We start from the raw sequence: 48,126 nt of genomic DNA, 5'->3' as shown, positions 1-48,126 counted from the left end.
TATCGAATTCTGAATAATGTTTCTAAACATATCGGTGATCGTGCATATAAAAGCATAAACAAACAACACATTCTTGACGCAGTAGAAAGAAGACGAGAGACTCCCGCAGCGGCAAGACATTTTTTAACGGCTTTAAATGGTCTTTTTAATTGGGCGGTTGATAATGATCTTTTGAATAGAAATCCTGCTTTTAATATAAAGCCGCCAAAATCCTTTAACGCAGAAGGGTTCATACCATGGTTAGAAGAAGATATTGACAAATATTATCACCGTTGGTCACATGGTACACATGAACGCGTCTGGATTGATGTTCTTCTTTATACAGGGTTGCGTCGTGGTGATGCCGTTCGTATCGGCTGGAAAGATGTCAAAGATAATATCATTTATCTCAAAACAGAAAAGAGCCAATTTAAAACAGATGTTTTTCTTCCTATTTTACCAGAACTAGAGGAAACCCTTAAAATTGGTCCTATAGGTAATGAAACATTCATTTGTGGTAAAGGTGGAAATAAGCTTGTCAAAGAAAGTTTTGGCAACCTCTTTCGTGAAGCATGTAATGCAGCAGGTATTAAAAAATCAGCGCACGGATTGCGAAAATTAGCAGTAACACGTGCAGCCATGCTGGTGCGACAGTTTCGCAAATGAAAGCGCTTTTTGGCTGAACAGAAGATAACATGGCATCCCTCTATACCAAAACAGCCGATAGAAAACGACTTGCAATAGAAGCAATCAAAAAACTTCAAAAAAGTTAGAAGCATAGTTGACAGTAAGAAAACAAACCAAAGCCCCATCAAAATTATGAATGAAATTAATGCGGCGTTTGAGGTGCATCAGAAACCAGAGGAGAAATAGGTGGTTGTGTCTGTTGCATTGTTTGCCATAAATTATAATTCGTTTGCATATCCAGCCAAAATTTTGCTTTACTAAAACCAGCTAGTTCTAATTTCACTGCAAGTTCGGTACTCATAGAGGCATGTCCGTTAATCACTCTTGATAGAGAAGCTCTTGTCATATGGAGATGATCAGCTAACTTTTGTATTGTTATCCCCATTTCTTCTAAGAAAGCTACTTTTAGAACTTCGCCCGGATGTGCGGGGTTATGCATCATTTGTTTTCGTTCCTTTCATCAATGGTAATCTTGATAATCAACAAGCTCCACATCTGTTCCTATAAAGCGAAAAGTAACACGCCAATTTCCATTCACCCATATGGAATAATATCCCATAAGTTCACCTTTAAGAGGATGCATTTTAAAGGCAGGCGCTTTCAACATTTCAGGCGTCGTAGCACTTGTTAAAGCTGTCAAGATAACGCGTAATTTTTTTACGTGATTTGGTCGAATAGCTTTTGTGGAACCCGTTGTATAAAATAATTTTAAGCTCTTATGTTTGAAACTCACAATTGCGATTACCGCCCCTTATCGTATATCGTCACTATACGATCAATAAAAATAAGAGTCAAGCGCCCTGCTAGCAAATCCAGTTATCTAGATAAAATGATTGGGTATAAGCTATAAAAAAGTTAGGGATAGGTAGAAAATAAGTTAAAAGAATCAACGGAATCAAAACTCCCGAACTTTTATATAACCTATTGATTTGATTAAATATTGGCTGGGAGTACGTGAATTGGCAATGTAAGTGTATTTTGTTTGAGACGCTCTGTTTTTCGTGAGGGGACTTACTCCATTAAAGAATACGATAAACAAAAGCATGAGGTAATGCATAATCTCTTCATAAGATATTACCGTGGATGCTTTGGAAAGCTGCAAAAACGAATCAAAAGAAAATATTTTTTTACTTTTTAAGCTTTTTATTCCTCTCAAATTGATTGTATAGTTGCTTTGGAAATTACACAAACAGACCCGATACAATAATCTACCCTCGTCTAGCAAAAGCTATTACAGCAAGAAAAGTAGGCGCTTTATTAAGCAAGCAATATCATAAAACGACGAATAGATCAGCAATGGAGTGGAAAGGACGTACTGAATTTATAATAGCACCCAACCACGCTTTTTTAAAAGGACAACGCGCTTTAAGATGAAAACCTTCCACTAATAAATCCGTAAGTTCTTATCTTTTTTACTAGAGAATTATATAGATAAAAAATCAACGCATTTTTTCTTAAAACAGCTGTAGCCAATTGACCTTTGTTTTTTTGTTTAGCTTATTTATAGAAGCAACTTGATCGAATGGCATCGGCTTATCAACCATGATAGGACCAATTTCTGGCAATTTAACTGCAACAGTTTTATTACGTTGTTCCTGTTCAACAGCAGCTGCTTTAGCTAATTCTTCTTTGTTTCCTGTATTGCGCTTCTCTTTTAACAAAACAGTTTCTCTTTTTTTCAAAGCATTTTCTGACGCCAATGAATATGAGGCAGCATTTCCAGGAGTATAAGAGGCCATTAAATATGCACCATCATAATAGCCAACGGGTGCTTCAGCAATATATTCTACTTTAACATCTGCGACCCCCCTATCTACATACCCCAGTATTGCCGCAGCTTGCCTTGATAAATCAATGATTCTGTCTTTCATAAAAGGTCCGCGATCATTCACTCTAACAATGATTGAAGATCCATTTTTCAAATTAGTAACACGAGCATAGCTAGGTAAAGGCATTGTAGGATGAGCAGCAGTCAAAAGATTCATGTCATAAATTTCACCGTTGGCAGTTAAACGTCCATGAAAATCTGAACCATACCATGATGCTTCGCCAACACGTTTATAAGTCGGATCATTTTGAGGATAATACCACTTTCCTTTTATTTGATAAGGTTTACCAACAACAGCTCGTCCACGCTTTTTTTCTTCCGATTGTTTCTTCTTATTGGATACTTGTTGAGGTAGGACAGAAGTGTTCACGTCAATTGGTTTATTATGATAGGAATCTTTTATTGAAAAATTCATAGTTTGGCTTGCGCAACAAGATACCAGTGACTGAGAAATGACGATCATAGAAAACAATTGAAGTGTTGGTTTAATAATAAAAGTAAATTTCTTTTTTCTATTTGAAGGCATCTATTCAGTCCACTTATTTCTGTTAAGTACTACTGTAAAAACCACGTCACGCTGTCACGCTTTTTGTACGCGACGGAAGAATTTACGTTTTTAAATGATTTCCCTCGCGCATATACCACTCTTGAATTTGTCCCTTTTATCAAGAAATTAACACATTGTTAACCTTTTTATGGTTTTCGTAAGAAATAAATGTACTATAGTAGATGTTAAAAAGAATAAAAAATAAACAAATCAACATCTTATAGAAAAGTCATTTCATAATATAAACTGTGAATAAGTGGTGATTTTAGCAACTTGTTTTGCGAATCATGTAATGCAGTAGGTATAAAAAAATCAATCTATAGATTGAGAAAAGGAGCAACCACATGTGCTGCCAACATAGGTACAACCGTATCGTAAGCTTAAAGCTCTTTGTTGTTGGACAGGAGACAGCATAGCATCGCTCTATTCCAAAATATCTGATAGAAAATGACTGGCTATAGAATCAATAAGAAACCCCAAAAAGAATCAAAACAAGAAAGATTCTTAAATTTTTGTATAGTCTATTGATATTATTTAAAGTTGGTGAGCGCGCAGGGATTCGAACCCTGGACCTACTGATTAAAAGTCAGTTGCTCTACCAGCTGAGCTACGCGCTCTCACACAAGCTATCTAGTTTGGAGACTATCTAATTTGCAGAAAGTGAAGGGAACATACGGTTGACTTTTCATTTGGTCAACACCTTTTGAAGAAAAATATTATTATTTTCTTCAGTTATCAATAATTTTCCGTTTTCCCTCCCTTTTTTCATCATTGTATAGGTACTCTTTAATCTTCTTTTTGAAGTTTCAATCAAGGAACAATTTCACTGCGAAATATTGCATAGATTCGAAGCGCTAAAATTATAAGAAATTACCCCTTCCCTCACATGGCTTGTTGAGCATAATGGATAGAGAAGAAAAATACTTTTTACTGTAATATCATTTTCTCACTTGAGTGAGAGATCTCAAATACTGTGAGATTCTCTCATTTCAAATCTGTTTATCTTGAAACAATAAAAAGCATTTTTTTGACCGATACAAGTGAGAGAATAAAACTATAAAAAAGAAATGAAAATACCTTTTATGCCTCCTTTCAATAACTAAAAATTATCGCAACATTAGGGTTCAGTAAAATAGTATATAGCGGTTGGCACGTTAGACCTGAAAATGGGATAATGAGAAACAATTGCATTTTGAGGGTGTGATTTTTATTCATGCATAATGAATATATAACGAAAGCCAATTTATTCTATAGAATAAAGCAGACATGAAGCAAAAATTTAGTGTTGGATAATTCAGTCACAGCTATAGAGTACTTTTATACATTGTTTAATATTAATGTAGATATATAATATATAAATAATAATTTTATAAAATGATTAAAGTAAGTTTTATATAAATAATAATTTAAATATGTCTATAAATAAATGTATTGCTTCATTAACTTAAATTATAAGATCAAAAATAAATAAAATAATTTTGATTTTGCGAGAAAAATTTGTAAAAGTGTTATATATACATGTATTTTTACTTTACTCCTTTTTTATTATTTTGATTGGAATATTGAATGCTAACATGTAAACAATATGAGCTACTCTTGTTTATTCATAACCATATAAAAGAAACAGGTGTTCCTCCTTCTTTTGAAGAAATGAAAAATGCATTAGAACTTTCTTCAAAGTCTGGTATTCATAAGCTCATTATAGCCTTAGAACAACGAGGGTTTATACGTCGTTTACCCAATCGCGCTCGTGCAGTGGAAGTGATTCGACTCCCTGAGAAAATAACATTTAATCTTTCTTTAGCACGTAAAATTTCTCCCAATATGATAGAAAGAAATAAAAGGGAAATATCAAAAAGCTTGAGTAACCTTGACAACTTTGATGAAGAAGAAAAAAAAAATATCACCATTCCTATCATGGGACGTATTTCTGCGAGCGTGCCCGCCTCTGCTATACTACAACAAATAAACACTCTTTCTCTCCCACGCAATATGGTTAATACAGGTGAGCACTACGCATTAGAAGTTAAAGATAATTCTATGATGGAGGCTGGTATCCTTGATAAAGATACGATCATTGTGAAACGTCAAAATACAGCAATAACAGGTGAAATTATTGTTGCGTTTATTGATAAAAAAGAAGCCACATTAAAACGTTATCGACGCAAAGGCGCTTCTATTGCATTAGAAGCCGCAAATCCTCATTATGAAGCACGTACATACGAATCCGAGCGTGTAGAAATACAAGGTAAACTTACCGGACTTATTCGCAAATATTAAAAATAAACCTTATAGTACGCGATAGATATCGCAATAAGAAGCTGTTGAGTATTTTTTATTGCGCCACACGCAGTTGATTTCCTCTCCACGGCCAAAGGATGCCCCAATTCGGTCTATAAACAATTCAGATCCTTATCGAGCGGGTTTCATTTTCCCTTCCCTCCATGTCCTTCACTTACGCAAGGCGTGACAAGTAAGCTTTAAAATATTCACCACGTACTTTATAAAAGAACTTGAATGCTTTGAAGGAAGCAGCCTTATATCATCGTCCTCAATAAAAGAATTTTACGATATAATAAGATAAAATTGTATGCATGCATAAAAATACATAAAATTTTGTAGAAAAAAATCAAATAACTTTGTAACAGATTGTATTGCATAGGTATAAAAATAAAGAACATTATTTTTAAGTTATAAAAAGCCTAACTCAATCATTCATAGTAATTGTAGGATCATCATGGTAGCACCTCGTATTAGTTTTGTCTCCCTCGGATGCCCAAAAGCACTCGTAGATTCTGAGCGAATTATTACACGCCTTCGCTCTGAAGGGTATGAAATTTCACGTCAACATCAAGGAGCTGATGTCGTTATTGTGAATACCTGTGGCTTTCTTGACTCGGCAAGGAGAGAATCATTAGCCAATATTGATGAAGCTCTCAAAAAAAATGGAAAAGTTATTGTAACAGGGTGTCTTGGTGCTGATCCTGATGTTATTCGCCAAACGTATCCTAATGTATTGGCTATTACAAAACCGCAAGCTTATGAAAGTGTTATAGAAGCTGTTCATACAGCAATTCCTCCTGTTCATGATCCTTTTCTTGATTTAGTTCCTCCCCAAGGTATTCGTTTAACACCTCGCCATTACGCCTACTTAAAGATTTCTGAAGGATGCTCTAACCAGTGTAGTTTTTGTATCATCCCTACTCTGCGTGGTGATCTCACTTCACGTCCCATCAGCGATGTTCTTCGTGAAGCTGAAAAACTCGTGCAAGCGGGTGTAAAAGAACTTTTAGTTATTTCACAAGATACAAGTGCTTATGGTATTGATCTTAAATATCTCGAAAATTCTTGGAAAGATCGTACAATCAAAACAAAATTCTTTGATCTTTGTCGCGAACTAGGCGATATGGGTATTTGGATACGTATGCATTACGTTTATCCTTATCCCCATGTTGATGAAGTTATCGAACTTATGGCTGCAAAAAAAATTCTTCCTTATCTGGATATTCCTTTTCAGCATGCATCACCAGCTGTTTTGCGTCATATGAAGCGTCCTGCACTCATAGAAAAAACAAACCGTAGAATTGAAAAATGGCGAAAAATATGTCCAGATCTTGCTTTGCGATCAACATTTATTGTTGGTTTTCCTGGTGAAACGAATGAAGATTTTAATATCCTGTTAGAATGGTTAGAAGAAGCAAAAATTGAACGCGCTGGGTGCTTTAAATATGAAGAAGTAAAAGGAGCCGCCGCAAATGATTTGGGATTAGAAAATATTCCTGAAGAGGTGAAAGAAAATCGCTGGCATCGTTTTATGGCAAAACAACAACAAATTTCCACACATCTTTTAAAGAAAAAAATTGGAAAAAGACTCCAAGTGCTTATCGATGAAAGTCAAGGAAAAGTTGCCAAAGGTCGTAGTCAATATGATGCTCCAGAAATAGATGGTGTTGTCCATATATCATCACGACGCCCGTTGCGTGTTGGTGAATTTGTCAGCGTTAAAATTGAACAGTCGGATGCCTATGATCTTTATGGTGTAGCAGTTTGAAAATTTAACTTCTTCCCTGTCCTCAATGATGAAGATTTCTATCGGCATTGGTTTATAAAAAGATCAGCTACTCACAATCGAACTTGATCACTTATGTAACTCACTTCATAAGAATTCACGAGCAATCGTTACCCTGAATGTTTCTATACACTAATACCAAGCAGTTATATATTCTCTTAATTTAATGCCTTAAATGAGCCTTAAACGACGATGACGGCGGCGCAAAAGAATAAAATCCACAAGGTTCACCATTTTTACTTAACAAAAGAGCAAATCGACAATCGTACTATTTTCCCATTTTTCATATTGCGACAGTTATTAATAAGTGAAAGGAAACTTTTTTCAATAGTGTTTTATGCACACAAAAATTTCCTTTGTGATATGCAGGCGGATGTTTTTTATGGATGCAATATAAGAGAATTTGAAACAAAATAATCTTACGGTATTTAAATTAAAAAACATAAATTATCATTATAAATAAGTATCTTATCTTAAACTCTTTGAACTTATTTTTTTAATATCTAATCTTTATTAACAGGTCTTAAAATCAAAGAATTTCTTATCAAGCAAATGACTTGGGCGTACATTTGTTAAAGCGCGAATCATCGTATCTTTACGTCCTGGCATTTGCCTTTCGATATTTTTCAGCATTTCTTTCATTGCATTACGTTGTAAACCATCTTGACTACCGCAAAGATTACAAGGAATAATCGGAAATTGCATTGCTTGAGAAAATTTTTCCATATCCTCCTCAGCTGCATAAACAAGAGGACGTAACACAAAAAGATCTCCTTCATCATTTTTAAGTTTTCCAGGCATGGCAGCTAATCGGCCACCGTGAAACAAATTCATAAAAAATGTTTCTAAAACATCATCACGATGATGACCTAAAACTAATGCAGAACATCCCTCTTCACGTGCAATACGATAGAGATTACCACGTCGTAATCGAGAACAAAGTGAACAATATGTCTGCGACTCTGCCAATTTATCTGTAACAATGGAATAAGTATCCTGATATTCAATACGATATGGAATTTTATAAGAACTTAAAAAGTCTGGAAGAATATGCTTAGGGAATCCTGGTTGCCCTTGATCAAGATTACAGGCAAGAATTTCAACGGATAAAATCCCTCGCCATTTTAAGTCTAAAAGAAGCGCTAATAAACCATAAGAGTCTTTTCCACCCGATAAAGCAACAAGCCATTTTTTTCCTGTAGAGAGCATAGAAAAATCATCCAAAGCTTGTCGCATATGACGCAAAAGTCGTTTGCGCAATTTATTAAATTCTACGCTTGAAGGAGCAACACGAAACATTGGATGACAACTATCTGCTTCGCTTATTAAAGGATCATCTCTCCCTTCGTTTTCTTCTATTGCCTGATATTCAACGGAAATATCATTCATAATACTATATCCTGCATAAGTAACAGCTTGTTTTGCAAAGATAAAAACAAATATTAAAGCAAGCTTACATTTATGTTTTTTGAATTCATAAATTAGATACACAAAAAAGAAATGGAACTATATAAGTTTATGGCTATAAAACATAGCAATAAACTTAATATAGAACCATTCACAAAAAGTACTTATTAACTTCAAAGATTGTAAAAACAACACAATATTTTGAAGTTATAATAATAGAAGAGAAAAACAACTTCTCTTGCAGAAAAATTATCGAGAATAAAATTCAACAACCAAATTAGGTTCCATTTGCACAGCATAAGGAACATCTGCAAAAGCAGGAATACGCGTAAAGGTTGCTTTCATCTGTTTATGATCTGCTTCAATATAATCAGGGACATCACGTTCTGCCAATTGCACTGATTCTAAAACTAAAACAAGTTGTTTTGATTTTTCCCGAACCTCAATAACATCACCAGGTTTACAACGATAAGATTGAATATTTGTGCGCCGACCATTTACATTAACATGACCGTGATTGATAAATTGGCGAGAAGCGAAAATCGTAGGCACGAATTTTGCACGATAAACAACAGCATCCAAACGCGATTCTAACAGACCGATAAGATTTTCACCAGTATCGCCCCGTCGACGAGCAGCCTCTTCATAGGTTTTATGAAATTGTTTTTCTGAAATATCTCCATAAAACCCTTTCAATTTCTGTTTAGCACGCAACTGCACCCCATAGTCAGAAAGTTTTCCTTTACGACGCTGTCCATGCTGACCTGGACCATAATCACGACGATTGACAGGAGATTTTGGACGACCCCAAATATTTTCTCCCATACGACGGTCAATTTTATACTTTGTTGTTTCGCGTTTACTCATCGCATTTCCTTATAAAATAAAACACGAGATCTCAAGACCCCAAGGAAACGCGCCCTCCTCTGCCTTTAAATACTAAAGACTGACAGAATACCTTAACATATTAATATGCAAAGTTATCCACGGGACACGTCAATTAATGCTATTTTCTTGAAAAAACAGCTAGATCATCATTATTGGTCTCGTAACCCAAAGTCAACTCCTTTCATGAGTTTTAAGCCAAATCCTTTAAACAAATTCTCCGTTAAAGAAGTGATATTTTTCGATGTTAACAACGCAAAATCTTGATATTTCTTTATATATTGATCGTGTACTTTTTCCGACAGTGGTAATAATGATCTGATATGTTTGGCAATCGCTTTCGCCGGATCAATCCACTCAACGGACCATAAAGCATGTTCACGAAAGAAGTTAATCAAAAAAGGATAATGTGTGCAGGCTAAAACAATAACATCAGTATATTGTCCATTTTTTTCCACAAAACATGGCAGGATTTCTTTTCTTAACTCTTCTGAATCGATAGATTTTCCCCGTAAATAATCTTCAGCAAATCCAGCCAGTTTTTTACTTCCCACAAGCTGAACATGACACTGTCCAGCAAAAGAGTTAATTAATTCATTTGTATAGGCACGTTTAACTGTTCCAGGAGTAGCTAATACGGAAATAAAACCAGATTTTGTTTGTTCAGCAGCTGATTTAATTGCAGGAACCGTTCCTACAAAAGGGACATGAGGAAAATTCTGTCGTAAATCTGCCATCATCAGTGTAGAAACGGTGTTGCAAGCAATCACACATAAGGCTGGATTGTAGCGTGTTAAGAGATTTGTAAAAATCTTTAAAATACGCTCTTTCAAAATATTTTCTTTCCAATTTCCATAAGGAAATCCTGCATCATCAGCAACATAGATAAACTGCATTTCAGAGATAAGAATACGTGCTTCCCTGAACACTGTTAAACCACCAATACCGCTATCAAAAAAAAGAACAGGTCGTTCATCCATTAATTTTCACACTTATTTTTATTTTTTTTACGATCACGCTCTTCAGGTGCTCTACTCCCCCGTGGATATTGTGGCGAAAAATGATCCAAAGAAGATATAATGCCTCGTAATAAACGAACCTCAGGTTCACTAAAGTTAGCGCGCGTAAAAACAGAGCGCAAATTTGCAAGCATTACTTCTTTGCGCTCAAGGGGTCTAAAATACCCACGGATATTCAAAGCCTCTTCTAACTGAGATAAAAAACCATGAAATATTGTTTTATTTGCAGGTTCCATCTCTGCGGCACGAAATGCCGTATCACTGACATTCTCTAGACCTGTTTTCATCCATTCGTAAGACATCAAAAGAACCGCTTGCGCAATATTAAGTGACGCAAAAGCAGGATTAACTGGAAAAGTAATAATTTCATCAACAAGGCTGATTTCATCATTTTCTAATCCCCATCTCTCTCTTCCAAAGACAATACCTGTCTTATGTCCGATACTTTCACGCTGACGTAATACGTTTGCTGCTTCGACAGCACTTTTTACAGTTTTAAATCCGCATCTTTCACGTGCTGTTGTGGCAAAAACATAGTGTAAATCTGCAATTGAATCACGCAATGTATTAAAAATCACAGTGTTGTTAATGACATGATCAGCTTTACTTGCAGCAGCTATAGCTTTTTCATTTGGAAACATTTCTCGAGGTTTGACTAACCGAAGCTTAGAAAGCCCAAAATTTGCCATTGCCCTTGCGACCATACCAATGTTTTCAGGAAGCTGCGGTTCAACTAAAATAATAATGGGACCATTTGTTAAATTTTCACGATTCTTATTCGTTCCAGCCATCAATCTTACCTAGTTTCACTTAAACTATCTCCCTCTCCACTATTTTTTACGAAACCTTCTTCACAGTACTCTAATGCTGTTTAATAATAAATTATAGACAATGTTATCTTTTCACTCAAAGATAATAAATTTTAAAAGCCATTAAAGTGAACGATGGAATTTATAACAATTTATATAGGATATCGTAGCGTTTTTTACATCAATTTTATCTTTTTTATAAGGAATAGCTCCTACAAATCATAATCTCAGTTGAATTATGAAATCATAAATCCTAAAAAAGGGATATGCACTTTATTCCCAAACTTTTTCCTGCAAAGCTTATCCGTCGTTATAAACGTTTCCTTGCGGATGTTCAACAAGATGATCAGCATGTCCTCACCGTGTCTGTACCTAATACAGGATCAATGCTTGGATTAACAGCTTTCAACTCCAATATCTGGCTTTCATATCATAATAACATCAAACGAAAATATGCCTATCAATTAGAAATTATTGAAGCCGATAATACTTTGGTTGGCATTAATACTGCTTTACCCAATAAACTTGCATTAGAAGCAATTCAAAACGGATTACTACCAGAATTAAGTGGATATAAAACAATTTTAAAAGAACAACGCTATGGAACACAATCACGAATTGACTTTCTTTTACGTGATGACATTCTTCCTGACTGTTACCTAGAAGTCAAAAATGTTCATTTTATTCGTCAAAAAGGATTAGCAGAATTTCCTGATAGTAAAACAAAACGTGGAGCACGTCACCTTGATGAGCTCATAGGAGTTGTACAACAAGGAAAAAGAGCTGCTATGCTTTATATTATTCAACGAGAAGATTGCGCAGCTTTTACAATCTGTCATGATCTTGATCCACTCTATGGACGTAAATTTGATTTAGCATTAAAATCAGGAGTAGAATGTTATGCTGTAAAGTGTCACGTAAGTGTAGAAGGCATTTTTCCGATTCAGAGAGTAAAAATAGAAAACAGAAAAAACAATGACTGAGTATATCGAATATAATAAAATCCCTTTAAAATTTAATGGAAAAATCCGCATTTTCGATGATTATGCTTTTGCTAAAATGCGTGAAGTTGGTCGTATTGCTGCAGAATGCCTTGATGCGCTTACGGATATTATTAAGCCGGGCGTTACTACGCAAGAAATAGATGATTTTGTATTTATTTTTGGTGCTAGTAGAGGAGCACTTCCTGCTGATCTAAATTATCATGGATACAGCCATTCATGCTGCACATCTATCAATCACGTTGTCTGTCATGGTATCCCCAATAAAAGACCTTTGCAAGAAGGCGATATTGTAAATGTTGATGTAACCTTTATCCTTGATGGTTGGCATGGAGATTCAAGCCGAATGTATCCTGTTGGAAAAATTAGACGTGCAGCAGAACGCTTGCTAAAAATAACCTATGAAAGTCTTATGAAAGGAATCGGTGTCGTTAAGCCTGGAGCAACGACAGGTGATATTGGGGCAGCCATTCAACAGTATGCAGAATCTGAACGCTGTTCAATTGTGAGAGATTTTTGCGGACATGGTATCGGCCAGCTTTTTCATGATGCACCCAATATCCTCCATTATGGAAATCCTGGAGAAGGAATAGAATTAAAACAAGGTATGATGTTTACAATTGAGCCTATGATTAACCTTGGTAAACCACAAGTTAAGATTTTATCTGACGGTTGGACTGCTGTTACCCGTGACCGTTCTCTGACAGCACAATACGAACATACAATTGGTGTTACAAATGAAGGGTATGAAATATTTACACAATCTCCTAAAAATATTTTTTATATTCCAAATTCGCATACCTAACGCAATGTAGAGATGTTATGGCTAAAAAATTAAATCAAAAGGAAGATACTCAAAGTAATCACTTTGCATTAACATCGAGTTCTCCACTCACCCCAGTATCAGAAAGAAAAAGTGAAGAGCCTCAGAAAAACGCACAGCTTCATAAACATTATCAAGGACACCGTGAGCGTCTTCGGAAGCGTTATTTAAAGTCAAAAGGAAATGCAATCGAAGATTATGAATATCTTGAATTATTGCTTTTTCGCACAATACCCCGTGCAAACACAAAACCCATAGCTAAAAATTTGATAGCGCGCTTTGGTTCATTAGCTGATGTGTTGGGAGCAGACATTCACCGACTTCAAGAAATTCCAGGATGTGGTCCCGCCACTGCAATTGATTTAAAAATTATTTCAGATGTTGCTGGACGTCTTGCTCGTGCGCAATTGTTTAAACGCGATATTTTTTCATCATGGGATAAAGTGTTAGCTTATTGTAAAGCTGTTATGGCTCACGAAACACGTGAACAATTTCGTATTTTGTTTCTTGATAAGAAAAACGGCTTACTTGCTGATGAGGTGCAACAAACTGGAACCATTGATCATACACCTGTTTATCCTCGTGAAGTTATTTCTCGAGCTTTAGAGTTATCCGCATCAGGACTTATCTTAGTCCACAATCACCCCTCTGGCGATTCCACCCCCTCTGATGCAGATATAACAATGACATATAGATTAAAAGATGCAGCAAATGCATTAGGCATTATTATCCATGACCATCTTATTATTGCACGAAATAACCATACGAGCTTTAAAGCGTTAAAACTTATATAAATCTTATGGGATAAAAAGATTCATTCAACTATGAATAACGAATCAATTTTCTAAATCAATATCTAATATAGCCATTGAGAAATTATAAGAGAGCTCATCTTCATCTTCATCTCGATAGATAATGCCTAAAAACTCATCTCCCACATAAACCTCACAAGAATCACTCTTTTTAGGCCGTGCTCTGACTTGCAATGCTGAGTTTTGGAATATATTTTTTAAATAATTATCAAGTTTTTTTATTTCATCAGCATTCACTATGCTCTCCTGTTTTTTTGAAACGACTAAAATAATTGCGTGTCGCGCAAATAAGACACTCCCATGATTCTGTAAAGTCAGTAAAAAATCTTAATCTAAGCATTTACTTAATATTACATATATCTACAACGTTCTTTATACATTCATAAAGAAATTTTACAAAAGGTCTATCATTATTAAATATACCCGTATAGATTAAAAAATGGCAAAAAACTGTATATTTTTAATAATTTTACTTTATCTCCAATTTTAGCATCTGCGTTTAGAATGCATATTCGTAAGAAAAATTGATCAATAATTTCTAATTTTTTTCTTTTATAAAAAATACAAATAACAATACTTTTTTTATTTAAAACTACATTTTTTAGCAAAAAATATTATTACATCATTCAAAAATAATTCTTTTTAATAAATTTTAAAGTATAATTATCTAGCCTTAGAAAAATTACATCTCTAAAAAATATAAAAAATAAGCTAATAAGAGTTTATTTTTCTTTCCATTTTTTATAAAAACTTATGTCACAATAGAAAAATTTTTAAATAAGCTTTTTTCAATTTATACGAGATAAAAATACTGAGTATTTTTATAAATGCTAAGACCTATGAAGAATGCTTATCTTATAGGATAACGAGAAAGAAAATCTATAACACCTTTTTTATAAACTTTATCGCCTACAGCAAGCATATGATCTCGACCAGGAATTGATAAAGCTTCACCACAAGGCAATAAAGCTGCTAATGGCTCTGCAGCACCGCCAATTTCATCTAATGAACCAACGGCAACAAGTGCAGGTTGCTTAATTTTGTAAACTTCAGACGCCGTTAACTCCTGTTTTGATGTAATGATACAAGCAGCAAGAGCACGCCTATCGCTTTTCGTTTGATCTGCAAATTTACGGAACATTAAACCGCGCGTATTGGTAATGGTAGAAATATCTTCTGCTAAAAGTGCCTCAGCAACAGGCTCCCAATTTCCCGCTCCCGTTACCATACCAATACCTAAACCACCAAAAATAACACTGTGTACATATGTTGGATGCAAAAGAGCCATGAAAGCACTAATACGAGCCCCCATAGAATATCCCATAACATGGGCTTTAGATATCTCTAAATGCTGTAGTAACTTTATTGCGTCACCAGCCATAGCTTGAGGTGTATAAAAGACAGGATCATAACTTTTAACTGAATCTCCGTGACCGCGATTATCAAGAGCAATAACACGATATCCTGCTTCAGTGAGAATGCGAAACCAACCTGTTGCATACCAATTCACTCGTGCAGAAGATCCAAAACCATGGATCAACAAAACAGGTGCGCCCTGCCCTTCTTCTCGATAAGCAAATCGCAAACCATTATATTCAAAAAAACGAATATCTTCAGCGGTCATTTTTTATTGCACTTCCCACAAAGTACAGGATGAATAACACGTTGCCCTTTTTGTATCTTTTTTTCAGAAACTTCACCAGCGTTGATCTCAAGTGCAAAAGCTGCAGGAACTTCTGATGAAATGGTATTTGTCGAAAATGGAGAAGTGTTTTCAATAATCGATACAATAATTCCCTCAGAGTTTAAGAAAATCATATCTAAAGGTAAAGGCGTATTTGCCATCCACATAAAAATTTTCTGTTCATCTCCCGATTGAGAACTTTTTAGCTGCTTAAAGAGCATTGCACGATCGCGTGGAAAATCAGTCCGATACATTAAACCAGCTGCTGCTTGAGACGGCGTAAAAGCAACCTCTACCTTATAAAAAACCGTACCTTGCTTTGTATGTATTTCTAAAGGAATCGGATGAACAGGAATTTCTATGGGCTTTTTTGCTACAACAACACGCATTTCTAACATAAAAAGCATTACCAGTAAAACAATATACCGCTTTTTAAAAGGCTTTAACATTCTTGTCTCCACCACAGAAAAATTTAAAATTTTGTTTCTAAAATAAAAAGTACCAGAGTTTAAAAGTCAAAAAAATAAGAGGATTGCTTCCTTGTTGTTTTCTATTTTCTTTCAACGTAATATGCGCAACTTTCTCCATTTGGTTTATGGATTCACTAGAGTCATATTCTCTTTAAAAACCTACCCTATAGCAATTTACGGAATAACCACCTTTAAAAACATAGAAAACATACTGTTTTCATTCGTGAAATTCAATGTGTCGCTAAAGGAATGCCTATATCCGGATAAATCTCTGCTGTCATTAAACCTTTTTCTCCTTTACCAAAACGTACAAGAACAACTTGGCCAGAACGAAGCTCTGCTAAACCAAAACGGCGCAACGTTTCCATATGAATAAAAATATCTTCTGTTCCTTGCCCACGACTAAGAAAACCGTATCCTTTGTCACGATTAAACCATTTAACAATTGCACGTTCTAGTCCACTTTCTGGAGTAACAACAACATGGGTACGGGCTGGAACTTCTGATGGATGAATTGCTGAAGAACAATCTATGGATTTCACCTGAACGCACTTTAACCCTCTTTCAGTTTTTTCCACAGCACAAATAACTTTAGCTCCCTCCAAAGCTGTTTGAAAACCATCTCTTCGCATTACCGTAACATGCAATAATATATCGGGGAAATGAGGTAAATCAGGTACAATAAATCCATATCCCTTACTACCATCAAACCACTTAATGACACCACTGATTTCGATAATCTCCCCACAAGCACCTATACTATCTTCAGATAGGGGACAATCTTTTAATGCATCCTTACTCGTCATAATAACGTGATCCTGTAGCTTATAAATTGTACGATATTGATTCTCTAGGTTTAAGTAAACATTGCTCTTGTATCAACACGCAAGCCCCAAGATAAGATTTCCCCATATTGTCGTGTCTTCTATGTTAATGTCAGAGAATATCAACATGAATATTTATAAAACTATTTGATTGTAAGCTTTACATATCTTACAAGGAGTGCCCTACAAAAGAGGTTATATGAAAGGTTTTTTTACATAATGATATTTTCATAAATGTGTAACTTGCATGATGAAGAAGTTCAATATAAGGTGAAAAAACAACAATTCAATTAAGGAAAATGCGCAATGCAATTGAAAAAAATCCTTACGACAATCACAGCATTCATGGCATTTACAGCAAATGTTTATGCAAGTGAACCTATCAAAATTGGTGTTTATCTTCCATTAAGTGGTCAAAATGCATTTGGAGGTCAGCTTGAAATTAGAGGTATAGAATTAGCCCATAAAAAAATTCCAGAAATTTTAGGACGTAAAGTGGAACTTGTTATTATTGATAATAAGTCTGATAAAGTAGAAGCGGCTAATGCTGTTATGCGTTTAACAGCAAGTGAAAAAGTAAGTGGAATCATTGGTAGCTATGGTTCCTCACTTTCGTTGGCAGGTGGTGAAATATCTGAAAAAGCAAAGACTCCAACCATTGCCACTTCCTCAACGAGTCCTCTTGTTACACAGGGTAAAAAATATTATTTCCGCGCTTGTTTTATTGATTCCTATCAAGGGGTGGGAATCGCGACTTATATAAGTCAAACTTTACACGCAAAAAAAGCAGCTATCCTCAAAGATATTTCAAACGATTATGCCATTGGTCTTGCAAGCTACTTTATGCGTGCTTTCAAAAAATTAGGTGGTGAAGTTGTCTCAAATTTAAACTATAATTCCGGCGATCAGGATTTTTCAGCTGTTCTTACGCAAATTATCGCGCAAAAACCTGACATCTTATTCATTCCATCTTACTTTTCTGAGGGTGCTATCATTATGAAACAAGCGCGAGAATTAGGAGCAAAGTTTCAAATTATGGGTGGAGATGCTATGGATAATCCAGAAACCATTGCGATTGCAGGAAAAGCTTCAGAAGGTTTCTTACATACGACACTTCCCTATAGTGAGGATATGCCAAATATGTCAGTAGCTGCGCAAGAATTCACAGCAGAATGGAAAAAAGAGTATCCTGACCAAGAGCCGAATATCAATTCTGTTTTGGGATATACGAGTTATATGATGTTCATGAAGGCTATTGAAAATGCTGGTAGCGCTGATCGTGAAAAAATTACTATCGCTCTTAGCAAATTAAAAGATTTTCAAACCCCCTTCGGTGATATGTCAATGGATGAAAATCATAACCCTAAGATTCCTATTGGTATCATTAAAATACAGGATGGAAAACGTGTTTATTTAGAAGAGGTTAAACCTGCTTTTTAATTAAAAAGTTTTACTTATTAAAATGCAAGAATTGGTTGAGGATCTTTTTCTCAACCAAAAACTTAGAAATTTCTTGTTATCCTATGTAAATTAACAAATGTGGAAGGATGAGAGATGAGCACTGAAATGTTCATCCAGTATTTTTTTAATGCACTGGCATTGGGATCTCTTTATGGGCTTATCGCTATTGGTTACACCATGGTCTACGGTATACTGAGACTCATTAATTTTGCTCACGGTGATATCTTCATGCTGGGAGCATATTTTGTTTTCTTTTCCACAATTAGCTTTATGCCTGCTTGGGCAGCACTCCTTCTTTTGTTTCTCGCGGCTCTTATTTATTATTCGGTCTTTATAGGGTTTAAAAAGCGCCCTTCAATTTATTGGATTGCTGTTTTTTTAATCCTTGCGTTAGGTTTTGTTTATTATTTTAAAATTTCTCCACAAGCTTTTACCCCGATTTGGGTTTTAGCTCTTTGTTTTTCTATTTTTATTACAAGTGCAGTGGGTATTGTTGTTGATCAACTTGCCTATAAACCTCTACGCCATGCTCCGCGTATCTCGGCACTTATCGGTGCAATTGGTGTTTCTTTTTTTATTGAAAATCTTTCTACTGTACTCTTTAGTGGTGTTCCAAAAGGTGTAAAACAACCAGATTTTCTTGTAACACCATTTTTATGGCATTTAGGATCAGGAGCAGATGGTATCATTAGAATTGCTCCCATGTCTCTGATCGTTCCCGTTGTGTCATTGATTCTTATTGTTTTACTGTTATGGATTATCCATAAAACAAAACCGGGTCTTGCTATGCGTGCAATCTCCCATGATATTGAAACGACGCGTTTGATGGGTGTGTCTGTCAATAAAGTTATTGCATTTACATTTGGAATAGGCTCAGCTCTTGCCGCTATAGCAGGTATTATGTGGTCTTTACGTTATCCTCAAATTCAGCCTTATATGGGCGTTCTTCCTGGTCTCAAAGCATTTATCGCTGCTGTTATCGGAGGTATTGGTTCGATACCAGGAGCAATGTTGGGAGGATTGTTATTAGGGTTTATTGAAATTATGATTATCGCATTTTTCCCCGCGCTATCTGGATATCGAGATGCCTTCGCTTTCATTTTATTGATTCTGATTTTATTGATATTGCCCACAGGATTAATGGGTAAAAAAAGTCAGGAGAAGATCTAATGGCAAAGTCAGTGACAACTGTTTTATCTTGTATAAGTGTTTTAGTTCTCATAGGTTTTTTATTTTATGCTGATAGCCATTTTAATGACTATACGCTTCGTATCATAAATCTGATTGCTATTAATGCGATATTGGCAATTTCGCTTAATTTGATTTACGGTTTTACAGGTATGTTTTCTCTTGGACATGCTGGATTTATGGCTATTGGTGCTTATGTTTGCGCAATTTTACTTCTTTCCCCTGAACAAAAAGAAATGATGTGGATTCTGGAGCCTATCGCTGAACCATTGTATCATCTGCAATTACCTTTTTTTGTCGCTGTTGTTATAAGTGGTATATGTGCTGCAGTTGTAGGTTTATTGATTGCTTTGCCAATATTACGTCTTGGTGGTGATTATCTTGGAATTGCAACATTGGGTTTTGCAGAAATTATTCGCATTGTCATTACGAACGCAACATCGCTTACAAATGGCTCTTTAGGTATCAAGGGAATACCTCAAAATGCAACATTATGGTGGAACTATGGTTGGTTAGCATTTACAGTTCTCTTTATTGTCCTTTTACTGCAAAGCAATACTGGTAACGTATTACGTGCCATTCGTGATGATGAAATTGCTGCGAAAACTATGGGAATTAACGCTTTTTTCTACCGTAGTTTTTCTTTTACTGTTGGAGCGTTTTTTGCAGGTATAGGTGGAGCATTAATGGCTGCTCTTATTTCAACCATTGATCCAAAAATGTTTAATTTTCTTCTAACTTTTAATATTTTGATGATTGTAGTTGCTGGTGGTCTCGGCTCAATTACAGGAAGCATTATTGGCAGCATTATTATTACAGTTATGCTTGAATGGCTTCGTATTATTGAAAGTCCATTTGACTTAGGTTTCATACATATTCCAGAAACACCAGGACTTCGCATGGTTGTTTTTTCTCTTTTATTGCTGGTAATTATCTTGTTTTGGAGAAAAGGGTTGATGGGACAACGAGAATTCTCATGGAATGGAATTTATAGCTTTTTGACACGCAAAAAGCTTTCTAATACTGAGGGAAAGCTATGAACGACACCATCCTTTCACTCAATAATATTATAATGCGTTTTGGCGGATTAGTTGCTGTAAATAATATTAATATGGCAATTAAACGAGGAAGTATTACTGGATTAATTGGTCCCAATGGTGCTGGAAAAACAACAGTTTTCAATATGATTTCTGGATTTTATGCTCCTACAAGCGGCATCATTCTTTTTGATGAGCAAAAAATTTCTGGAGCGCCTCCTTATATTATCTGTAGACGCCATATTGCCAGAACATTTCAAAATATTCGTCTTTTCTCAGGGTTAACGGTTTTGCAGAATGTTATGGTAGGAGCGCATGTTCGACAAAAATATCCTTGGTTTTCTTCAGCTCTATTTTTTTCAAAGGCAATGAAAGAAAAGAAGGAAGTTTATAAAAATTCCTTAGAACTCCTTGAGCAGCTACAACTTGATCACCTTGCTGATCAATCGGCAACAGCTTTACCTTATGGTGTGCAACGACGTCTAGAAATTGCACGCGCGTTAGCCACAAAGCCCAAATTGCTTCTTCTTGATGAACCTGTTGCTGGCATGAATCCACAAGAAAGTGAAGATCTTAGAAAATTCATAGCAAAAGTGCAAAAAGACTTTGATCTTACAATTCTTCTTATTGAGCACGATATGAAAGTGGTTATGGGGCTTTGTCAACATATTTTGGTTATGGAATATGGCTGTTGCATTGCCAATGGTACACCAGATGAAATTCGTAATAACCCTAAAGTTATTGAAGCTTATCTTGGCGGAGATGTTTATGGATATTCTTAAAATAAAAAATCTTTACGTTCATTATGGCGCCATTAAAGCTGTCCAAAATCTTTCTATGTCCATAAAGCGGGGAAGTATTGTCACTTTAATTGGAGCCAATGGTGCAGGAAAAAGCAGTATCGTACGTTCTATTACAGGACTTAATCGCTCTGTTTATGGAAAAATTACCTATAATGGCAAATCTATTATTAAAAAATCACCAGAAGAGATTTTGCGATTAGGTATTGCTCTAAGTCCTGAAGGACGCCGTATCATGCCCCATCTCACTGTTTTAGAGAATCTTCATCTAGGCGCTTATATTCGTCACGATAAGCAGGGAATTTCCCGTGATATTGAATGGATATTTGATCTTTTCCCGCGTCTACGTGAAAGAGCAAAACAGTTAGGAGGAACAATGTCAGGTGGTGAACAACAGATGGTTGCTGTGGGCCGTGCACTCATGAGCAATCCTGATATGGTCATATTAGATGAACCATCGTTGGGGTTGGCACCGCTTCTCGTTCGAGAAATTTTTTCAATTATTCGAAAAATTAATGAGATGGGAAAAACTGTTCTTCTTATTGAACAAAATGCATTTGCTGCGCTTTCTATAGCTGACTATGCTTATATTTTAGAGGTAGGACATATTTTATTTCACGGTGAAGGTAAAACTATGCTCTCTGATTCGCGTGTTAAAGAAGCCTATCTTGGTGGATAAAGACTACGAATTGAGGAAATATAGCTCATCCCTCCACCTTTTAAAAAAGCATTTCTCATCCTCAATGAGAAATGCTCCTTTGTGAAGTTCGATTATTACATCCACCATTTTTCTGCACTGAATATCCCTGCTTCTTTTTCAATAATGTGTGCTATCTGAAAAATGACTTCTTCAGCAAAAGGTTTACCAATCAATTGCAATCCTAGAGGTAAACCATTTGATGACAGACCTGCAGGAACAGAGATTCCTGGTAAACCAGCCATATTAACTGGTACCGTAAAAATATCATTAAGATACATTGCTACAGCATCATTTTTTATTTTTTCATCAGCTATACCAAAGGCAGGTGTTAGTGTTGCTGGTGTCAGAATAGCATCAATGCCTGAAGCAAAACATTGATCAAAATCTCGTTTTACGAGTGTTCTTACTTTTTGAGCTCTTAAGTAACAGGCATCATAATAACCAGATGAAAGAACATAAGTCCCAACCAAAATACGTCGCTTGACTTCATCACCAAAACCAACAGAGCGCGTGTTTTCATACATCTCAATGATGTCTTTTCCAGGCACGCGTAGACCAAAACGCACACCATCATAACGTGCTAAATTAGAAGAGGCTTCTGCAGGAGCTATAATATAATAAGAAGGTAGAGCATATTTTGTATGGGGCAAAGAAATGTTCTTAATCTCAGTTCCTGCTTCCTTTAACCAACTTATGCCTTTTTGCCAAAGCTCAATAATTTCTGGAGACATTCCATCCATATGATATTCTTTTGGAATACCAATTTTCATTCCTTTAATTGATTGACCAAGATAACTTTCATAATCAGGAACTGGTAATTTCACGGAAGTAGAATCTTTTTCATCAAAAGAGGCCATTGATCTTAGTAAGATAGCACAATCACGAACATCTCTGGCAACAGGTCCAGCTTGATCAAGAGATGAAGCAAATGCAACAACACCCCACCGTGAACAACGTCCATAAGTTGGCTTTATTCCTACAGTTCCAGTAAAAGCTGCTGGTTGACGTATTGAGCCACCTGTATCGGTTGCAGTTGCACCAGCGCAAATTTGTGCAGCAACAGCAGCAGCAGATCCTCCTGAAGAACCACCGGGTACGAGTTTTTCATTCGAGCCTTTTTTTCTCCAGGGATTAATAACGGGACCATAATATGATGTTTCGTTGGATGAGCCCATAGCAAACTCATCCATATTAAGTTTTCCTAACATTACAGCGCCGTCTTGCCATAAATTAGCCGTGACAGTTGATTCATAATGCGGTTTAAAACCATCAAGGATATGTGAACAGGCTTGAGTATGAACACCATAGGTTGCAAAAAGATCTTTAATCCCCAAAGGAATTCCTTCTAAAAGCCCTCCCTGCCCTCTCGCTAAGCGACTATCTGATTCAGCAGCCATTTTCATTGCCTGTTCTGCTGTTATTGTTACATAAGCATTCAAAATTGGATTAGCTGATTCTATTGCTTGTAAATAAGCTTCCGTTAATTCTGTTGCTTTGAGATTTTTCTTTGTTAGAGAATCACGAGCTTGCGCAATTGTGAGGGTTGTTAAATCAGTCATATTGGTTCTCAAATTTCAAAAATATAAAAAGTTACTCAACAATTTTTGAGACAAGAAAAAAATTTTCTTCTGTAACAGGGGCATTGGCTACAATATCTGCTGCTTTATCGCCATCTGTAACACTATCTTCACGCATTCGTAGAGTCATCGGCATCACAGATGTTAATGGCTCAACTCCACTGACATCAACTTCATTCAATTGCTCTACAAAACCTAAAATAGCATTGAATTTTTTTGTCACAGGTTCTATCTCATCATCGTGGATAGCAATCCGCGCTAAATGTGCGACCCGCTTGACGGTCTCTTGATCAACAGACATACTACTTACGCCTTTCTGTTTTTATTAATCTTTATTCTGGCTATACAAGGCTGAGCTTGCAAGCGCAAGAATATTAGATAACATGAATGAAGAAATAACTATTAGATATGAAACATTAAAAAACGCATTATACCCTTATGACCGTTATTAATATAAACGAAGTTATGACACATCTTTTGCCTGGACAAACAATAGCAGGCTTAGATTTAGGGACAAAAACTATCGGAATTGCGATTTCTGATATGGGGCTGACTGTCTCAAATCCGCGTCCTGTACTACAACGAAAAAAATTTACAGAAGATGCTTACACACTTATTAAAACTTTTGACCGTGAAAATGTAGGCGTTATTATCATTGGCTTACCCCTTAACATGAATGGAAGCAGCGGTTCTCGTGTTCAAGCAACCAGAGCTTTCGTGAGCAATATGAAAGCTTATACAAAAATTCCATTTGTTTTTTGGGACGAACGTTTGTCAACAATTGCAGCAGAACGTTCTCTTCTAGAAATGAATGTATCGCGCGCTAAAAGAGCAAACCGAATTGATTCGGCAGCCGCTGCTTTTATATTGCAAGGTGCTCTTAATAGAATTCAAAACTTTCATCATATGGAAGGATAGAGGACATTGAGCAAATGCCCTGCATTATATCGTGCAATGAGCATCCCGTAGGAAGATCTCCACTGTCCCCCAAGACGGCTTTCCATATAAGCATTTGCAACATGTTCTATGTCTGTAGAACGTAATGCTGCAGCTGCAGCTGCATAGGCTACCTGTTCGACAAAAAACCTTCCTGCACCTTCATTTGCTGATGCCATATCACCTGCTGACTTAATAATTTCAATTGCTCGTGGTCCCGCTGGTCCAATATCAAGAGCAATTTTTTCTAACAATTTCTGAAACAGTCCTGGTGCTTTTTCAGCAATAAGAATGGCATCCTTTACCAATTGATTAGCAGAACTATTTCTCACAATTCGTGCAGGCCCATTATGCAACATTTGTGATAATGGGTTATTCTCTATAAAACTTTCAATACCAAGTTGTGCAATAATTTCGCCAATAATAGGCACAACCAATTGACTTACGTGATAAGCAATAATAGGTGTCATAATGCGGGCAAAAGCTGCTTCAGAACGGTCATTTGCTGCATTGTCAAATGCTCTCGCTAAACGCAAAACCAATGCCTGTGAAGCAGCTATATCTAATGCAATATCTGCAAAAATACGTTCTGTCAGTGGTGGTAAAGGTTGATTGGGCATTTTTTTCCGGAAAAAATCTATGCCAAATTGAAGAGCCGCTCGCAAAACACCTGCCGATATGACCGATTGATCGAAACGCATCATCGTCTCGATATCTTTAATAACTTTAAGCCCTTCTCCAGCATTTCCCAAAAGCCAACCATAACTGCCTTGGAAATCAACAACGCCCTCTGGTGTTAAAAGTTCTCCAGAACGCTGAATTAAATGACGAATCGATATAAATCCATTTAATGCGCCATTTTCTTGTATGCGTGGAATAAAAAAACAACTTAAATGGCCATTTAAATCTGCACTAACAAGATATCCGTCAGCAGTAGGATTAATAACATTGGTTTTTACAACATTTAAACGATATAGATCACGTTCCATACTTTCATCGAAAGAAATCTTCTTAACACTTGGAAAATTAAAAGCGCATTTTTCAATATCATCAAATGCACAAGTTAGAGAAGCAGCCTTTTTATGATGAATAGGCTTTGATGAGGAATCATATTGGCGTGATAAAAGTACATTTTGCCATTTTTTGAAGAGCTCTATATCACTAATTAAAACAGCAATAGCTGCACTCGTTATGATAACTTCATTCAAATGCCCTGTTTCTAAACCGGCAGATAAAGCTAAACGAATCGCACGCGCTTGATAGCGTACTCCATTTTCTGAGCTCGTATTTTCCCAAAGCGAGGTAACCAAACCTGCTTGTCTAGAATATTGCTGAAGAGCTTGATAGGAAGAATGGATCTCTAATTTTTCCGTTGGTTGCCCCCATTCATCGTTATAACACAATAAAGGCTTATAATGATTCGCCAAGCAAGAGAGTTTCCATGCTTCTCGACTCGCTGCAAAATCTCCTATTTCTTCAAAGCTTGCTAACAAAAACTTAGGCAAAGTAGAGGCAATACGAAACATAAGCGTATCGCTAAGAAATGTATTTTTTCGACGATTATTTTGCGCAGATACAGCACTCATAGGTATATTCCTACATTCAAACCATTCATATCATAGACTATTTGTCTTTTTAGAGTTAAGAAACATTTATCATATTCAAACAAATGCTTGTTTAACCTGTTTAGAGAGAGATAAAGAAGAATGCTATGATTCAAGATAATTTTTTTCCACTTTTCCCTCATCAACATCTTTTAGCTATTAAAGATCTAAGTGTACAAGATCTTAATACATTGCTTGATCGTGCAGAAGCAAATGTTATCCTTTCTAACAAAATTGATAAAATAAAATCTACTTTGCATGGACGGACTCAAATTAATCTCTTTTTTGAAGCCTCTACGCGAACACAATCTTCTTTTGAATTAGCGGGTAAAAGGCTAGGTGCACACGTGATGAGTCTTGCGATCGGCAACTCATCTGTAAAAAAAGGAGAAACATTACTTGATACAGCTACAACTCTCAATGCGATGAAGCCGGATATACTGGTTTTTCGCCATAACAGTGCAGGAGCGGCAGCTTTATTAGCGCAAAAAGTTGATTGTTGTGTCATTAATGCAGGTGATGGTGCTCATGAACATCCAACACAGGCTTTATTAGACGCTCTAACCATTAAAAGAGCAAAAGGTCGTATTGAAGGATTAACTGTTGCGATTTGTGGAGATATCTTACACTCACGTGTTGCCCGTTCCAATATCCTGAGTCTCAATGCTTTGGGTGCTCGTGTTCGTGTTGTTGCTCCCTCAACACTCTTGCCCGCAGAAATCGCTCATATGAGTGTTGAGGTTTTTAACACGATGAAAGAAGGTCTTAAAAATGCTGACGTTATCATGATGTTGCGCTTACAGCATGAACGGATGACAGGTTCTTTTATTCCCTCTACGCATGAATATTTCCATTATTTTGGCTTACATAAAGAAAATTTAGCCTATGCCAAAAATGATTCCATTATTCTGCATCCTGGACCAATAAACCGTGGTGTAGAGATTGCATCTGACATAGCAGATGGACCACAAAGTATGATTCATACACAAGTAGAAATGGGAATTGCAGTGCGTATGGCGGTCATGGAGGCTTTATTAGATTCACGCGCAAAGATCAGTGGAGAAAAAAAATGATAAAACCAATTGTTTTTCAAAATGCTCGTATTATTGATCCTTCGCGCGCAATCGATGAAATTGGTACAGTTATTGTTGAAAATGGACGGATTATAGCCGCTGGAAAAGAAGCTCTGAATCAGGGTTTCCCAGAAGAAGCAGAAATTGTTAACGCACAAAACAAAGCAATTCTCCCTGGCCTTGTTGATGCGCGCGTTTTTGTTGGAGAATTAGGAAATGAGCACTGTGAAACAATCGCATCAACAAGTCAATCCGCCGCCGCAGGTGGTATTACTTCTTTCCTCATGATGCCAGATACGCGTCCAATCATTGATAATGTGGCACTTGTTGAATTTATTAGGCATACAGTACAAGAAAAGTCATCGGTCAATATTTATCCCGTTGCTGCGATCACACAAGGTTTCAACGGACAGCAAATAGCGGAATTCGGCTTACTAAAAGCTGCAGGAGCTGTTGCCTTTTGTGAAGGAAAAAAAACGCTTCAAAGTTCATCTGTTATGCGACGTGCAATGACTTATGCGCGTGATTTTGATGTTCCATTGATGCATGAAACGCAAGATAAAGATCTTACAGGACAAGGTGTGATGAATGAAGGACTGCTCGCCAGTTGGCTTGGTCTTTCTGGCATCCCCCGCGAAGCAGAAGTTATCCCACTTGAAAGGGATCTGCGATTAGCAGTATTAACGCAAACACGCTATCATGCCGCTCAAATATCAACAGCACTCTCTGCTGATGCACTTCGTTTAGGTAAAAAACGCAGTGAGAAAATTTCAGCGGGTATATCTATTAATCATTTATCTTTCAATGAAAATGACATTGGTGAATATCGCACCTCTTTTCGCTTAATGCCCCCATTGCGTACAGAAGAAGACCGTATAGCAATGATTGAAGCAATAAAGGATGGGACTATAGATGTTATTGTCTCTTCTCATGATCCTCAGAGTAACGATACAAAACATTTACCATTTAATGACGCGGCGGTTGGCGCTATTGGTATGGAGACTTTATTGAGTGCAGCCTTACGCCTTTACCATGATGAGAGCCTATCTCTTTTACGGATAACTGAACTTTTGTCAACGGCGCCTGCAAAGCTCTTTGGACTCAATGCAGGAACACTGAAGAAAGGTGCTCATGCAGACCTTATTGTGGTTGATCTTGAAGAACCATGGGTTGTTTCGAAAGAGAATCTCTATTCACGTTCAAAAAATACCCCTTTTGAGAATGCACGTTTTCAAGGACGCGTGCTCCAGACCTTTGTGAAAGGGAAAACCGTTTTTAAACTTGATCAACAAACTTAATGAGATTCTTAATGAATGAAGCAGAAATATTTTTTCAGTCCACTCCATGGTTTATTTTCCTCATATCTTATCTCATTGGCTCGATTCCATTTGGTCTTCTTTTAACGAGATTAGCCAAACTTGGCGATGTGAGAACAATTGGTTCCGGCAATATTGGAGCTACAAATGTTTTACGAACAGGAAATAAAAAACTTGCTGCTCTAACACTTCTTTGTGATATGTTGAAAGGAACTATCGTTGTTTTCGTTATAAAGTTTTTTAGTGATCCGCTAGACAATAGTATCCTTGTTTCTCTAGCAGGTTTTTTTGTTTTCTTAGGACATCTTTTCCCCATATGGCTTAAATTTAAAGGTGGCAAAGGTGTTGCTACCTATCTAGGGGTCTGCTTAGGAATCTATTGGCCTGCAGCAATTATTTTTATTATTGTATGGATAACGATTTTTCTCCTCACACGCTATTCTTCATTATCCGCACTCATTTCTGTTGTTATAACTGCGATATTTGTTTTTTACTTTTCCGATCCTTATTTCTATTTTATGCTGATTGTGATGAGCATATTTGTGTATATAAAGCATTACGCAAATATCGGTAGATTATTAATTGGGGAAGAAAGTAAGATTGGGACTCAAAACGGGGATAAATAAAGGAATCCTGCTCACTGATCGTCAACGTCTAAATTGGTTACGGTTGTTGCGCAGTGAAAATATTGGAGCTGTTAGTTTTCGCAATCTCATTGATCATTATAAAACAGCAGAATCTGCTCTGGCAGCGTTGCCAGAGCTTAGCAGAAAAGGTGGTGGTTCTGTATCCATTAAAATAGCAAGCTTAGAAGATGCAGAAAAAGAAATACAAAAAGCTAAAAGATTAGGTGTTCGGTTTATCGGTATGGGAGAACCAGATTATCCAGCTTTTCTTAAGGTTACAGAAGCCCCTCCGCCGCTTATTGCTATTAAAGGTAATGTTTCAATTTTTCAAAAAACTTCTATTGGAATTATAGGTTCTCGAAATGCTTCAGCTGCGGGAAAAAAGCTTACGGCTCAATTTGCGCGTTTTCTCGGAGAAGCAGACTTTATAACAATTTCTGGGCTCGCTCGTGGAATTGATAGCGTTGCGCATCAAGCAAGTTTAAAAACAGGAACTGTTGCAGTCATGGCTGGGGGAATTGATCATATCTATCCTCCTGAAAATAAAAAGTTGCATGAAGATATTATCGCCAACGGTGGAGCCATCATCAGCGAAATGCCCATTTCTTGGAAGCCGCGTGCTATCGATTTTCCAAGAAGAAACCGTATTATTGCAGCTCTATCACTTGGTCTCTTGGTTGTAGAGGCAGCCCTGCGCTCAGGGTCCTTAATTACCGCACGTCAAGCAGCTGAAATGGGACGGTTAATTTTTGCCATTCCCGGTTCACCACTTGATCCAAGATCTGTTGGTACAAACAATCTTATCAAGGACGGTGCTCTACTCACCACACATCCTTCTGACATCATAGAAACACTTACGCCATTAATTTCACCGCTTCCAAATTCGCAACTCAATTTTTTTGAGGAACCATCCTCTTTACAACTTGAAAAGGAGAATTTCAATTTAGCAGATGAAAAAAACAGCAGCCCCTCTTTAGCAGGTGATGATGCAGCACGTGCAGCAGTTCTCTCTGCTCTTTCAACAACGCCAATCGATTTAGACACACTCAGTACCCACACAGGTGTTCCACTTCCAACTCTCTACCTCTTGTTGGTAGAACTCGACCTTGCTGGAAAGCTTATTCGACACTCTGGTGGTTGTGTGTCATTGTCGAATCTTGATCTTCCCCAAGAGCCTCAGCACTATTAATAATGCTTTGCCCTTCTTTGGCAACCATATCCAAAAGCAATGCTAAAAGCGGACTATGCGCCTGACGCGCCATCTGATTCATTTGCTTAGACATGTCTGTAATATATTGGATAACTTTTAAATGATTTATAAACATAATCCTCTATCCTTGAGCATTTCCCCCTCCTACCTCTCAATAGACGTTATCTTAGTATTTCGCCGTATGTTCCTGTAATAACAGTGGAAAGTAAATCGTGTAATTCTATATAGGGTGTATTCTAATAATAACAATCATAAGTTGTACAATATTCATGTTTTTTATATGGCTAATATTTTTTTATGTGCTCTTAAGCAATTGTCATTAGCTATTCGCGTAAAAGGCGTTTATAAAAAAGTTTTTTATTTCAATATTTGGGTAAAATTATGAATATCGTTATCGTTGAATCTCCAGCAAAAGCAAAAACAATAAATAAATATCTTGGGTCTCAATACAAAGTTGTTGCATCATTTGGACATGTTCGTGATTTGCCTGCAAAAGATGGTTCTGTTTTACCGGATCAAGATTTTTCTATGAAATGGGATATAGATTCTGCTGCCGCTAAACGTTTAAATGAAATAGCAAAAGCCGTTAAAGAAGCCGATAGCCTTATATTAGCAACAGACCCTGATCGTGAAGGGGAAGCTATTTCATGGCATATTCTGGATGTTCTTCGTCAAAAAAAAGTTTTAAAAGATAAACCTATTAAAAGAGTTGTCTTCAATGCCATCACCAAAAAGTCTGTGCTTGATGCTATGAACAATCCACGTGATATTGATACATCACTTGTAGATGCTTATCTTGCACGTCGCGCACTTGATTATCTCGTTGGTTTTACACTTTCACCTGTTTTATGGCGGAAACTCCCTGGTGCACGTTCAGCAGGACGCGTTCAATCAGTTGCTTTGCGTATTATTTGTGATCGTGAAGCAGAAATAGAACATTTTATCAAAGAAGATTATTGGTCCGTTACAACACAATTAAAAACCATCCGAAATGATAGTTTCCAAGCAAGATTGACAATGTTTAATCAACGAAAAATAGGCAAGCTTGATATTCAGTCTCAAGAACAAGCAGACCAAATTCGCTTTATGTTGGAGAAAGCCCAATATCATACACTCAGTGTTGAAGCAAAACCTACAAAGAGAAATCCTCTTCCTCCATTTACAACCTCCACACTACAACAAGCAGCTTCTTCAAAATTAGGATTTTCAGCTTCTCGCACTATGCAAATTGCCCAAAAGCTTTATGAAGGCATTGAAATTAATGGTGAAACGGCTGGGCTTATCACTTATATGCGTACCGATGGTGTGCAAATAGCACCAGAGGCTATTGATTCAGCACGAAAAGTTATTCATGAAACTTTCGGTAAAGACTATATTCCTGAAAAACCACGTTTTTATTCAACAAAGGCAAAAAATGCACAGGAAGCACACGAAGCGATCCGTCCAACAGATTTTCAACGCAATCCTAGTCAAGTCCGTAATTTTCTCGATAGCGATCAAGCAAAGCTCTATGAGCTGATATGGAAGCGTGCTATTGCCAGCCAAATGCGTTCTGCTGAAATTGAACGCACAACTGTTGAAATTGAAGCACAACAAGGAGAAAACCGTGCAAATCTAAGAGCAACAGGATCTGTTATTCGCTTTGATGGCTTTATTTCCGTCTACACCGATCAACGAGACGAAGAAAATAATGAAGAAAATGAAACAACACGTTTACCACAAATAAACACTGGTGAAGCACTTACAAAAGAAAAAGTTGAATCTGTACAGCATACGACAGAGCCCCCTTCTCGTTATTCTGAAGCTTCATTAATTAAAAAGCTTGAGGAGTTAGGAATTGGTCGTCCTTCAACTTATGCCTCCACATTGGCGACATTGTGTGACCGTGGATATATTGTAATTGATAAACGAAAGCTTATTCCCGATGCTAAGGGACGAATTGTTACAGCCTTTCTTGAAAATTTTTTTAATCGCTATGTAGAATATGGTTTCACAGCAGATCTTGAAGAAAAGCTGGATCTTATCTCTGATGGGAAACTTTCTTGGAAAGACGTATTGCGAGATTTTTGGGATGGATTTAATGCATCTATTAGCAATATCCAAGAACTCCGTATAACCAATGTTCTTGATGTTTTAAATGTAACATTAGCACCTCTCGCCTTTCCTGAACGCGAAGATGGAAGTGATGTGCGTTCCTGTCCTCTTTGTAAAAATGGTCAATTATCATTAAAACTCGGTCGTTATGGTGCTTTTGTTGGCTGTTCCAATTATCCCGAATGTAAGTATACACGCCAACTTGGTACAGATACTGGAGAAGAGAATGAAACTGTACGCAATGATGAACCTGTTATACTTGGTATTGACCCTGAAACAGGAAAAGATATCTCTCTTCGCAATGGCCGGTTTGGTCCCTATATTCAACTTGGTGAAAGCAAAGAAGTTAAGCGTGCAGGACTACCAAAAGAATGGCAGGCAGAAAATGTAACCCTTGATAAAGCCTTGGCTTTACTATCCCTTCCCCGTGAAATTGGCATTCATCCTGAAACTGGAAAAACAATCACAGCTACGATTGGACGATATGGTCCCTATCTTAGCCATAACGGAAAATCTGCACGCCTTCTTCATGCAGATGAAGTTTTTGATATTGGTATCAATCGCGCTGTTACAGTATTGGCAGAACAACAAGAAAACAAAACCAAGCAAAGCAGAACAACATCTGCAGCATTGGCAACATTAGGAGAGCATCCCGAAGGAGGAACTATTACCGTGCGCAACGGGCGTTATGGTCCTTATGTCAATTGGGGTAAAATTAATGCAACATTGCCAAAAGATAAAGATCCCATTAGTGTAACACTGGCAGAGGCATTAGAACTTATATCGGCTAAAGCATCGAGTAAAAAAACAACTTCAAAAAGAGCTTCTTCTAAAACAAAAGCAAAAATAAAAGAGACATAAATTTTGGCTAAAGGTAAAAAAAACATAAATTATCTCTCTACATTCAAGGGGAAAAATTTTCCCAATAAGGAAGAAATCCTTTCCTTTATAAATGAGAATCCTAACCACTCAAGTAAACGAGAAATCGCCAAAGCTTTTAACTTAAAAGGCGATTCTCGTATTTGGCTTAGAGATATATTACGTGAGTTGAAGGATCAAAATCTTATATCTAAACAACACAAAAGAGCAATAAACAAAGGAAAATTACCCCCTGTTACTTTAGTAAAAATTAGCGGACGTGATAAAGATGGGAGTTTTATTGCACAACCTCTTGAATGGGAAGATTCTCCAAAGCCCAATATTGAAATACACTCTTTTCATCACATAAAAGGAAGTAGCATTGGTGTTGGAGATCATATTCTTGTAAAAGTTTTTCGAAATAAAAATTCTGAAAGCTCAAGCCCCCCTTATACGGGACGAATTATTCGTAAAATTGATATATCTCCCAAAAGCGCATTTGCTGTTGTAAGAAAATTTGAAAATAATCAATGGCGCCTTGATCCTATAGACCGCAAAACCAATGAACTCATTGTTGAAATGTCTCCAGAAATGAAGATTGTAGTCGGTGATCTCGTTGAAGTCGAAATTAAAAAAAATACTGGTTACGGATTAAAGAGCGCAAAAATAAAAAATGTTTTAGGGCATATTAAGAGTGAAAAAACACTCTCAATGATAGCACTTCTTTCGAAAGGAATTCCTTATATTTTTCCTGAAAGTGTTCTTGAGCAAGTCAAACATATCAAAGCTGCCAATATGGATAATCGTGAAGATTGGCGACAGTTACCATTTATTACAATTGATCCACCAGATGCAAAAGACCATGATGATGCAGTTTATGCAACCAAGGATAAGGACCCAGCAAATAATGATGGTTGGATTATTATTGTGGCCATTGCAGATGTTTCTTACTATATCAAAACAGGAAGCGCATTAGATAAAGAAGCTTTGAAACGCGGAAATTCTGTTTATTTTCCCGATACCGTTGTGCCAATGTTACCTGAGCGCCTTTCTCATGATTTATGTTCTCTGCGTGAAGGAAAAGAAAGACCAGCTTTAGCCGTTCGTATGATTTTTGATGCAAATGGTAATAAACGAAAACATAGTTTTCATCGTACTATGATTCGTGTAAGAGCCAAGCTTTCTTATCAAGAAGTACAATTGGCAATTGAAGGTAATATAAATGAAAAAACAGCCGCTCTTTTTGAGAGCATTTTGCAACCCTTATGGGAAGCCTATACATGCCTTAAAGCTGCGCGAAATCGTCGCCAACCACTAGAATTAGAAATTGCAGAAAAAAAGATTATTCTTGATCAAAATGGATGCATAAAAGATGTTGTGAGTGAAACACAATTAGAAGCGCATCGTTTAATTGAAGAGTTTATGATACAAGCCAATATTGCAGCTTCTGAAACATTAAAACAACATCACCAGCCCCTCATTTATCGTATTCATGAAAAACCTTCTCTTGCTAAGCAAGAAATACTTCGGAGCTTTCTTCAAAGTTTGGGGATACCACTCTCCCGCGGAAGCGAACTTACCTCAGCGCGCCTTAATAGCATTCTGGCAAAAATGACGAATACACCACAAAAAGAATTGATCAACCAAGTTATTCTGCGCTCACAATCTCAAGCTGAGTATAATCCCAAAAATATCGGCCACTTTGGTTTAAACCTACATAATTATACACATTTTACATCCCCTATCCGCCGTTATGCTGATCTTATTATTCATCGAGCACTCATTAAAACGCTGAAATTAGGAAATGATCAGTTAACAGATACACAAGAACAAAATCTCGCAGAAATTGCTACGCAAATTTCTTTATATGAACGCCGTGCAATGATGGCTGAAAGGGAAACTATTGATCGGCTTGTTGCTCACTATTTAACGAATAAAATCGGCCGTATTTTTACAGGTCGCATTTCCGGAGTTACAAAAGCAGGTCTTTTTATCTCACTTGATAAACTCAACACAGATGGTTTTGTCCATATTTCTACACTTAAAAATGATTATTATCATTTTGATGAAGCCCATCATGTTCTTGTAGGACAGCGTAGCCATAAAGGCTATCAGCTCAGTGATGTTGTAGAAGTAAAACTTATAACGGTACAACCTTTTGCTGGCGCTTTATGCTTTGAACTCTTAACAAAACCTCGTCCAATAAAATTTTCACCGACATCTTACCATAAAAACAAATTTAAAAAACAAAAGCATACTTTTTATGGGAGAAAAAATTAAGCTTCTTATCCTCCATTAAATAGAATATGAATAATAAAAGAATGAATAACTTCAAATTAAGAAATGACTTATATTATATAATATTTTTATTATTTTATGTGTACAATCTTCTTTCTTTAATATACAAGAGGATAAATTTTATTGCTATCTCTATAATAACCATATAGAAATCTTGCAGTTTTTTATACTCAAGAAATGAGAAAAACTGCAAAGAATAGTTTTGGCTCCCTTTCATTTCAGCTCATCTTTTTATTGTTTAAATAAACAAAAGTACCTTAAGCCATTCTCATGAAAAAAAAAGCTTTTAACTCTCAAAACAATTCTTTGCGTGCAATTATTGCAGCTATTGTAACTATTGGCACCGTTGGAACAGCATTGGGAATAGGAACACAACTTGTCTCTCTTCTTATGGCAGAGAAAGGTATTTCCAATAGTATGATCGGCTATAGTGGAACTGTTGGTGGATTTGCCACAATTGTTGCAGCTATTTTTACTTCTCGAATCGCCCTATGCTTAGGCATTTCTAAAACGATATTATTTATGATGGCCATAGGATCGTTAAGTTTTTTAGGATTCTATTTTTTCGAATCCATATGGGTTTGGTTCATTTTAAGGTTTATATTACATTTTACTATGACGGTTATGTTTATCCTGTCAGAGTTTTGGATCAACAGTTATGCTCCCCCTAAAAGACGTGGTTTGGTTCTTTCCATTTATGCTATTGTCCTAGGATTAGGGTTTGCGATAGGTCCAACGCTATTAGCAAAAGTGGGAACACAAGGATTTATTCCTTTTGCTGTTGGTTATAGTCTTATTATATTAGCTGCTATCCCAATTCTTGCCGCTTGGAAATTAAGTCCAGAATTTCAAAAAAGCCAATATACACCATTTTTTCGTTATCTTTTTCACGTTCCAAGCGCTATGATGGCAGTACTTGTTTACGGTGCTATTCAAATGGGCGCATTAACTCTTATTACACCCTTTAGTTTATCCATTGGTTATAATGAGAATGAAGCAGCACACTTTATGGCAGCCCTTGCGCTCGGAAATGTTTTCCTCTTAATTCCTATTAGCATTATAAGCGATTATGCCAAAGATCGACGCTATCCGCTGATAAGTTGCGCTATCTTAGGTTTTGTGGGAACTTTCATGGTACCATGGATCATTCAATATCCATGGATTCTAATGCTTGATCTGTTCCTTCTTGGTGGTGTATCAGCGAGCCTTTATACAATCGGTCTTGCACATCTAGGGGCACGTCTCAAGGGACAAGAACTTGCTGCTGCTAATTCTGCTTTTATTTTTTGCTATGGAATTGGTATGCTTATCGGGCCGACCGTTATCGGAAAATCCATGGATATCTTTAATCCTTTCGGTTTTTCAATAGCTATAGCTGTTTTTTTTAGTTTATATGTCACTTTGGTGTTTGTCCAACTTATAAGAAAATTAATCAGCTCTTGACTTTTTTGAGAACATCCGTAGTGTTGCTGGAAAATCTGATGACATCAAAAATAGGTTTTGATAGCAAGATAATATTTTTTCAGTATAAATAGGGTTCTTACATTATGGCTAAAGCAGCAACCATTAAGATCAAGCTTTTATCAACTGCAGATACCGGTTTTTTCTATGTAACAAAGAAAAACAGCCGTACAATGACAGATAAAATGAGCAAGCGTAAATATGATCCAGTTGTAAAAAAGCACGTTGAATTTAAAGAAACAAAAATTAAATAAATAGACTTATCATTGAATTGATAGATTTTATACTCCAAAAAGAATGTGGGGATATTGCTCTTCAAAATTATTTTTTGAGGGGTGTTTTTTGTTCCCTTAAGTTTAAAAAGTTTACTTTAAAATTTGTATGTTTTGTACGAATTTGGATAAGTTGATTTATTATTTAAGTTGCTTACATATATTCTACATGAGTATTGATTATTGTGCTATCTAACGAGATTTTTTCATTAAAACGAGACATTGTTTCGTCATATAAATGGAATTTTGGACGAATTATAAGCAATACTAAAATAGAGTGCGTTATAATAATGTTAGCAGTTTCTTGGTTTCATGAAAAAAAATTCTCATTTTAATCTAAGAAGTTTTAAAAAAATTACCGGTTTCAGTATTTTTGTCGCTGCTAGCTTTCTTATCGTTATGTCAATTTATTTTAAGCAGAACCAGCAGTTGCCTCAAAAAGAAAAAATTTTTTCTCAAAACTCTGTTAAAGGAAATGCACTAATCATTGATGGTGATTCTATCATGATTTCTTCAATTAGGATTCGACTTGCTGGAATTGATGCTCCTGAACTCCACCAATTTTGTGGAAAAAAGGAGAAACGCTACCCTTGTGGGCTTGAGGCAAAAAAATATTTAGAAAAACTAATAGAAAATCAAACTGTTACATGTCTCTGGCATAAAACAGACCAATACCGTCGTATCCTTGCAACATGTAAAACAAAACAAGTTAGCAATATCAACGCGACGCTTGTACATAATGGTTGGGCTGTAAGTTATTATGAATATCCCAAAGAAGAACAAGAAGCTAGAAGGAAAAAGAAAGGAATATGGGCATCAAGTTTTCAACGACCGCGAGAATGGCGCAAAGCAAATCCTCGCACAGAATAAGAAAAATATTTTTTAATTTCATTGACCAATGAAACGATGTGATAAAATTATTAAACTTGAAAAAAAAATCTATTCCTGTCGTGTTTGTATCCAACAACCACATTATTTTCCTCCTCTTCCTCACGAACCAAATCCCATCGTTTATTTATCCAATACGGCTTCGATTGCAATCGCAGGACAAGCACCGGGATTGCGTGTCCATGAAACTTCTATCCCTTTTAATGATCGCTCTGGCGAAAGGCTGCGTGATTGGCTGGGGGTAACGAAAGAAGAATTTTATAACAGATCTCTTTTTGCTATTGTTCCTATGGGATTTTGTTTTCCAGGTTATGACAAAAATAAAGCTGATTTACCACCGAGACGTGAATGTCGAGAAATATGGCATGAAAAGACATTTCAAGCGATGCCTCAAATAAAGCTTGTTCTTGCTATTGGCAGTTATGCGCAAAAATGGCATATTACGGAATTAAAACATAAAACTGTTTCAGCAACCGTTAGTGATTGGAGAAATATTCTTTCCATTCCCCAACCTCAAGGCTATAATGTTATGCCTTTGCCTCATCCATCATGGCGAAATACTTTTTGGTTACAGAAAAATCCATGGTTTAACGATGAGCTTATTGTATATCTGCGTCGTTTAGTGCGTAAATTTTTATAAATTAAAATATTGAGAAAAAATATGGATCGTCTTGACCGAAAAATTTTACATCTTTTGCAAGAAAATGCGACACTTTCTGTTGCTGATATTGCTAAAAAAGTGGGACTTTCGACCACTCCTTGTTGGCGTAGAATTCAAAAGCTTGAAGAAGATGGCGTCATTCAGCGTCGTGTTGCCGTTCTTTCTCCAGAAAAAGTGAATGCGCATGTCACTGTTTTTGTGTCTATTCGCACAAACACACATAGTCATGAATGGTTTAAGCGTTTTTCAAAAATTGTACAAGAATTCCGTGAAGTCATTGAATTTTATAGAATGAGTGGAGATATTGACTATTTATTGCGTGTTGTTGTGCCCAACATTGAAGCTTATGATCTTTTTTATAAAAAATTAATTTCTAAAATTGACATCCGTGATGTCTCATCTTCTTTCGCAATGGAACAGATTAAATATACAACGGAACTTCCACTTAATTATATTAAATTACATGACAAGACGCATGAACAAAATCCTTAAGAGTTTTTTATATCATCTCATTATCTTTTAGGCATTCAAACTTTTTTGTTAAAAAATCATCATTTGTGCATGTGTTAAAACAGCAGCTTTGACAATACCAGCTGCTATAGCTGCTCCTGTCCCTTCACCAAGACTCATCCCAAAATCCAGAAGTGGTTCTTTGCCAATTTTGTTTAAAAGTTTACGATGAGCTTTCTCAGAAGAAACATGTCCAACAAGGGTATGATCAAGAGCTTTTGGATGCATTTTATAAAGGACCGCTGCAGCTGCTGTTGCCACAAAACCATCTAAAATAACGGGTATTTTTTCTATTCTTGCTGCTAAAATAGCACCAACCATGGCAGCAATTTCACGTCCTCCTAAGCGACGCATTATCTCAAAAGGATCATTAAAATAATCCTTATGTAAAGAAATGGCTGTTTTAACCGCTGCAATTTTACGTTGATAAAAATCATCGTCTAATTCCATACCATTTTCTGTCCATTCTTCCACTTCTCCTCCAAACAATGCTAAGCATAAAGCTGAAGCTATTGTGGTGTTTCCAATGCCCATTTCTCCAATACATAAAAGATCTGTTCCACCCGCAATGGATTCCATTCCAAATGCCATTGTAGCAGCCGCACTCCGCTCATCCATTGCGGCATCCTTCGTAATATTCATTGTTGGATATTCCAATGCTAAATCAAAAATTTTTAATCCAAGATCATAAGCAATACAAATTTGATTGATAGCAGCTCCACCCGATGCAAAATTTTGCACCATCTTTTGTGTCATAGATTGTGGAAATGGTGTAACATTTTCTTCTACTATACCATGGTTTCCAGAAAAAATAGCGACTAAAGGTCGCGTTACGATAGGTTTTTCTGTCCCCCTCCATCCCGCATACCAAACAGCAATATCCCCTAGTTTTCCCAATGTTCCTTGCTCTTTTATTAAGTTTTTTTGCCGTTTTTTTGCCAAAATTATAGAAAACTCATCAGCAACAGGTAAATTTGTAAGCAAAGCACGAAAATCATCAAATGGACTAGCGGTCATAAGGATACCTTTTAAAATCTACAATGTTTATGAAAATCACGTCATATATACAGGATATGAATAATTTATTGTTTTTTTAAACAGTGCTTTAAAAACATTAAATATTATGAAAGCAATGATTTCTATATTCTATTTTCTAATCAAATAGCAAACATGAAAGATTTAAAATATTATCAATATGTTATTACTATTTTTACAGTATGCTCTTAATCTATTTCTCTATTAAATAGGAGCAATTAACATGTTGTTTAATATATAAATTCTAACATTCCTTCTATAACAAAAGTTGCAAACTTTCAAAAACTTATAAAATCAAAAGGATCAAAATGATCATAAAGAAATCAAAACACAAAGGATCTCAACTTTAACATATGTTAATTGTCAGGCTGTTATTAAATGAGAGCACAAAAAGCTTCTTTTAAAATACATATACCTGCATTTGGTTTTGTCGCATCATTTGATAATATTTGCCTCCATCGACGTGCCCCACCCCGCCCATGAAATAAACCAATCATGTGACGAGTCACATGAGAAAGCCGCCCCCCCGATGCAATATGTCGAGCAGCATAATCACACATAACCTCAATAAGATCACTCTCACTCAGATTATTTTGCGCCTCATCATAGAGTTCAAAATCAATATGTTTTAACAAATCTGGATCATGATAAACTTGGCGACCAAGCATGACAGCATCACAGAAAGTTAAGTGTTCTTTGATCTCATCAATCGATTTAATTCCACCATTTATTCCAATGAATTTATGAGGATATTTACGTTTTAATCTATAAACCCTTTCATAATTAAGGGGCGGAATATTGCGATTTTCTTTCGGACTCAATCCTTGCAGCCATGCCTTGCGTGCATGTATCCAGAGCGCATCACATCCAGCATTCCAAACCTGATTAGCCAAAAGATCTAACGCCAACTCTTCATCTTGTTCGTCCACTCCAATCCGACATTTGACAGTTACTGGTATAGTAACTTCTCGTTTCATCGCTTCCACGGCATTTGCCACAATGTCTGGATGTAGCATCAAACAAGCCCCAAAGACACCTGCTTGAACACGATTTGATGGACAACCGACATTGAGATTTATTTCGTTGTAGCCAAAATCTTCAGCAATTCTTGCAGCTTCTGCTAACTTTTTTGGATCCGCCCCCCCTAATTGTAATGCAACTGGACATTCTTTATCGCTAAAAGCCAACAATTGTTCGCGAACACCATGAATGACAGCATCTGCTACCATCATTTCCGTATAAAGGAGTGCTTTTTTCGTTAAAAGACGATAAAAAAACCTGCAATGTCGGTCTGTCCAGTCCAACATTGGTGCTACTGCAAATTTTACAGGCGATGGAAGGTTGTAAAATGTCATGAGGGTATTACTCTCATATCCCTATAGCTCTCTCTTTATACATAGAAAAATACTTACTTTTAGTTTACGGAAAATTTTATTCTCTTATACTATCATGAGTATAATAACAGCCCATTATCTTCAATTGTTATAAAGGTTTACTACAATCAATCATGATAAAACACAATATGGCATTTCTCACAGATTACTGTTTAGGTATATAAACATGAAAAAAATTTTCACTATAATATAAAAAACTCATTTACAAGTTCTTCTTACGCTCATCAAGCCTCTATCCTTACATGATTTAGCACAGCGTTTAAGATAATAAACGATAAACTAAAACATTGTACAATTTTTCATAATAGATTTAATTTTCTTTAGATTTTTTTAAATTATTGTGCAAATAAACGCTACAGAAGATGCTTTTATCTTCTCCTCAAGAAAGAACAAAAATCCTTATTTTACACGCATATAATTATAAATCATTTTTTCTCAATGAGTAATTCTTGGTAACATTCTTGGATTTCACTTTATAAGATAGATAAATTTTATCCTAAATATTCTATCTAATTTGCCATTTTATGATTCTTGCAAAAAAAACTAAAATTAGGGTATAGACAATCATTGTCTTTTTAAAATGTATGACTGACACCAGTATTTCTTGAAGAAAATATTTTACAATATTGCAGATAAAATCTGTAAAATGAAATGATCATAAAGGTTATTCAGTCTCTTGTTGGCTTTGCATATAGGAAGAAAGAGTATCAACCTCTTGCTCATTAAATAGGAGACCAAGTTTTGAACGACGCCATAACACATCTTCACATACTTTAGCCCATTCTTTTTCCATCAACCATTTTACTTCTACTTCATAAAGCCCATGTCCAAAATTTTTTCCTCTATTTTCCTTACCATGTGCAAATATCACTAATGCTTCCGTACCATAGGAGCGTGCAAGTCTGCGATGTGTAAAAGCATCTAAATCTGGCATCAAAAGAGCAATCTTATTTTCGATTATATCTAATTGATTATAGGGAAAATCGCCCCCTGGAAGTACTGTCTTAGCCGTCCATGATGCTCCCTTTTTACCAAGCGCTTTTTCAACAAATTTCATCGCATCTTCAGCCAACTTACGATAAGTTGTAATCTTTCCACCATAAAGATTAAGAATCTTTGGTGTTGTTCCTGTTCCCATTTCTTTTAAAACATAATCGCGCGTAATTTCTTGTGCTTTTGAAGCTCCATCATCATAGAGTGGACGAACTCCAGAGTAAGACCAGACTATTGTTTCAGGCAACACTGGTTGTATGAAATATTCACTGGCTGCTGCACAAATGTAATCAATTTCTGTATCAGTAATATGAACGTCAGCCGGATCTCCTTGATAATTACAATCTGTTGTTCCAAGCAAGGTAAATTCTTCTTGATAGGGAATAGCAAATATAATACGCCCATCACCATTTTGAAAAATATAAGCACGATCATGAGTATAAAGCTTGGGAACCAAAATATGAGAACCTCTAACAAGTCGTACTGGTGGATGTTCGTTATAGTCTAATATGCTTGCCAAAACATGATCAATCCAAGGTCCTGTCATATTCGCGACATAAGAAGCTGTGACACTATATTTTTTGCTACTTAACTTGTCTTGAAGAACGATACGCCATTTATTGTCTTCTTTTTTTAAAGAGAGAACTTCTGTTCGTACTTTTATATCAGCGCCCCATTTTTCTGCATCACGAGCATTGCCAATAACTAAACGCGCATCATCTACTCTTGCATCAGAATATTCAAAACCTCTCTGATATTCTTTCTTCAGTGTAGAGCGAAATTTTTTTGAAAAATTAATTGTTTTACTGCGCCATAATTTCTGATTCCAATTCCCTAAATAATCATAAATAAAAAGTCCAAAACGCAACATCCAAGCAGGGCGCAATTCTTTATGATAAGGAAGAAGAAAACGCAAAGGACGCACAATATGTGGAGCCATACGTAAAATGATCTCGCGTTCTTTCAATGCTTCACGAACAAGCTTGAACTCATAATGTTCAAGATAACGAAGCCCGCCATGAATAAGCTTTGTTGACGCACTTGAGGTCCCAGATGCAAGATCGTTCATTTCAGCCAATCCCACTTTAAATCCGCGTCCTGCTGCATCCCTTGCCAATCCACACCCGTTTATCCCTCCCCCAATGATAAACAGTTCATAATGTGTTGTGGTTTTCATAATTTCACTTTTCATTATTTAAGTTTGTTTCTCAGTACTCAATAAAGCAATAGGAAAAAATAATACAAGGGTTCTTCATTGTATTATCAACGTACTTTTTCCTAAAATAAACACGCACAAAAAGCTTTTGATACCCTTATACATCAAAACAACATTTGACAAATTAAAGAGAATTTTTTTATCTTTTACAAAAAATATCCTTGCCAAGCCAAGGTTCATCATATGAAGTCTTTTTAGAGAAAAATTGATGTTTTTTCTCACTCTTAAATACACACTATAGCTAAATGCTTTATTGCACATAGATAACGCTTTTCATATAGTTCACTCAATGACACACTAGGAAATGTGAAGGTACACAGATGACTCATCACTCTCAAAATTCGAAAATAACACCTCTTTCAAAAATTTTAGTCCCAGTTATGTCGAGTATTTTAATCTTTTCACCTTCTTTATCAAACGCAACATCACACTCAAAAACAGAAAATCATTTAAGCTTAGAAAAGCTTAAAACACAACTTTTGGAAGATTCTAGCTTTTTATCTAAGCTTAAAGAAAAAATGATACCACATACTGATTCTCATCATATTCAACAAATTGTCAGAGAGTACCTTCTTACTCATCCAGAAATTCTGATTGAAATGCAGCTTATTCTTCAAAATAAGCTAGAAAAACAGAATGAATACGAAAACAAAATACAAACTTCTGTCATCCATTTATTAGAAAAAGAAATTTTTCATTCTCCTCATGACGCCATTTTGGGAAACCCAAATGGTAAAAAAGTGCTTGTCAATTTTTTTGATTACAACTGCGGGTATTGTAAAAGTTCCTATTCACATATAGAAGACTTGATAAAAGAATATCCAGATTTAAAGGTTATCATTAAGGATTTACCAATTTTAAGCTCTGATTCTATGGCAGCCCATACTGTTGCCTACGCATTTCGAAAACAATTTCCAGAGAAATATCCTCAGTTTCACAAAACGCTTTTAATGTATCAGGGTCGCGCAAATGAAGCTAAAGCTATTAAAGTAGCTGTTTCATTAGGAGCAGATGAAAAAAAACTACATAATGCAATAAAAGATCCCACTCTACAAAACGCTTTTAAAGAAAATATCCAAATTGCCTCTAAACTTCATATTACGGGAACACCTTCTTACATCATTGGTAATAAAATATTCATTGGCGCAGCCAGACAAGATACTCTAAAACAAGCGATAGACAATACACGGTGAATACCTAATTAGTTTTAGGAAGAATACTGTAAGTGAGGTAATTTTATGCTTTCTCTTTTTTGATAACAGGCTTATAAGTGCAATTTTGCGTAAAGCAGATACGAGTTTTAAATTGCAAAGTATAATGATTTAAAGGAAATAAAAATCTTTAAAGCCTCAAAAGATGTCATCCCTAATCTAGAGATATTCGGTCATAAAATGAGATAATGACGATCTTCATTGATCAAGGAGTTAGAAATAAAATGGCAACAAAAAAAATGGATTCGGCAAAAACCGCAATTGATACGAAAATTATTCGTGATCTTGCTGAAATTTTGAATGATACCAATTTAACGAACATTGAAGTTGAACAAGGGGAGCTTCGTATTTGTGTCTCACGCCAAAATACCTTAACTTCTTCTGAGCAAGCAATCTATGCTCCTGTTTCTACTCCTACTTTTTCTGTAACATCTTCTCCAGTCCCAACAACTGAATCTCCTATACAATCTATCCAAGAAGATAAATCAAAAAACACAATAACCTCTCCGATGGTTGGAACAGCTTATCTTGCACCTTCACCAGGTGCACAACCTTTTGTAGAAGTAGGACAAAATGTTTCTGAAGGAGAGACATTACTTATTATTGAAGCCATGAAAACAATGAATCAAATTTCATCACCACGCTCAGGCACGGTAACCACTGTTCTTGTCAAAGATGGCCAACCTGTTGAATTTGGTGAACCACTTATTATTGTTGAATAAAGCGAGGGGCAACCATGATTCGAAAAATCCTCATTGCTAATCGGGGAGAAATTGCTCTTCGCGTTTTACGTGCATGTAAAGAACTTGGCATAAAAACCGTGGCTGTTCACTCTACCGCTGATGCAGATGCAATGCATGTTCGTCTTGCTGACGAAAGTGTTTGTATTGGCCCTCCTCCCGCTCGCGATTCTTATTTGAGTATTCAGCAAATTATTGCTGCTTGTGAAATTACAGGAGCTGATGCTGTTCATCCAGGTTATGGCTTTCTTTCTGAAAATGCAAAATTTGCAGATGTTCTAGAAGCCCATGATATTACATTCATCGGTCCAACAGCTACTCATATCCGAATCATGGGCGATAAAATCGAAGCAAAGAAAACCGCCAAAAAACTTGGTATTCCTGTAGTTCCCGGTTCAGATGGAGCAGTCACTGAAGAATCTGATGCTTTACGCACCGCTCGTGAAATTGGTTATCCCGTTATTATCAAAGCTTCTGCCGGTGGTGGCGGACGTGGTATGAAAGTCGTTCATTCTGAACAAGAATTTTCTATAGCTCTCAAAACAACGCGTTCAGAAGCGAAAGCTGCTTTTGGTGATGACGCTGTTTACATAGAGAAATATTTAGAAAAACCCCGTCATATCGAAATTCAAGTCATAGGTGATGGTGCGGGAAATGCTATTCATTTAGGAGAACGCGATTGTTCACTGCAACGACGGCATCAAAAAGTATGGGAAGAAGCTACATCACCTGCACTTAGTGAAACTGAACGAAAAAAAATTGGTAGTATTGTTGCAAATGCCTGTGCCCAACTTGGATATCGTGGAGCTGGTACTATTGAATTTCTTTATGAAAATGGCGAATTTTATTTTATCGAAATGAATACGCGTTTACAAGTCGAACATCCTGTAACTGAAGCAATTACAGGTATAGATTTAGTCCATGAACAAATCCATATTGCATCAGGCTGCAAGCTTTCAGTGACACAAGATGATGTCTGTTTTTCTGGTCATGCCATTGAATGCCGTATTAATGCAGAAGATCCTATTAACTTTACGCCATCACCTGGAACCATTACACATTTTCATACACCTGGAGGTTTAGGGATTCGTGTTGATTCAGGTGCTTATTCAGGTTATCGTATTCCTCCTTATTATGATAGTATGATTGGAAAGCTGATTGTTCATGGACGTACCCGTTTAGAATGTATGATGCGTTTACGGCGTGCTTTAGATGAATTTGTGGTCGATGGGATAAAAACTACACTACCTCTTTTTCGCGATCTTATTAATAATCAAGATGTTGCTGATGGTAATTATAATATTCACTGGCTAGAAAAATACCTTTCTCATCAATCAAAGTCTTCAGATTCATAATTCAATAGCAAAATGGTGAATTCCTATAAAAGATTCTATAAGATATCAACATAAGGATAATTCCAACCTTGCTGTAAAGAGTGGTAAAATAGGAAATAAGTTGGTCATTTTTTTATTTGTTATATAGTTTTCTTTTAATATGTACAAAATTTGATAATTTTCTGTTTTCCTTTTTGTGAGTTTGTGCTAACTCCTACGTGGTTACGCCCTTATAGCTCAGTTGGTAGAGCACCTGATTTGTAATCAGGGGGTCGGGAGTTCGAGTCTCTCTGGGGGCACCATTTTACATCTTCAACATATTGAAATATATAGATTTTTTCTTTAAATAGCCATTTTCAGACCACCTTTTAGACCACCTTCTACAGTTTATATAATTTTACCTAATTTGTTCTTATTTGCTCCTTATTTTTCTTTGGAGTGAAGGCTAAGATCTCTTTTTTTCTCCATCTCACTGCTCTCCCTAGCTTATATGGCTCCGGAAACAACCCCTGAAGCACCCAATTGCGAATCGTTGTTGTGGATACACTAAAAAGCTGTGCACACTCACGTGTCGTTACATATCTATCTCCATCATCAAATATCATCTCATTACCTTTCTCTTTTTTATGTTAATTAAATGGGTGGGGGGCTGGAAGGCATGTGAAGCACTCCAACTTTTAAAAATCTGCAAGTTTATTTTTTAGATGTGTTCAATTTCATATTTCCAATCAGGCAATTGAGTAAGAGCTAATGCGAGTTGTCCTCTATGGCACATGCATACATTGGCTT

The 48,126-nt window shown here is 36.2% G+C and carries 44 protein-coding genes, 2 tRNA genes and 1 pseudogene; 27 read left to right on the top strand and 20 right to left on the bottom strand.

The features are described from left to right. Positions 1-752 (top strand): annotated as a pseudogene (locus ACFIJK_RS07150) (tyrosine-type recombinase/integrase); the annotation flags it as partial. A gap of 56 nt (positions 753-808) precedes the next feature. Here the strand turns inward: ACFIJK_RS07150 and ACFIJK_RS07145 are convergent. From ACFIJK_RS07145 to ACFIJK_RS07130, 4 genes are all read right to left on the bottom strand, one after another. Further along, complete coding sequence (locus tag ACFIJK_RS07145) at positions 809-1,108, bottom strand: HigA family addiction module antitoxin (protein ID WP_330168901.1); 300 nt, start codon at positions 1,106-1,108, stop codon at positions 809-811. Between the two features lie 18 nt (positions 1,109-1,126). Continuing rightward, positions 1,127-1,408 carry a type II toxin-antitoxin system RelE/ParE family toxin gene (locus ACFIJK_RS07140; RefSeq protein WP_375627347.1) on the bottom strand — a complete coding sequence of 94 codons (282 nt, stop codon included), beginning with the start codon at positions 1,406-1,408 and terminating at the stop codon, positions 1,127-1,129. Positions 1,409-2,120: 712 nt separating this feature from the next. Further along, positions 2,121-3,020, bottom strand: a complete 900-nt coding sequence (locus ACFIJK_RS07135; protein ID WP_375627346.1) for a septal ring lytic transglycosylase RlpA family protein — start codon at positions 3,018-3,020, stop codon at positions 2,121-2,123. 562 nt (positions 3,021-3,582) lie between these two features. Next, a tRNA-Lys gene (locus ACFIJK_RS07130) sits at positions 3,583-3,658 on the bottom strand. Between the two features lie 949 nt (positions 3,659-4,607). Between ACFIJK_RS07130 and lexA the strand changes: the two genes are divergently transcribed. After that, positions 4,608-5,321, top strand: coding sequence for a transcriptional repressor LexA (gene lexA / locus ACFIJK_RS07125; RefSeq protein ID WP_375625791.1), 714 nt, complete (start codon positions 4,608-4,610; stop codon positions 5,319-5,321). Positions 5,322-5,778: 457 nt separating this feature from the next. Beyond that, positions 5,779-7,092: a 30S ribosomal protein S12 methylthiotransferase RimO gene (gene rimO, locus ACFIJK_RS07120; protein WP_375625789.1), complete on the top strand. Its 1,314-nt coding sequence runs from the start codon at positions 5,779-5,781 to the stop codon at positions 7,090-7,092. Positions 7,093-7,623: 531 nt separating this feature from the next. On the opposite strand, the gene ttcA is transcribed toward rimO, so the two are convergent. The 4 genes from ttcA to ACFIJK_RS07100 all read right to left on the bottom strand — a co-directional run bounded on the left by ttcA (position 7,624) and on the right by ACFIJK_RS07100 (position 11,212). Further along, on the bottom strand, positions 7,624-8,499 hold the full coding sequence (gene ttcA, locus ACFIJK_RS07115) for a tRNA 2-thiocytidine(32) synthetase TtcA (RefSeq protein WP_375627345.1): 876 nt from the start codon (positions 8,497-8,499) through the stop codon (positions 7,624-7,626). A 267-nt stretch (positions 8,500-8,766) separates the two neighbouring features. Then, positions 8,767-9,384 (bottom strand): 30S ribosomal protein S4, encoded by a 618-nt coding sequence (gene rpsD, locus ACFIJK_RS07110; protein ID WP_273722651.1) that lies wholly within the window; start codon positions 9,382-9,384, stop codon positions 8,767-8,769. A 170-nt stretch (positions 9,385-9,554) separates the two neighbouring features. Then, on the bottom strand, positions 9,555-10,382 hold the full coding sequence (gene murI, locus ACFIJK_RS07105; protein ID WP_375625785.1) for a glutamate racemase: 828 nt from the start codon (positions 10,380-10,382) through the stop codon (positions 9,555-9,557). Next, positions 10,382-11,212, bottom strand: coding sequence for an RNA methyltransferase (locus ACFIJK_RS07100; protein WP_375625783.1), 831 nt, complete (start codon positions 11,210-11,212; stop codon positions 10,382-10,384). The genes murI and ACFIJK_RS07100 overlap by 1 nt, the downstream gene beginning before the upstream one ends. 284 nt (positions 11,213-11,496) lie before the next feature. On the opposite strand from ACFIJK_RS07100, the gene sfsA reads away from it, so the two are divergent. The 3 genes from sfsA to radC are packed head-to-tail and all read left to right on the top strand — an operon-like array spanning position 11,497 to position 13,848. Then, positions 11,497-12,213: a DNA/RNA nuclease SfsA gene (gene sfsA / locus ACFIJK_RS07095; RefSeq protein ID WP_015856408.1), complete on the top strand. Its 717-nt coding sequence runs from the start codon at positions 11,497-11,499 to the stop codon at positions 12,211-12,213. Beyond that, on the top strand, positions 12,206-13,036 hold the full coding sequence (gene map / locus ACFIJK_RS07090) for a type I methionyl aminopeptidase (protein WP_375627344.1): 831 nt from the start codon (positions 12,206-12,208) through the stop codon (positions 13,034-13,036). Before sfsA ends, map begins: the two co-directional genes overlap by 8 nt. 17 nt (positions 13,037-13,053) lie before the next feature. Then, positions 13,054-13,848, top strand: a complete 795-nt coding sequence (gene radC / locus ACFIJK_RS07085; RefSeq protein WP_375625778.1) for a DNA repair protein RadC — start codon at positions 13,054-13,056, stop codon at positions 13,846-13,848. Positions 13,849-13,890: 42 nt separating this feature from the next. Here radC and ACFIJK_RS07080 read toward each other — a convergent pair whose 3' ends face one another. The 4 genes from ACFIJK_RS07080 to ACFIJK_RS07065 all read right to left on the bottom strand — a co-directional run bounded on the left by ACFIJK_RS07080 (position 13,891) and on the right by ACFIJK_RS07065 (position 16,826). Then, complete coding sequence (locus tag ACFIJK_RS07080) at positions 13,891-14,103, bottom strand: DUF3126 family protein (protein ID WP_375627343.1); 213 nt, start codon at positions 14,101-14,103, stop codon at positions 13,891-13,893. Positions 14,104-14,716: 613 nt separating this feature from the next. Then, entirely contained in the window at positions 14,717-15,490 is a 774-nt protein-coding gene (locus ACFIJK_RS07075) for an alpha/beta fold hydrolase (RefSeq protein WP_375627342.1), read from the bottom strand. Beyond that, positions 15,487-15,999: a DUF192 domain-containing protein gene (locus tag ACFIJK_RS07070; protein ID WP_375627341.1), complete on the bottom strand. Its 513-nt coding sequence runs from the start codon at positions 15,997-15,999 to the stop codon at positions 15,487-15,489. The genes ACFIJK_RS07075 and ACFIJK_RS07070 overlap by 4 nt, the downstream gene beginning before the upstream one ends. 251 nt (positions 16,000-16,250) lie before the next feature. Next, positions 16,251-16,826: a cold-shock protein gene (locus tag ACFIJK_RS07065; RefSeq protein WP_015856414.1), complete on the bottom strand. Its 576-nt coding sequence runs from the start codon at positions 16,824-16,826 to the stop codon at positions 16,251-16,253. 324 nt (positions 16,827-17,150) lie between these two features. Here ACFIJK_RS07065 and ACFIJK_RS07060 point away from each other — a divergent pair, with 324 nt between their 5' ends. The 5 genes from ACFIJK_RS07060 (at position 17,151) to ACFIJK_RS07040 (ending at position 22,009) form a co-directional block, all read left to right on the top strand. Then, positions 17,151-18,284 (top strand): ABC transporter substrate-binding protein, encoded by a 1,134-nt coding sequence (locus tag ACFIJK_RS07060; protein ID WP_375627340.1) that lies wholly within the window; start codon positions 17,151-17,153, stop codon positions 18,282-18,284. A gap of 114 nt (positions 18,285-18,398) precedes the next feature. Further along, a complete protein-coding gene (locus ACFIJK_RS07055; protein WP_375625769.1) occupies positions 18,399-19,475 on the top strand; it encodes a branched-chain amino acid ABC transporter permease in 1,077 nt (358 codons plus the stop codon). Next, positions 19,475-20,533, top strand: coding sequence for a branched-chain amino acid ABC transporter permease (locus ACFIJK_RS07050; protein ID WP_273787947.1), 1,059 nt, complete (start codon positions 19,475-19,477; stop codon positions 20,531-20,533). Before ACFIJK_RS07055 ends, ACFIJK_RS07050 begins: the two co-directional genes overlap by 1 nt. Beyond that, on the top strand, positions 20,530-21,312 hold the full coding sequence (locus ACFIJK_RS07045; RefSeq protein ID WP_375627339.1) for an ABC transporter ATP-binding protein: 783 nt from the start codon (positions 20,530-20,532) through the stop codon (positions 21,310-21,312). The genes ACFIJK_RS07050 and ACFIJK_RS07045 overlap by 4 nt, the downstream gene beginning before the upstream one ends. Beyond that, complete coding sequence (locus ACFIJK_RS07040; RefSeq protein WP_375625763.1) at positions 21,299-22,009, top strand: ABC transporter ATP-binding protein; 711 nt, start codon at positions 21,299-21,301, stop codon at positions 22,007-22,009. The genes ACFIJK_RS07045 and ACFIJK_RS07040 overlap by 14 nt, the downstream gene beginning before the upstream one ends. 95 nt (positions 22,010-22,104) lie before the next feature. On the opposite strand, the gene gatA is transcribed toward ACFIJK_RS07040, so the two are convergent. Continuing rightward, positions 22,105-23,589: an Asp-tRNA(Asn)/Glu-tRNA(Gln) amidotransferase subunit GatA gene (gene gatA / locus ACFIJK_RS07035; protein WP_375627338.1), complete on the bottom strand. Its 1,485-nt coding sequence runs from the start codon at positions 23,587-23,589 to the stop codon at positions 22,105-22,107. Positions 23,590-23,620: 31 nt separating this feature from the next. Beyond that, complete coding sequence (gatC, locus tag ACFIJK_RS07030) at positions 23,621-23,908, bottom strand: Asp-tRNA(Asn)/Glu-tRNA(Gln) amidotransferase subunit GatC (RefSeq protein WP_015856421.1); 288 nt, start codon at positions 23,906-23,908, stop codon at positions 23,621-23,623. Positions 23,909-24,045: 137 nt separating this feature from the next. Between gatC and ruvX the strand changes: the two genes are divergently transcribed. After that, a complete protein-coding gene (gene ruvX, locus ACFIJK_RS07025; RefSeq protein WP_375627337.1) occupies positions 24,046-24,525 on the top strand; it encodes a Holliday junction resolvase RuvX in 480 nt (159 codons plus the stop codon). Here ruvX and ACFIJK_RS07020 read toward each other — a convergent pair. Beyond that, positions 24,510-26,129, bottom strand: coding sequence for an acyl-CoA dehydrogenase family protein (locus ACFIJK_RS07020; protein ID WP_375627336.1), 1,620 nt, complete (start codon positions 26,127-26,129; stop codon positions 24,510-24,512). The two genes, ruvX and ACFIJK_RS07020, sit on opposite strands and share 16 nt — an antisense overlap. Positions 26,130-26,254: 125 nt before the next feature. Here ACFIJK_RS07020 and ACFIJK_RS07015 point away from each other — a divergent pair, with 125 nt between their 5' ends. The 4 genes from ACFIJK_RS07015 to dprA are packed head-to-tail and all read left to right on the top strand — an operon-like array spanning position 26,255 to position 30,351. Beyond that, positions 26,255-27,220, top strand: a complete 966-nt coding sequence (locus ACFIJK_RS07015) for an aspartate carbamoyltransferase catalytic subunit (protein WP_273787943.1) — start codon at positions 26,255-26,257, stop codon at positions 27,218-27,220. Then, positions 27,217-28,518 carry a dihydroorotase gene (locus ACFIJK_RS07010; protein WP_375627335.1) on the top strand — a complete coding sequence of 434 codons (1,302 nt, stop codon included), beginning with the start codon at positions 27,217-27,219 and terminating at the stop codon, positions 28,516-28,518. The genes ACFIJK_RS07015 and ACFIJK_RS07010 overlap by 4 nt, the downstream gene beginning before the upstream one ends. A gap of 11 nt (positions 28,519-28,529) precedes the next feature. Further along, the gene (gene plsY / locus ACFIJK_RS07005; RefSeq protein ID WP_375627334.1) at positions 28,530-29,162 is read left to right on the top strand and encodes a glycerol-3-phosphate 1-O-acyltransferase PlsY; all 633 of its coding nucleotides are present in this window, start codon (positions 28,530-28,532) and stop codon (positions 29,160-29,162) included. Then, the gene (dprA, locus tag ACFIJK_RS07000) at positions 29,137-30,351 is read left to right on the top strand and encodes a DNA-processing protein DprA (RefSeq protein ID WP_375627333.1); all 1,215 of its coding nucleotides are present in this window, start codon (positions 29,137-29,139) and stop codon (positions 30,349-30,351) included. Before plsY ends, dprA begins: the two co-directional genes overlap by 26 nt. On the opposite strand, the gene ACFIJK_RS06995 is transcribed toward dprA, so the two are convergent. Beyond that, on the bottom strand, positions 30,281-30,487 hold the full coding sequence (locus ACFIJK_RS06995; protein ID WP_005773510.1) for a hypothetical protein: 207 nt from the start codon (positions 30,485-30,487) through the stop codon (positions 30,281-30,283). The two genes, dprA and ACFIJK_RS06995, sit on opposite strands and share 71 nt — an antisense overlap. A gap of 266 nt (positions 30,488-30,753) precedes the next feature. Here ACFIJK_RS06995 and topA point away from each other — a divergent pair, with 266 nt between their 5' ends. The 7 genes from topA to ACFIJK_RS06960 all read left to right on the top strand — a co-directional run bounded on the left by topA (position 30,754) and on the right by ACFIJK_RS06960 (position 39,396). After that, positions 30,754-33,327, top strand: coding sequence for a type I DNA topoisomerase (topA, locus tag ACFIJK_RS06990; RefSeq protein WP_375627332.1), 2,574 nt, complete (start codon positions 30,754-30,756; stop codon positions 33,325-33,327). 3 nt (positions 33,328-33,330) lie between these two features. Next, positions 33,331-35,604: a ribonuclease R gene (gene rnr / locus ACFIJK_RS06985; protein ID WP_375625747.1), complete on the top strand. Its 2,274-nt coding sequence runs from the start codon at positions 33,331-33,333 to the stop codon at positions 35,602-35,604. Positions 35,605-35,892: 288 nt separating this feature from the next. Then, positions 35,893-37,065, top strand: a complete 1,173-nt coding sequence (locus tag ACFIJK_RS06980; RefSeq protein WP_375627331.1) for an MFS transporter — start codon at positions 35,893-35,895, stop codon at positions 37,063-37,065. Positions 37,066-37,169: 104 nt separating this feature from the next. Beyond that, on the top strand, positions 37,170-37,337 hold the full coding sequence (gene rpmG, locus ACFIJK_RS06975; protein WP_004864083.1) for a 50S ribosomal protein L33: 168 nt from the start codon (positions 37,170-37,172) through the stop codon (positions 37,335-37,337). Between the two features lie 330 nt (positions 37,338-37,667). Then, positions 37,668-38,225 (top strand): thermonuclease family protein, encoded by a 558-nt coding sequence (locus tag ACFIJK_RS06970; protein WP_375627330.1) that lies wholly within the window; start codon positions 37,668-37,670, stop codon positions 38,223-38,225. 28 nt (positions 38,226-38,253) lie between these two features. Next, entirely contained in the window at positions 38,254-38,883 is a 630-nt protein-coding gene (locus ACFIJK_RS06965; RefSeq protein ID WP_375625742.1) for a uracil-DNA glycosylase family protein, read from the top strand. A 21-nt stretch (positions 38,884-38,904) separates the two neighbouring features. Next, positions 38,905-39,396 (top strand): Lrp/AsnC family transcriptional regulator, encoded by a 492-nt coding sequence (locus tag ACFIJK_RS06960; RefSeq protein ID WP_273722692.1) that lies wholly within the window; start codon positions 38,905-38,907, stop codon positions 39,394-39,396. 48 nt (positions 39,397-39,444) lie between these two features. On the opposite strand, the gene cobT is transcribed toward ACFIJK_RS06960, so the two are convergent. From cobT to glpD, 3 genes are all read right to left on the bottom strand, one after another. After that, positions 39,445-40,431: a nicotinate-nucleotide--dimethylbenzimidazole phosphoribosyltransferase gene (gene cobT / locus ACFIJK_RS06955; protein ID WP_375625740.1), complete on the bottom strand. Its 987-nt coding sequence runs from the start codon at positions 40,429-40,431 to the stop codon at positions 39,445-39,447. Positions 40,432-40,823: 392 nt separating this feature from the next. Further along, positions 40,824-41,804 carry a tRNA dihydrouridine(20/20a) synthase DusA gene (dusA, locus tag ACFIJK_RS06950; protein ID WP_375627329.1) on the bottom strand — a complete coding sequence of 327 codons (981 nt, stop codon included), beginning with the start codon at positions 41,802-41,804 and terminating at the stop codon, positions 40,824-40,826. A 703-nt stretch (positions 41,805-42,507) separates the two neighbouring features. Next, on the bottom strand, positions 42,508-44,028 hold the full coding sequence (glpD, locus tag ACFIJK_RS06945; protein WP_375625736.1) for a glycerol-3-phosphate dehydrogenase: 1,521 nt from the start codon (positions 44,026-44,028) through the stop codon (positions 42,508-42,510). Between the two features lie 344 nt (positions 44,029-44,372). Between glpD and ACFIJK_RS06940 the strand changes: the two genes are divergently transcribed. The 4 genes from ACFIJK_RS06940 to ACFIJK_RS06925 all read left to right on the top strand — a co-directional run bounded on the left by ACFIJK_RS06940 (position 44,373) and on the right by ACFIJK_RS06925 (position 47,639). Then, complete coding sequence (locus ACFIJK_RS06940; RefSeq protein ID WP_375627328.1) at positions 44,373-45,245, top strand: DsbA family protein; 873 nt, start codon at positions 44,373-44,375, stop codon at positions 45,243-45,245. 242 nt (positions 45,246-45,487) lie between these two features. Continuing rightward, the gene (gene accB, locus ACFIJK_RS06935; protein ID WP_273787930.1) at positions 45,488-45,985 is read left to right on the top strand and encodes an acetyl-CoA carboxylase biotin carboxyl carrier protein; all 498 of its coding nucleotides are present in this window, start codon (positions 45,488-45,490) and stop codon (positions 45,983-45,985) included. A 14-nt stretch (positions 45,986-45,999) separates the two neighbouring features. Beyond that, entirely contained in the window at positions 46,000-47,358 is a 1,359-nt protein-coding gene (gene accC / locus ACFIJK_RS06930) for an acetyl-CoA carboxylase biotin carboxylase subunit (RefSeq protein ID WP_375625732.1), read from the top strand. A gap of 205 nt (positions 47,359-47,563) precedes the next feature. Next, positions 47,564-47,639, top strand: a tRNA-Thr gene (locus ACFIJK_RS06925). 99 nt (positions 47,640-47,738) lie between these two features. Here ACFIJK_RS06925 and ACFIJK_RS06920 read toward each other — a convergent pair. After that, positions 47,739-47,942 carry an AlpA family transcriptional regulator gene (locus ACFIJK_RS06920; protein ID WP_005865986.1) on the bottom strand — a complete coding sequence of 68 codons (204 nt, stop codon included), beginning with the start codon at positions 47,940-47,942 and terminating at the stop codon, positions 47,739-47,741. Between the last annotated feature and the right edge of the window lie 184 nt (positions 47,943-48,126).

The sequence above is a fragment of the Bartonella sp. PS17NMGDW genome, assembly GCF_042193555.1.
GTDB lineage: Bacteria > Pseudomonadota > Alphaproteobacteria > Rhizobiales > Rhizobiaceae > Bartonella > Bartonella grahamii.
The sequence above is the reverse complement of the archived record's forward strand: the minus strand, read 5'-3'. Positions and strand labels throughout refer to the sequence as shown.

Bases quoted from the DNA above. Each gene is read 5' to 3' on its own strand.
- ACFIJK_RS07145 (WP_330168901.1), bottom strand. From the start codon at position 1,108: ATGATGCATAACCCCGCACATCCGGGCGAAGTTCTAAAAGTAGCTTTC.
- ACFIJK_RS07135 (WP_375627346.1), bottom strand. From the start codon at position 3,020: ATGCCTTCAAATAGAAAAAAGAAATTTACTTTTATTATTAAACCAACA.
- lexA (WP_375625791.1), top strand. From the start codon at position 4,608: ATGCTAACATGTAAACAATATGAGCTACTCTTGTTTATTCATAACCAT.
- rimO (WP_375625789.1), top strand. From the start codon at position 5,779: ATGGTAGCACCTCGTATTAGTTTTGTCTCCCTCGGATGCCCAAAAGCA.
- ttcA (WP_375627345.1), bottom strand. From the start codon at position 8,499: ATGAATGATATTTCCGTTGAATATCAGGCAATAGAAGAAAACGAAGGG.
- rpsD (WP_273722651.1), bottom strand. From the start codon at position 9,384: ATGAGTAAACGCGAAACAACAAAGTATAAAATTGACCGTCGTATGGGA.
- murI (WP_375625785.1), bottom strand. From the start codon at position 10,382: ATGGATGAACGACCTGTTCTTTTTTTTGATAGCGGTATTGGTGGTTTA.
- ACFIJK_RS07100 (WP_375625783.1), bottom strand. From the start codon at position 11,212: ATGGCTGGAACGAATAAGAATCGTGAAAATTTAACAAATGGTCCCATT.
- sfsA (WP_015856408.1), top strand. From the start codon at position 11,497: ATGCACTTTATTCCCAAACTTTTTCCTGCAAAGCTTATCCGTCGTTAT.
- map (WP_375627344.1), top strand. From the start codon at position 12,206: ATGACTGAGTATATCGAATATAATAAAATCCCTTTAAAATTTAATGGA.
- radC (WP_375625778.1), top strand. From the start codon at position 13,054: ATGGCTAAAAAATTAAATCAAAAGGAAGATACTCAAAGTAATCACTTT.
- ACFIJK_RS07075 (WP_375627342.1), bottom strand. From the start codon at position 15,490: ATGACCGCTGAAGATATTCGTTTTTTTGAATATAATGGTTTGCGATTT.
- ACFIJK_RS07070 (WP_375627341.1), bottom strand. From the start codon at position 15,999: ATGTTAAAGCCTTTTAAAAAGCGGTATATTGTTTTACTGGTAATGCTT.
- ACFIJK_RS07065 (WP_015856414.1), bottom strand. From the start codon at position 16,826: ATGACGAGTAAGGATGCATTAAAAGATTGTCCCCTATCTGAAGATAGT.
- ACFIJK_RS07060 (WP_375627340.1), top strand. From the start codon at position 17,151: ATGCAATTGAAAAAAATCCTTACGACAATCACAGCATTCATGGCATTT.
- ACFIJK_RS07055 (WP_375625769.1), top strand. From the start codon at position 18,399: ATGAGCACTGAAATGTTCATCCAGTATTTTTTTAATGCACTGGCATTG.
- ACFIJK_RS07050 (WP_273787947.1), top strand. From the start codon at position 19,475: ATGGCAAAGTCAGTGACAACTGTTTTATCTTGTATAAGTGTTTTAGTT.
- ACFIJK_RS07045 (WP_375627339.1), top strand. From the start codon at position 20,530: ATGAACGACACCATCCTTTCACTCAATAATATTATAATGCGTTTTGGC.
- ACFIJK_RS07040 (WP_375625763.1), top strand. From the start codon at position 21,299: ATGGATATTCTTAAAATAAAAAATCTTTACGTTCATTATGGCGCCATT.
- gatA (WP_375627338.1), bottom strand. From the start codon at position 23,589: ATGACTGATTTAACAACCCTCACAATTGCGCAAGCTCGTGATTCTCTA.
- gatC (WP_015856421.1), bottom strand. From the start codon at position 23,908: ATGTCTGTTGATCAAGAGACCGTCAAGCGGGTCGCACATTTAGCGCGG.
- ruvX (WP_375627337.1), top strand. From the start codon at position 24,046: ATGACCGTTATTAATATAAACGAAGTTATGACACATCTTTTGCCTGGA.
- ACFIJK_RS07020 (WP_375627336.1), bottom strand. From the start codon at position 26,129: ATGAGTGCTGTATCTGCGCAAAATAATCGTCGAAAAAATACATTTCTT.
- ACFIJK_RS07015 (WP_273787943.1), top strand. From the start codon at position 26,255: ATGATTCAAGATAATTTTTTTCCACTTTTCCCTCATCAACATCTTTTA.
- ACFIJK_RS07010 (WP_375627335.1), top strand. From the start codon at position 27,217: ATGATAAAACCAATTGTTTTTCAAAATGCTCGTATTATTGATCCTTCG.
- plsY (WP_375627334.1), top strand. From the start codon at position 28,530: ATGAATGAAGCAGAAATATTTTTTCAGTCCACTCCATGGTTTATTTTC.
- ACFIJK_RS06995 (WP_005773510.1), bottom strand. From the start codon at position 30,487: ATGTTTATAAATCATTTAAAAGTTATCCAATATATTACAGACATGTCT.
- topA (WP_375627332.1), top strand. From the start codon at position 30,754: ATGAATATCGTTATCGTTGAATCTCCAGCAAAAGCAAAAACAATAAAT.
- ACFIJK_RS06980 (WP_375627331.1), top strand. From the start codon at position 35,893: ATGAAAAAAAAAGCTTTTAACTCTCAAAACAATTCTTTGCGTGCAATT.
- rpmG (WP_004864083.1), top strand. From the start codon at position 37,170: ATGGCTAAAGCAGCAACCATTAAGATCAAGCTTTTATCAACTGCAGAT.
- ACFIJK_RS06970 (WP_375627330.1), top strand. From the start codon at position 37,668: ATGAAAAAAAATTCTCATTTTAATCTAAGAAGTTTTAAAAAAATTACC.
- ACFIJK_RS06965 (WP_375625742.1), top strand. From the start codon at position 38,254: ATGAAACGATGTGATAAAATTATTAAACTTGAAAAAAAAATCTATTCC.
- ACFIJK_RS06960 (WP_273722692.1), top strand. From the start codon at position 38,905: ATGGATCGTCTTGACCGAAAAATTTTACATCTTTTGCAAGAAAATGCG.
- cobT (WP_375625740.1), bottom strand. From the start codon at position 40,431: ATGACCGCTAGTCCATTTGATGATTTTCGTGCTTTGCTTACAAATTTA.
- dusA (WP_375627329.1), bottom strand. From the start codon at position 41,804: ATGACATTTTACAACCTTCCATCGCCTGTAAAATTTGCAGTAGCACCA.
- glpD (WP_375625736.1), bottom strand. From the start codon at position 44,028: ATGAAAAGTGAAATTATGAAAACCACAACACATTATGAACTGTTTATC.
- ACFIJK_RS06940 (WP_375627328.1), top strand. From the start codon at position 44,373: ATGACTCATCACTCTCAAAATTCGAAAATAACACCTCTTTCAAAAATT.
- accB (WP_273787930.1), top strand. From the start codon at position 45,488: ATGGCAACAAAAAAAATGGATTCGGCAAAAACCGCAATTGATACGAAA.
- accC (WP_375625732.1), top strand. From the start codon at position 46,000: ATGATTCGAAAAATCCTCATTGCTAATCGGGGAGAAATTGCTCTTCGC.
- ACFIJK_RS06920 (WP_005865986.1), bottom strand. From the start codon at position 47,942: ATGATATTTGATGATGGAGATAGATATGTAACGACACGTGAGTGTGCA.